Origin of the sequence: Micromonospora sp. NPDC049497 (genome assembly GCF_044465805.1) — a bacterium.
Classification (GTDB): domain Bacteria; phylum Actinomycetota; class Actinomycetes; order Mycobacteriales; family Micromonosporaceae; genus Micromonospora.
This window is the reverse complement of the sequence record NZ_JBITMC010000015.1, coordinates 54741-112411: the sequence shown is the minus strand read 5'-3', so window position 1 is coordinate 112411 and position 57671 is coordinate 54741. Positions and strand designations below refer to the sequence as shown.

41 protein-coding genes and 1 pseudogene (2 of these 42 cut by a window edge) are annotated in these 57671 nt (G+C 72.7%); 13 read left to right on the top strand and 29 right to left on the bottom strand.

Annotation, left to right across the window (positions count from 1 at the left end):
* A protein-coding gene (locus ACIBR0_RS20800) for an App1 family protein (protein WP_396717960.1) crosses the window boundary here: on the top strand, positions 1–324 show its 3' portion. 717 nt of this gene lie to the left of the window's left edge; the window shows 324 of its 1041 coding nt (coding positions 718–1041); the start codon falls outside the window, past its left edge; its stop codon occupies positions 322–324.
* Between the two features lie 57 nt (positions 325–381).
* Positions 382–735: a hypothetical protein gene (locus tag ACIBR0_RS20795; protein WP_396717957.1), complete on the top strand. Its 354-nt coding sequence runs from the start codon at positions 382–384 to the stop codon at positions 733–735.
* 157 nt (positions 736–892) lie between these two features.
* Here the strand turns inward: ACIBR0_RS20795 and glgB are convergent, their stop codons facing one another.
* Genes glgB through glgA form a run of 3 tightly spaced genes read right to left on the bottom strand, consistent with a single transcriptional unit; the run spans position 893 to position 6323 of the window.
* Positions 893–2995: a 1,4-alpha-glucan branching protein GlgB gene (gene glgB / locus ACIBR0_RS20790; protein ID WP_396717954.1), complete on the bottom strand. Its 2103-nt coding sequence runs from the start codon at positions 2993–2995 to the stop codon at positions 893–895.
* Entirely contained in the window at positions 2983–5076 is a 2094-nt protein-coding gene (locus ACIBR0_RS20785; RefSeq protein ID WP_396717951.1) for a maltotransferase domain-containing protein, read from the bottom strand. Before ACIBR0_RS20785 ends, glgB begins: the two co-directional genes overlap by 13 nt.
* A gap of 38 nt (positions 5077–5114) precedes the next feature.
* A complete protein-coding gene (gene glgA / locus ACIBR0_RS20780; protein WP_396717949.1) occupies positions 5115–6323 on the bottom strand; it encodes a glycogen synthase in 1209 nt (402 codons plus the stop codon).
* A gap of 95 nt (positions 6324–6418) precedes the next feature.
* Here glgA and glgC point away from each other — a divergent pair, with 95 nt between their 5' ends.
* Together glgC and pgm are read left to right on the top strand one after the other, a co-directional pair.
* Positions 6419–7651, top strand: a complete 1233-nt coding sequence (gene glgC / locus ACIBR0_RS20775) for a glucose-1-phosphate adenylyltransferase (protein ID WP_396717947.1) — start codon at positions 6419–6421, stop codon at positions 7649–7651.
* Entirely contained in the window at positions 7648–9294 is a 1647-nt protein-coding gene (gene pgm, locus ACIBR0_RS20770; RefSeq protein WP_396717945.1) for a phosphoglucomutase (alpha-D-glucose-1,6-bisphosphate-dependent), read from the top strand. Before glgC ends, pgm begins: the two co-directional genes overlap by 4 nt.
* A gap of 308 nt (positions 9295–9602) precedes the next feature.
* Here the strand turns inward: pgm and ACIBR0_RS20765 are convergent, their stop codons facing one another.
* From ACIBR0_RS20765 to ACIBR0_RS20715, 11 genes are all read right to left on the bottom strand, one after another.
* The gene (locus tag ACIBR0_RS20765; protein WP_396717943.1) at positions 9603–10532 is read right to left on the bottom strand and encodes an NAD(+)/NADH kinase; all 930 of its coding nucleotides are present in this window, start codon (positions 10530–10532) and stop codon (positions 9603–9605) included.
* 96 nt (positions 10533–10628) lie between these two features.
* Complete coding sequence (locus ACIBR0_RS20760; RefSeq protein ID WP_396717940.1) at positions 10629–13736, bottom strand: M14 family zinc carboxypeptidase; 3108 nt, start codon at positions 13734–13736, stop codon at positions 10629–10631.
* 172 nt (positions 13737–13908) lie between these two features.
* Positions 13909–15777: a polysaccharide biosynthesis protein gene (locus tag ACIBR0_RS20755; protein WP_396717937.1), complete on the bottom strand. Its 1869-nt coding sequence runs from the start codon at positions 15775–15777 to the stop codon at positions 13909–13911.
* A gap of 129 nt (positions 15778–15906) precedes the next feature.
* On the bottom strand, positions 15907–17187 hold the full coding sequence (locus tag ACIBR0_RS20750) for a glycosyltransferase family 4 protein (RefSeq protein ID WP_396717934.1): 1281 nt from the start codon (positions 17185–17187) through the stop codon (positions 15907–15909).
* A gap of 25 nt (positions 17188–17212) precedes the next feature.
* On the bottom strand, positions 17213–18475 hold the full coding sequence (locus ACIBR0_RS20745; protein WP_396717932.1) for a glycosyltransferase family 4 protein: 1263 nt from the start codon (positions 18473–18475) through the stop codon (positions 17213–17215).
* Positions 18468–19382 (bottom strand): D-glucuronyl C5-epimerase family protein, encoded by a 915-nt coding sequence (locus tag ACIBR0_RS20740; protein ID WP_396717930.1) that lies wholly within the window; start codon positions 19380–19382, stop codon positions 18468–18470. The genes ACIBR0_RS20745 and ACIBR0_RS20740 overlap by 8 nt, the downstream gene beginning before the upstream one ends.
* Complete coding sequence (locus ACIBR0_RS20735) at positions 19379–20575, bottom strand: glycosyltransferase family 4 protein (RefSeq protein WP_396717927.1); 1197 nt, start codon at positions 20573–20575, stop codon at positions 19379–19381. The genes ACIBR0_RS20740 and ACIBR0_RS20735 overlap by 4 nt, the downstream gene beginning before the upstream one ends.
* Complete coding sequence (locus ACIBR0_RS20730; protein ID WP_396717924.1) at positions 20572–23259, bottom strand: O-antigen ligase family protein; 2688 nt, start codon at positions 23257–23259, stop codon at positions 20572–20574. Before ACIBR0_RS20730 ends, ACIBR0_RS20735 begins: the two co-directional genes overlap by 4 nt.
* The gene (locus tag ACIBR0_RS20725; protein ID WP_396717922.1) at positions 23256–23900 is read right to left on the bottom strand and encodes an acetyltransferase; all 645 of its coding nucleotides are present in this window, start codon (positions 23898–23900) and stop codon (positions 23256–23258) included. Before ACIBR0_RS20725 ends, ACIBR0_RS20730 begins: the two co-directional genes overlap by 4 nt.
* On the bottom strand, positions 23897–25045 hold the full coding sequence (locus tag ACIBR0_RS20720; RefSeq protein ID WP_396717919.1) for a DegT/DnrJ/EryC1/StrS family aminotransferase: 1149 nt from the start codon (positions 25043–25045) through the stop codon (positions 23897–23899). Before ACIBR0_RS20720 ends, ACIBR0_RS20725 begins: the two co-directional genes overlap by 4 nt.
* A gap of 103 nt (positions 25046–25148) precedes the next feature.
* Positions 25149–25826 carry a sugar transferase gene (locus tag ACIBR0_RS20715; RefSeq protein ID WP_396717917.1) on the bottom strand — a complete coding sequence of 226 codons (678 nt, stop codon included), beginning with the start codon at positions 25824–25826 and terminating at the stop codon, positions 25149–25151.
* Positions 25827–26055: 229 nt separating this feature from the next.
* Here ACIBR0_RS20715 and ACIBR0_RS20710 point away from each other — a divergent pair, with 229 nt between their 5' ends.
* Positions 26056–26997, top strand: a complete 942-nt coding sequence (locus ACIBR0_RS20710) for a DUF389 domain-containing protein (RefSeq protein ID WP_396717915.1) — start codon at positions 26056–26058, stop codon at positions 26995–26997.
* A 6-nt stretch (positions 26998–27003) separates the two neighbouring features.
* Here the strand turns inward: ACIBR0_RS20710 and ACIBR0_RS20705 are convergent, their stop codons facing one another.
* Together ACIBR0_RS20705 and ACIBR0_RS20700 are read right to left on the bottom strand one after the other, a co-directional pair.
* Complete coding sequence (locus tag ACIBR0_RS20705) at positions 27004–27432, bottom strand: hypothetical protein (RefSeq protein ID WP_396717912.1); 429 nt, start codon at positions 27430–27432, stop codon at positions 27004–27006.
* Between the two features lie 342 nt (positions 27433–27774).
* Positions 27775–30268 (bottom strand): annotated as a pseudogene (locus ACIBR0_RS20700) (Tex family protein).
* Between ACIBR0_RS20700 and ACIBR0_RS20695 the strand changes: the two are divergent.
* The gene (locus ACIBR0_RS20695) at positions 30267–31778 is read left to right on the top strand and encodes a deoxyguanosinetriphosphate triphosphohydrolase family protein (protein WP_396717909.1); all 1512 of its coding nucleotides are present in this window, start codon (positions 30267–30269) and stop codon (positions 31776–31778) included. The pseudogene ACIBR0_RS20700 and the gene ACIBR0_RS20695 sit on opposite strands and share 2 nt — an antisense overlap.
* 4 nt (positions 31779–31782) lie before the next feature.
* Here the strand turns inward: ACIBR0_RS20695 and ACIBR0_RS20690 are convergent, their stop codons facing one another.
* The 7 genes from ACIBR0_RS20690 to ACIBR0_RS20660 form a co-directional block, all read right to left on the bottom strand.
* Positions 31783–32931, bottom strand: a complete 1149-nt coding sequence (locus tag ACIBR0_RS20690; RefSeq protein WP_396717906.1) for an MBL fold metallo-hydrolase — start codon at positions 32929–32931, stop codon at positions 31783–31785.
* Between the two features lie 103 nt (positions 32932–33034).
* Complete coding sequence (locus ACIBR0_RS20685; protein ID WP_396717904.1) at positions 33035–34048, bottom strand: serine hydrolase; 1014 nt, start codon at positions 34046–34048, stop codon at positions 33035–33037.
* An 88-nt stretch (positions 34049–34136) separates the two neighbouring features.
* On the bottom strand, positions 34137–35081 hold the full coding sequence (locus ACIBR0_RS20680; RefSeq protein WP_396717901.1) for an SDR family NAD(P)-dependent oxidoreductase: 945 nt from the start codon (positions 35079–35081) through the stop codon (positions 34137–34139).
* A complete protein-coding gene (locus tag ACIBR0_RS20675) occupies positions 35078–36262 on the bottom strand; it encodes a zinc-dependent alcohol dehydrogenase (RefSeq protein WP_396717899.1) in 1185 nt (394 codons plus the stop codon). The genes ACIBR0_RS20680 and ACIBR0_RS20675 overlap by 4 nt, the downstream gene beginning before the upstream one ends.
* A gap of 468 nt (positions 36263–36730) precedes the next feature.
* Complete coding sequence (locus ACIBR0_RS20670) at positions 36731–37498, bottom strand: succinate dehydrogenase/fumarate reductase iron-sulfur subunit (RefSeq protein WP_396717897.1); 768 nt, start codon at positions 37496–37498, stop codon at positions 36731–36733.
* The gene (locus ACIBR0_RS20665; protein ID WP_396717894.1) at positions 37495–39432 is read right to left on the bottom strand and encodes a fumarate reductase/succinate dehydrogenase flavoprotein subunit; all 1938 of its coding nucleotides are present in this window, start codon (positions 39430–39432) and stop codon (positions 37495–37497) included. The genes ACIBR0_RS20670 and ACIBR0_RS20665 overlap by 4 nt, the downstream gene beginning before the upstream one ends.
* A gap of 2 nt (positions 39433–39434) precedes the next feature.
* Entirely contained in the window at positions 39435–40166 is a 732-nt protein-coding gene (locus tag ACIBR0_RS20660) for a succinate dehydrogenase cytochrome b subunit (protein ID WP_396717892.1), read from the bottom strand.
* 35 nt (positions 40167–40201) lie between these two features.
* On the opposite strand from ACIBR0_RS20660, the gene ACIBR0_RS20655 reads away from it, so the two are divergent.
* Positions 40202–41134, top strand: coding sequence for a LysR family transcriptional regulator (locus ACIBR0_RS20655; protein ID WP_396717889.1), 933 nt, complete (start codon positions 40202–40204; stop codon positions 41132–41134).
* A gap of 16 nt (positions 41135–41150) precedes the next feature.
* Here the strand turns inward: ACIBR0_RS20655 and hrpA are convergent, their stop codons facing one another.
* Positions 41151–45209 (bottom strand): ATP-dependent RNA helicase HrpA, encoded by a 4059-nt coding sequence (gene hrpA / locus ACIBR0_RS20650; protein ID WP_396717886.1) that lies wholly within the window; start codon positions 45207–45209, stop codon positions 41151–41153.
* 128 nt (positions 45210–45337) lie between these two features.
* Here hrpA and ACIBR0_RS20645 point away from each other — a divergent pair, with 128 nt between their 5' ends.
* Positions 45338–45718 (top strand): cytidine deaminase family protein, encoded by a 381-nt coding sequence (locus ACIBR0_RS20645; protein ID WP_396717884.1) that lies wholly within the window; start codon positions 45338–45340, stop codon positions 45716–45718.
* A gap of 12 nt (positions 45719–45730) precedes the next feature.
* Here the strand turns inward: ACIBR0_RS20645 and ACIBR0_RS20640 are convergent, their stop codons facing one another.
* Complete coding sequence (locus tag ACIBR0_RS20640; protein ID WP_357032716.1) at positions 45731–46090, bottom strand: YciI family protein; 360 nt, start codon at positions 46088–46090, stop codon at positions 45731–45733.
* 160 nt (positions 46091–46250) lie between these two features.
* Here ACIBR0_RS20640 and ACIBR0_RS20635 point away from each other — a divergent pair, with 160 nt between their 5' ends.
* From ACIBR0_RS20635 to ACIBR0_RS20620, 4 genes are all read left to right on the top strand, one after another.
* Entirely contained in the window at positions 46251–47279 is a 1029-nt protein-coding gene (locus ACIBR0_RS20635; protein ID WP_396718059.1) for a FecCD family ABC transporter permease, read from the top strand.
* A complete protein-coding gene (locus ACIBR0_RS20630) occupies positions 47276–48328 on the top strand; it encodes a FecCD family ABC transporter permease (protein ID WP_396717881.1) in 1053 nt (350 codons plus the stop codon). The genes ACIBR0_RS20635 and ACIBR0_RS20630 overlap by 4 nt, the downstream gene beginning before the upstream one ends.
* A 112-nt stretch (positions 48329–48440) precedes the next feature.
* The gene (locus ACIBR0_RS20625) at positions 48441–49346 is read left to right on the top strand and encodes an ABC transporter ATP-binding protein (protein ID WP_396717878.1); all 906 of its coding nucleotides are present in this window, start codon (positions 48441–48443) and stop codon (positions 49344–49346) included.
* Between the two features lie 51 nt (positions 49347–49397).
* The gene (locus ACIBR0_RS20620) at positions 49398–50342 is read left to right on the top strand and encodes an ABC transporter substrate-binding protein (protein WP_396717875.1); all 945 of its coding nucleotides are present in this window, start codon (positions 49398–49400) and stop codon (positions 50340–50342) included.
* A gap of 86 nt (positions 50343–50428) precedes the next feature.
* Here the strand turns inward: ACIBR0_RS20620 and ACIBR0_RS20615 are convergent, their stop codons facing one another.
* Both ACIBR0_RS20615 and ACIBR0_RS20610 read right to left on the bottom strand, forming a co-directional pair.
* Entirely contained in the window at positions 50429–51328 is a 900-nt protein-coding gene (locus tag ACIBR0_RS20615) for an endonuclease domain-containing protein (RefSeq protein ID WP_396717872.1), read from the bottom strand.
* Between the two features lie 185 nt (positions 51329–51513).
* The gene (locus ACIBR0_RS20610) at positions 51514–52161 is read right to left on the bottom strand and encodes a hypothetical protein (protein ID WP_396717870.1); all 648 of its coding nucleotides are present in this window, start codon (positions 52159–52161) and stop codon (positions 51514–51516) included.
* A 230-nt stretch (positions 52162–52391) separates the two neighbouring features.
* Here ACIBR0_RS20610 and ACIBR0_RS20605 point away from each other — a divergent pair, with 230 nt between their 5' ends.
* Positions 52392–54413: an N-acetylmuramoyl-L-alanine amidase gene (locus ACIBR0_RS20605; protein WP_396717868.1), complete on the top strand. Its 2022-nt coding sequence runs from the start codon at positions 52392–52394 to the stop codon at positions 54411–54413.
* Between the two features lie 176 nt (positions 54414–54589).
* Here the strand turns inward: ACIBR0_RS20605 and ACIBR0_RS20600 are convergent, their stop codons facing one another.
* Together ACIBR0_RS20600 and trmB are read right to left on the bottom strand one after the other, a co-directional pair.
* Positions 54590–57094 (bottom strand): DEAD/DEAH box helicase, encoded by a 2505-nt coding sequence (locus ACIBR0_RS20600; RefSeq protein ID WP_396717867.1) that lies wholly within the window; start codon positions 57092–57094, stop codon positions 54590–54592.
* Between the two features lie 49 nt (positions 57095–57143).
* On the bottom strand, positions 57144–57671 hold the 3' portion of the coding sequence (trmB, locus tag ACIBR0_RS20595) for a tRNA (guanosine(46)-N7)-methyltransferase TrmB (RefSeq protein ID WP_396718057.1). Its footprint extends 174 nt past the window's final position; only the last 528 of its 702 coding nucleotides appear in the window; its start codon lies beyond the right edge, outside the window; the stop codon is at positions 57144–57146.

Below are 57671 nucleotides of genomic sequence, written 5' to 3'. Positions count from 1 at the left end.
CAGGACCGCTGGTTCCGCAGCGGCAAGGAGCACAAGCGGATCACCCTGGCCCGGCTGGCCAAGGAGTTCCCGGAAGTCAAGTGGCTGCTGGTCGGCGACGACGGGCAGCACGACCAGGAGATCTACCGGGAGTTCGCCGCCGCCCACCCGGAGAACGTGGCCGGGGTGGCGATCCGACGGCTCTCGCCCACCCAGGCCGTCCTCGCCGGTAGCCTGCCCGCCCCCGCCGGCAGCTCGTCGGCCGGTCCGGTGGGGCAGAAGTGGCTCTCCGCCCCGGACGGCGCCGGCCTGTGGAAGCTGCTGCGGGACGCGGGCCTGGTCTGAAGAGACGATCTTCGTGTACGCAGGGCGTCATCCGCGTCGCCACGCCGGGATCCCCGGTTGACGATGGATATCGGTGCGGTGCGGGAGGCATTGCTGGTAGCTGCCTTCGGGATCGCGTGGCTCGGGGCAATGTTCGTGATGGCCAACCCCGGCCGCTTCTCGCTGGGGACCCATCGAAGCGAAGCCGAACGCGCGGCGGAGATCGGCCACGATCGTCGGCACCACCGCCGAGCCCGCCGGGCGATACCGGCAATCTTGGCGGTCGCCACTGGTGTGAATGCGATAACCATGATCACCGGTGCTCCCGAGGACCGCGCGGGCGGTCTTGTCCTGGCGGCGATATCGATAACGAGTCTCACCGTGTTCGTGCTACTCATCCGACGCGGCCGACGGGGCCGTCGAGACCGGTAGCCGGCCGACAGGGCTGAAGTCATGTCGTTCCGGGCGCATGATCGACTCGACGTCATTGACATCGGCGTGTCCGGGTGAGGTTTTCAGCCCGATTTCAGTGACATCGAGTGGATCATGGTCGGCCAGCCCGGTCTGGCGGGCAGACCCGCCGTACCCGCTAGGCGGGGCGGAGCCAGAGGACGCCGAGCGGGGGGACCCGCAGCGCCGCCGAGGCCGGAAGGCCGTGCCACGGCACGTCCTCGGCGTGCACCCGGCCCATGTTGCCCACGCCGGAGCCGCCGTAGTGGTGCGCGTCGGTGTTCAGCACCTCCGCCCACGCGCCCCCGGCCGGCAGGCCGACCCGGTAGTCCTCCAGCGGCAGGGCGGAGAAGTTCGCCACGCAGACCAACGTCGCGCCGTCCGGGGCGATCCGGACGAAGGAGACGGCGTTGTTGGCGACGTCGTCCCCGGCGATCCAGCGGAAACCGGCGGGCTCGGTGTCCTGCGACCACAGGGCCGGGGTGTCCCGGTAGACGGCGTTCAGGTCTCCGACGAGGCGCTGCACGCCGGCCCGCGCCGGGTCGTGCAGCAGGTGCCAGTCGAGCCCGCGCTCCTCGCTCCACTCCCGGTCGTCGGCCAGTTCGCAGCCCATGAAGAGCAGCTGCTTGCCCGGATGTGCCCACATGTACGCGAGCAGCGCCCGCACGTTCGCCAGCCGCTGCCAGGTGTCACCGGGCATCTTCCCCGCGAGGGAGCCCTTGCCGTGCACCACCTCGTCGTGGCTGATCGGCAGCACGTAGTTCTCGCTCCAGGCGTACGCGAGGGAGAAGGTGAGCTGGTGGTGGTGGTGCTGCCGGTAGATCGGGTCCTTCGCGGTGTAGAGCAGGGTGTCGTGCATCCAGCCCATGTTCCACTTGAACCCGAAGCCCAGCCCACCGCCGTCGGTGGAGCGGGTGACGCCCGGCCAGGCGGTGGACTCCTCGGCGATCATCACCACGCCGGGGTGCCGCCGGTAGACCGTCGCGTTCGTCTCCTGCATCAACGCGATGGCCTCCAGGTTCTCCCGACCGCCGTACTGGTTGGGAGCCCACTGACCGTCCTCGCGGGAGTAGTCCAGGTAGAGCATCGACGCGACCGCGTCGACCCGCAGCCCGTCGACGTGGAACTCCTCGCACCAGTACAGCGCGTTGGCGACGAGGAAGTTGCGCACCTCGCGGCGACCGAAGTCGAAGACGTACGTGCCCCAGTCGGGGTGCTCGCCGCGGCGCGGGTCGGGGTGCTCGTACAGGGGGGTGCCGTCGAAGCGCGCGAGGGCCCACTCGTCCTTGGGGAAGTGCGCCGGAACCCAGTCGAGGATGACCCCGATCCCGGCGCTGTGCAGCCGGTCCACCAGGTACCGGAAGTCGTCCGGGTCGCCGAACCGGGACGTCGGCGCGAAGTAGCCGGTGACCTGGTAGCCCCAGGACCCGCCGAACGGGTGTTCCATCACCGGCAGGAACTCCACGTGCGTGAAACCCAGCTCGGTCACGTACGCGGTCAGCTGCTCGGCCAGCTCCCGGTAGCTCAGGCCGGGCCGCCAGGAGCCGAGGTGCACCTCGTACACGCTCATCGGCTCCTGGTGCGGTCGCCGCTGGGCGCGCCGCTCCAGCCACACGGCGTCGCTCCACTCGTACGTCGAGTGGTGGACGACCGAGGCGGTGGCCGGCGGCACCTCCGCGTACGCCGCCAGGGGGTCGGCCTTGTCCCGCCACTGCCCGTCGGCGCCGAGGATCCGGTACTTGTAGCGGGCGCCGACCTGCGCGCCGGGAACGAAGACCTCCCAGACGCCGCTGGAGCCCAGCGAGCGCATCGGCCAGCCGTCGTCCGGCGACCAGCCGGTGAAGTCGCCGACCACCCGGACGCCCTGGGCGTTCGGCGCCCACACGGTGAAGGCGACCCCCTCGTCGAAGACGCGGGCGCCGAGGGCGTCCCAGAGCCGCTCGTGCCGGCCCTCGCCGATCAGGTGCAGGTCCAGCTCGCCGAGGGTGGGCGGGTAGCGGTACGGGTCGTCGTGCGGGTGCCCGTCGACCTCGATCCGGTAGTCGAGCACCTCGCCGGGGACCGTCGCCTCGAACACGCCCCCGTCGTGCACCCGCTTCATCGGGTGCCGCTCCCCGCCGACCAGGACGGCCACGTCCTGCGCCCCGCGCCGCAGCGTCCGGACGGTGGTGCGTCCGTCGGCCGGGTGGGCCCCGAGCACCGCGTGCGGATCGTGGGTACGGCCGGCGATCAGCTGGTCCATCGTGGGTCGTCCTTCGTTGCAGCGGTCGGGGCGGTGCCGCCGGACAGGTCGTCGGGAATGTCGGAGACGGTCAGCTCGGCCGGTTGCGCGGCGGCGGGCACGTCGGGTGTGTGGTGGACCGGTCGGCGCACGGTCAGCACGTGCGCCGGTTGAAGATACGGGTCGAGCCGGACCGCGTTGCGCTGTCCCCAGTCGTAGGAGGTGCCGGTCAGCTCGTCGTGCACGGTGAACCGTTCGTGCCAGTCGAATCCCAGCGCCGGCATGTCCAGGGTGGTGTTGCCCCACTGGACGGTCCGCGAGTCGAACGAGCAGACCACGATCACGGTGTTGCCGGTGACCGGGTCGTGCTTGGACCAGCAGAGCAGCGCCGGGTTGTCGATGTCGTGGAAGACCAGGTTGCGCAGCTGGTGCAGGGCGGGGTTGTCCCGGCGGACCCGGTTGAGGGTGGCGATGAACGGCGCCAGGGAGCGGCCCTGCGCCTGCGCGCCGGCCCAGTCCCGGGGACGCAGCTCGTACTTCTCGTTGTCCAGGTACTCCTCGGCACCGGGGCGGGCCACGTGCTCGAACAGCTCGAAGCCCGCGTACATGCCCCAGGAGGGGACGAGCAGCGCGGCCAGCACCGCCCGGATCTTGAACATCGGCGGGCCACCGTGCTGCAGGGACTCGTGCAGGATGTCCGGCGTGTTCGGCCAGAAGTTCGGTCGCATGTAGTCGGCCGCCGCCACCAGCTCCTCGCAGTACGCGCGCATCTCCGCGGGCGTGGTCCGCCAGGTGAAGTACGTGTACGACTGCGTGAAGCCGACCTTGCCCAGCCCGTGCATCATCGCCGGCCGGGTGAACGCCTCGGCGAGGAACAGCACGTCCGGGTCGACCTTCTTGACCTCGGCGATCAGCCAGTGCCAGAAGGCGACCGGCTTGGTGTGCGGGTTGTCGACCCGGAAGATCTTCACGCCCTCGCCGACCCAGTGCAGGACCACCCGCAGCACCTCGGCGCGGATGCCCTCGGGGTCGTTGTCGAAGTTCAGCGGGTAGATGTCCTGGTACTTCTTCGGCGGGTTCTCCGCGTACGCGATGCTGCCGTCGGGACGGGTGGTGAACCACTCCGGGTGCTCGGTGACCCACGGATGATCCGGCGCGCACTGCAACGCCAGGTCCATCGCCACCTCCAGGCCCTGCTCGGCGGCGGCCGCGATGAACTCGCGGAAGTCCTCCGGCGTACCCAGGTCGGGGTGGATGGCGTCGTGGCCGCCCTCGGCGGCGCCGATCGCCCACGGCGAGCCGACGTCGTCGGGGCCGGCGGTGAGCGAGTTGTTGGGGCCCTTGCGGTTGACCCGGCCGATCGGGTGGATCGGCGGCAGGTAGAGCACGTCGAACCCCATCGCCGCGACGCCGGGCAGGCGGTCCATGGCGGTGACGAAGGTGCCGGAGCGGGCCGGGGCGTCCACCGTCGCCGGGATCGCGCCCTCCGAGCGGGGGAAGAACTCGTACCAGGCGGAGAAGAGGGCGCGCGGACGGTCCACCCAGATCCGGTACTCGTCACCGGTGGTGACCAGCTCCCGCACGGGGTGGTCCCACAGCAGGTCGGCCAGGTCCAGCGCGGGGCCGACCCGCCGGGGCAGCGGCAGCGTCGTGTCCCGCAGCGCGGTGACGGCGGTGTCCACCCGCTTCCGGTCGGCGTCCGGCACCAGGTCGACCGCGGCGGTCAGTACGCGGACGCCCTCGGCGAGGTCGTTCGCGAGGTCCTCCGGACCCTGGCCTGCGGCGATCTTCTTGGTCACCGCGTTCTGCCAGGTCAGGTAGGGGTCGGAGAACGCCTCGACGGTGAACGACCAGTCGCCGACCGCGTCCGGGCGGATCGTGGCGTGCCAGCGGTCCTGCCCCGGCTCGCCCGGCCGCATCCGGGTGAACGGGCGGGCCCGCCCGTCGGGGCCGAGCCAGACCACGTTGCAGCCGAGGGCGTCGTGTCCCTCCCGGTAGGCTCGCGCCGACACCGGCACCGGCTCGTCGACCACCGCCTTGGCCGGGTAGCGACCGCAGGAGACGACGGGGGAGACGTCTTCGATCGGGAACCGTCCAGTCACCGGTTCAACCTACTGCGCGAGATCGCTTCGCGCTCGGGTCAGCCGGCGGCGCCCACCGACCGGTACACCTCCAGCGTGCGCTGCGCGACCGCGTCCCACGAGAAGTGCTCGACGGCCCGCTGTCGGCCCGCCCGCCCGAACTCGGCGGTCCGTTCCCCGTCGGCCAGGACCTCGTTGATCCGGGCCGCGAGGTCGGCCACGAAACGCCCCGGATCCAGCGGTCGTCCGGAGCCGTCGGCGGCCTGCTCGATCGGCACCAGCAGCCCGGTCTCGCCGTCGGCGACCACCTCGGGGATGCCGCCGGTGGCGGTGGCGACCACCGCGGTCTCGCAGGCCATCGCCTCCAGGTTCACGATGCCCATCGGCTCGTACACCGACGGGCAGACGAAGACGGCGGCGTGGGTGAGCACCTGGATCACCTCGTGCTTGGGCAGCATCTCGGCGACCCACACCACGCCCGAGCGGTTGGCGCGCAGCTCGGCGACCAGGCCCTCCACCTCGGCGGCGATCTCCGGCGTGTCCGGGGCGCCGGCGAGCAGCACCAGCTGGGTGTCGGCGGGCAGCTCCCGCGCGGCGCGCAGCAGGTAGGGCAGGCCCTTCTGCCGGGTGATCCGTCCCACGTACACCACGCTGGGCCGGGACGGGTCGATCCCCAGCCGGTCGACCACGTCCGTGCCGTGGTCCGGGGCGTACTGCACGGTGTCGATCCCGTTGTGGACGACCCGCACCCGGTCCGGGTTGACGGCCGGGTACGCGGTCAGCACGTCCCGCCGCATCCCGGCGCTGACCGCGATGATCGCGTCGGCGGCCTCCACCGCGGTGCGCTCGCACCAGGACGAGAGCGCGTAGCCCCCGCCGAGCTGCTCGGCCTTCCACGGTCGCAGCGGCTCCAGGCTGTGCGCGGTCACCACGTGCGGCACCCCGTGCAGCAGCTTCGCGGTGTGCCCGGCGAGGTTCGCGTACCAGGTGTGGCTGTGCACCACGTCCGTGCCGGCGCACCCCGCGGCCATCTCCAGGTCCACGCCCATCGTCCGCAGCGCGGCGTTCGCGCCGCCCAGGCCGGCCGGTTCGGCGTGCGCGGTCACGCCCGGCTCCGAGCGCGGCGCGCCGAAGCAGTGCACCCGTACGTCCGCGAGCCGGCGCAGCTCGCGGGCGAGGTACTCGACGTGCACCCCGGCCCCGCCGTAGACCTCCGGCGGGTACTCCCGGGTGAGCAGGTCGACGCGCAGCCGTGGGAGATCCGTCATGCCCGGCACCCTAGTGCAGAAAACCGCCCCGCACCGGGCGTGGAACTGTGCCCGTACGAGTGGTGAAGTGGCGGTCGGATGGATAGCGTCGGGACATGGCTGCCAAGGTGCTCGCGATCGTCCTGGCCGGCGGGGAGGGCAAGCGCCTCATGCCGCTCACCGCGGACCGGGCCAAGCCGGCCGTCCCGTTCGGCGGGATGTACCGCATGGTCGACTTCGTCCTGTCCAACCTGGCGAACGCCGGCTTTCTCAAGATCGTCGTGCTGACCCAGTACAAGTCCCACTCGCTCGACCGGCACATCACCAAGACCTGGCGGATGTCGACGCTGTTGGGCAACTACGTCACCCCGGTGCCGGCGCAGCAGCGCCGCGGCCCGTGGTGGTTCGCCGGGTCGGCCGACGCGATCTACCAGAGCTTCAACCTGATCAACGACGAGCAGCCCGACCACGTGATCGTCTTCGGCGCCGACCACATCTACCGGATGGACCCCCGGCAGATGGTGGAGGACCACATCGCCTCCGGCGCGTCGGTGACCGTGGCCGGGATCCGGCAGCCGCTGTCCACGGCCGACCAGTTCGGCGTGATCGAGGTCGGCGAGGACGGCAGGCGGATCCGCGCGTTCCGGGAGAAGCCCACCGACGCGGTCGGCCTGCCCGACGCGCCCGACGAGATCTACGCCTCGATGGGCAACTACGTGTTCACCACGCGGGCCCTGTGCGAGGCGGTCGAGCGGGACGCCGAGGACAAGACCAGCAAGCACGACATGGGCGGCAGCATCATCCCGATGATGGTCGAGCGGGGCGAGGCCAACGTCTACGACTTCCGCGACAACGAGGTGCCGGGCAGCACCGACCGCGACCGTGGCTACTGGCGGGACGTGGGGACGCTCGACTCGTTCTACGACGCACACATGGACCTGATCAACGTGCACCCGGTGTTCAACCTCTACAACTTCGAGTGGCCGATCTACACCGACCAGCCGCCGTACCCGCCGGCGAAGTTCGTGCACCAGTGGGGCGAGCGGGTCGGCCGGGCGGTCGGCTCGATGATCTCGCCCGGCGCGGTGATCTCCGGCTCCCTGGTGGAGAACTCGGTGGTGTCGCCGAAGGTCAAGGTCCACTCCTGGGCGCACGTCGACGGCGCGGTGTTGATGGAGGGCGTGGACATCGGCCGGCACGCCGTGGTCCGGCGGGCCATCCTGGACAAGAACGTGATCGTGCCCGAGGGCGCCGAGATCGGTGTGGACCTGGAGAAGGACCGCCAGCGCTACACCGTCTCGGACAACGGCATCGTGGTGATCGGCAAGGGTCAGAAGGTGGAACCGTGAGCAGTCACCCCCGCGCGGGCCAGCCCGCCCAGCCGTCCGACCTGGTCGACGTGCCGATGCTGGTGACCGCCTACTACGCCGAGCACCCCGACCCGGGCGACCCGGCGCAGCAGGTCTCCTTCGGCACCTCCGGCCACCGGGGGTCGAGCCTGCGCCGCGCCTTCAACTCCGACCACATCCTCGCGGTCACCCAGGCGCTCTGCGACTACCGCCGGGAGCAGGGCCTGGACGGCCCGCTCTTCCTCGGCCGGGACACCCACGCCCTGTCCGCCCCGGCGACGGTCGACGCCCTGGAGGTCCTCGCCGCGAACGAGGTCACCGTCCTGCTGGACAGCCGGGACGGCTACACGCCCACCCCGGCGGTGTCGCACGCGATCCTCACCCACAACCGGGGCCGCACCAGCGGGCTCGCCGACGGCATCGTCATCACCCCGTCGCACAATCCGCCGGACGACGGCGGCTTCAAGTACAACCCCACCCACGGCGGGCCCGCCGACAGCGACGTGACGCGGTGGATCCAGGACCGCGCGAACGAGATCCTGGCCGCCGGGCTCAAGGAGGTGAAGCGCATCCCGTACGCGCGGGCGCGCGCCGCCGACACCACCGGCTCGTACGACTTCCTCGCCCGCTACGTCGACGACCTCCCGGCGGTGCTCGACCTCGACGCGGTCCGCGACGCCGGCGTGCGCATCGGCGCCGACCCGCTCGGCGGAGCGAGCGTGGCCTACTGGGGCGAGATCGCCGAGCGGCACCGCCTCGACCTGACCGTGCTCAACCCGACGGTCGACCCGACGTGGCGGTTCATGACCCTCGACGGTGACGGCAAGATCCGGATGGACTGCTCCTCGCCCAACGCGATGGCCTCGTTGATCGCCGCCCGCGCCGACTACGCGGTCTCCACGGGCAACGACGCCGACGCCGACCGGCACGGGATCGTCACCCCCGACGCGGGCCTGATGAACCCCAACCACTACCTGGCGGTGGCGATCGGCCACCTCTTCCGTACCCGCCGCGACTGGGGCCCGGCCGCCGCGGTCGGCAAGACCTTGGTCTCCTCCTCCATGATCGACCGGGTCGCCGCCGACCTGGGCCGGCCGCTGCTGGAGGTGCCGGTCGGGTTCAAATGGTTCGTACCGGGCCTCCTCGACGGCGCGGTCGGCTTCGGCGGCGAGGAGAGCGCCGGGGCGTCGTTCCTGCGCCGCGACGGCGGCACCTGGACCACCGACAAGGACGGCATCCTGCTCTGCCTGCTCGCGGCCGAGATCATCGGCAGCACCGGCCGGACCCCGAGCGAGCACTGGGCCGAGCTGGCCGAGCGCTTCGGCGCGCCGTCGTACGCGCGCATCGACGCCCCGGCCACCCGGGAGCAGAAGGCCGTGCTCGGCAAGCTCTCGCCGGAGCAGGTCACCGCGACCGAGCTGGCCGGTGAGCCGATCACCGCGACGCTCACGACGGCGCCCGGCAACGGCGCGTCGATCGGCGGCCTCAAGGTCACCACGGAGTCGGGCTGGTTCGCCGCCCGCCCCTCCGGCACCGAGGACGTCTACAAGATCTACGCCGAGTCGTTCCAGGGTCCGGACCACCTGACCCGCATCCAGTCCGAGGCGAAGGACCTGGTCTCGGAGGTGCTCGCCAAGGCCTGACGCGCCGCTCGCCGCCGCCCCGCCGGCTCGGGGGCGGCTGGGAGCGGGTCGGCGTGCGGGCAGGGACCGAGCAGGTCCGCCCGGTCGGGGTCCAGAGCCGGTCCGGACCCACGGGTAACCCGGTCGCGCGCTGTCGAGCTGAGCCATCTACGTCATCACCGCCGGCGCAGCCGCCTCCTCCTCGTCCCGCGGCGTGAGTCGGCGCGCCTGGTCGGTGGCCTGACTCATCCATGACGTCAGCTCGACAGGGCCCGGGTGCACCCTGTCCGGCCGGCGAGGACGACCAGGCGAAACCGGGTCAGCGGAACTCAGCGCGGTGGCGGCAGCTCGCGGCGGTTGAGCTGCTCGCGGAGGTCCTCGGGGAGCAGTTCGCGCAGCTGCGCGGGCAGCAGCGGCAGATCCAGCAGGCTCAGCTTGAGCTGGTTGCGCTCCTGGTAGCGGCGGGGGTCGAGGCGTACCACCAGCCCCGCGTCGCGGCGGTAACCCACCTGCACCGCACCCTCCGTGGCGGCCTTCTGGATGACCACGCCGTCCATCTCGACGGCGACCGGGGCGGAGCCCGGCGTCAGCTCCAGCCGGATGGTCTCGTCTCCGGAGAGCACCACCGCGCGGGAGATGCCGGCCATCGGCGCGGAGGGGGTCACCACCACCGCGTCACTGGCGGGGGAGACCAGCGGTCCGCCCGCGGCGTAGCTGTACGCGGTCGACCCGGTGGGCGTGCTCACCACCAGCGCGTCGCAGCGGTAGTAGCCGTACCGCTGCCCGTCGACCGCGAGCGTCGCCGAGACGAAGCCGGATCCGGGCTGGCGTACCAGCGCCAGGTCGTTGAACGCCACGACGTCGTCGTCGCACACCTCGCAGACGAGGCAGCTGTGCCGCTCCACCGTGAAGTCCTTGGCGGCCACCCGGTCCAGCGCCGCCGGGAGATCCGGCGGCTCGACCTCCACCAGGAAACCGAGCCGACCCAGGTGTACGCCGAGCACCGGCTTCGGGTTCCGGACGGCCGAGCGCAGCGCGCCGAGCATGGTGCCGTCCCCGCCGATGCTGATCAACGCGTCACAGGCCACGGCCACCTGGTCGGCGGGCAGCGGCTCGACGCTCGCCGGCACCCGATGCCGGTCCTCGGTGCGGACCGCGAGGCTCATCTTCTGGCGCGCCGCCCAGCGCTCGATGATCGCGACCACCTCGGTGACGTCCCGGGTCGGGTGCAGCATCAGCCCGAGCCGGATCCGATCCATGTCTCCAGCTCACCACATCCCGGGCGGCCCGCGCGGGCGGAAACGGCAGGTGCGCCGGCGGCCCCGAAGGACCACCGGCGCACCCGTGGCGGAACGTCAGGGGCGCTGCTGCCCCGTCAGGTGGGCCAGCGACCGGGCGACCAGGTCGTCCCGGGCCGCCGGGGCCAGCCCCTCCAGGCCGAAGCCCAGGTAGACGGTGTCCGCGGTGACCACCGCCGCCCCCTCCTCGAACGCCTGCTGGCTGCGCGACCAGTCGGTGGCGTTGCCCGCCGAGCCGGCCGGCGGGCCGGCCACCGTCCAACCGCCGAGGTCGGCCGTCTCGAACGAGGTCTCCGAGACGGTCGCGCCGTCGACGACCACGCTGGCGTCGTCCAGGAAGACACCCAGGCCCTGCGTGCCCCAGTCGGAGACGTACGAGATCGACACCTCGACCTGCTTGCCGGCGTACGCCGACAGGTCGATCTTGAACTCCTGCCAGCCGTTCGACGCGGCGGTGGCCGCGTGCCACTCACCGGTGGTGCCGGTCGGCGAACAGTCCGCGCCCATGTAGTGGCCCAGGAACGGGTGCAACGTGTCCACCCACCCGGACGCGCAGCTCTCCCCGGTCTCCCGGCCGGTGTGCCCGTTGGCGTCCGGCAGGGTCGTCCAGTCGTCGCTGCCCACCTCGTGCGCCTCGACGATCAGGAAGTCCCAGTTCGGCTCGATGTCGTACGAGGTGGCGAACCGCAGCTCGCCGCTGGTGGCCCCGGTGAGGTCCACGGTGCGGGTGAGCCGCTTGTACGACTCGTCGGCCTGACCGCTCCACAGGTACCAGTCACCGGTGCGAGGGTCGAACGGCGCGGCGCCCGGCCGCACCCAGTCCACCGGGGCGGAGCTGGCGAACTGCGGGAACTGGTCGCGCGGCAGGAAGCTCGACGTGGTCAGGAACGAGGCGGTGTGGTCCTGGTTCCCCGCCGAACCGGCCGCGTTGAGGATGCCGTCGAAGCCCGCGAAGGCCCCGTCGGAGCCCTTGAGCGCGTACGGACCGTCCTCGCCGGTGCCGCCGTCACTGACGTACGTGTACGCCCCCAGCCAGTACTGCTGGAAGTCGTTCAGCAGCGGCAGGCAGGTCGCGTCGTCGGCGTCGGTGCACTCCGCCGGCCCGTTCGGCTGGTACGCGTACGCACCGTTGGCGGCCTGCGCGAAGAGGGCGTACTTGCCGCTGACCAGCAGCTTGCCACCCTCGTTGAGGTAGTCCCGGACGGCCAGCTCGGTCTCCAGCGCCGAGCGGGCGGCGGTGCCGGGCACCTGGCCCTGCGCGCGCGGGATCACGTCGTCGCCGGTCTCCCAGACCACCGTGTCGTAGTGCGACAGCACACCCAGCGGGTGCGGCGCCTTCCGGCCCATCACGTCGACGTCGTACACGTCGCTGGTCCGGCCGGCGGCGGTCAGCGCCGCGGTCACCTCGTCGGCGTACTTCGCGCTGGTGACGCCCTGCGCCGGGCTGAGGCCGGTGACGTCCTCCGCGGCGAGCACCAGCACGTCCCCGCCGATGTCGTCGTGCACCCGGTAGGTGAAGTGGTCACTGGCGACCACACCCGTGCCCCGCCTGTTGCCGGTGAACCAGACCTCGACCCGGTCGCCCGGCCGTGCCCCGGTCACCTTCCCGCGCAGCTCGGCGTAGTAGTCGTCGTGGGTGTCGCCGTACCGCTCGCCGCCCTGCCACTCGGTGACCTTGACCGTCTTCGGCCGGCCGCCGTTGACCGTCCAGTTCAGCCGGACGTTCCGCAGCTCGCGCCGGACGATCGCGGCGACCTGCTGGTCCCGCCCGTACGAGGTCTCGAAGGCGTCGACGACGAAGTCGGGGGTGCTGCGGCCGACCACCGAGACGGGGTCGTCCGGGTCGTGCGTGGACCTGGCCACGGCCAGGGCGAACGGCAGGTTCTTCGCCACCTCGGCGGCGATCAGCTCCTCGTCGTCCGGGAAGATGAACCCGCTGACGCAGTCCTCCGGGAGCCACTCGTCGTCCGGATCGGACGCCGCCGCCGACTGGCAGGTCGACATCTCCGGCGTGAAGCCGAGCGTGCCGTACCGGACGGTGGCGTGCGTGTCGGTGTCGCCGTTGGTGGTGTACAGCTCGGCGGAGATGTCCGGGTCGTAGCCGGGGACCGCCGGGTGGGCGTCGTCACCGACCATCGCCTCGTAGACGACGTCGTCCGGGGTCGGGGTGCTCACCTGCCAGCCGACGCCGTACAGCAGCAACTGCGCCGCCGAGTGGTAGTTCACGAAGAACTCGAAGCCGACCCGCTTGAAGAGCCGGTCCAGGGCCTTCGTCTCCGGCTCGGAGTTCGGGCCCGGCCCCCGGTAGGTGTCGCTGTTGGGGTCGGGCGAGGAGCCCTCGTTGTCGTACCCCCACTTGTAGGCGAAGTTGCGGTTGAGGTCGACACCGTCGGCGGTCGTGATCTGCCCGTCGCCGTCGTTGTCCCGCAGGTTCTTGCGCCACAGCCGGTTGCCGGGGGTGAAGGTGTGGTCGTAGCCGTCCGGGTTCGCGACCGGCAGGAACCACAACTCGGTGGTGTCGACCAGGCGGGTGATCTCCGGGTCGGTGCCGTAGTTGCCGAGCACGTGGTGCAGCAGCCGCCGGGTCATCTCCGGGGTGATCCACTCGCGGGCGTGCTGCGCGCTGCCGTAGAGCACCGCCGGCCGCTTGCCGTCCCGGACCTTCTTCGCGTCCTTGGTGACCTTGACGGCGAGGATCGGCTTGCCCTGGTGGGTCGTCCCGATCGTCTCCAGCTTGGTGAGGTTCGGGAACCGTGCCGCCGTGGCGGTGATCTCGTCGCGGAGGCCGCCCGGCTCACTGTAGGAACGGAACGCCGACCAGCCGGCCGCGGCCTGCTCGCGCAGCGCCTGCGAGGCGGCCTTGCCGTCGACCTTCTTGACGTCGAGCTTCACGCCCTGGCTCGCCAGCCGCTCGGCCTGACGGGTGCTGAGCACGGTCTCGATGGTCGTGTTGCCGGCCCCGTCGGATTCGTGGTGGTCGTGGCCGAGATCGACGCCGGCCGCGCGCAGCTTCTCCACCTGCTCCGGGTTGACCGTGCCGACGTACACCTCCAGCCCGTCGCGGCCGTCCGGATCGGACGGCGGCCGCGCGCTCGCCGGTGTGGTCAGCGTCAGTGCGCCGACCAGAGTGAACACGCCGGCGATCGCCAGCCGTGTGCGCCTCATCGCGCCTCCTGTGTGGAAGGACCATTGACGCGAGCCTGTCGGGGGCGGTGAGGCATGTCAATGCCCGAAGAGGTCAATCTCGCACCCTCGGTGGTCCGACCGCCACGCCCGGTGGGCCGCCGAGAGACGCGGCGCGGGGCGGACCCGACGGTCCGCCCCGCGTCGGTGCTGGTCAGCGGGACAGCGGCAGCCGGATGACGCCCTCCGCACTCGGGGCCGTGGCCTGGGTGCACAACGCCGCCAACTGGGCGACGATCTTCTCCGGGTCGTCGAACGGGTCCACCCCGGCGACCTCGATCGGGTCCAGGGCCGGCACGGTCACGTGCGAGATGAGCGGGTGCAGCGGCCGGACGTCCTCCTCGCCGGTACCGAGCAGGTCCTCGTGCAGCTTCTCACCCGGTCGCAGGCCGGTGTAGACGACGGGCACGCTGCTTCCCGCCTGCCCGATCATCTGGCGGGCGAGGTCCAGGATCCGCACGGGTTCGCCCATGTCGAGCACGAGCGCCTCACCGTCCCGGCCGATCTCGGCGGCCTGGAGGACCAGGTGCACCGCCTCCTGCACGGTCATCAGGTACCGGGTGACGTCCGGATGGGTCACCGTCACCGGCTGGCCGGACTCGATCTGCCGCTGGAAGGCGGTGACCACCGAGCCCCGGCTGCTCAGCACGTTGCCGAAGCGCACGCTGAGGAACGTGCCGGGGTAGGTGGCCGCGGCATGCGCCGTCAGCCGCTCGGTGATCCGCTTCGAGTAGCCCAGGACGCTGACCGGGTCGGCCGCCTTGTCGGTGGAGATGTTGACGAACCTGGCCACGTCGCGGCAGGCGTCAAGCACCGACATGGTGCCCCACACGTTGGTCTTGACCGCCTCGCCCGGGTGGCGCTGCAGGAGGGTGAGGTGCTTCAGCGCGGCGGCGTGGAAGATGATCTCCGGCCGGCGTTCCCGGACGATCCGCCGGATTCCCTCGTCGTCGCGCAGGTCGGCCAGGATCAGCTCCGGCCCGTCGAGCAGGGCCCGGCCGGACAGTGACATCTGGAGGCTGTGCAGGGCCGACTCGTCGCGGTCGAGCATCATCAGCTCGCCCGGGTCCGCCTGCATGATCTGCCGGCACAGCTCCGAGCCGATCGAGCCTCCCGCGCCGGTGACCAGGATCCGCCGGCCGGTCAGGCCGTTGCCCGACAGCGTCAGGTCGCCGACGACCTGCCGCCGGCCGAGCAGGTCGCTGATCCGGACGTCCCGGACGTCGGTGACGGTGATCCGGTGGTCGACGAGGTCCCGAACCGGCGGCAGCACCTTGAAGGCCGCGCCGGTCTGGAGGGTGGCCTCCCGGATCTGCCGGATCAGCGCGGCGTCCGCGTTCGCCACCGAGAAGATCACCGTGGCGGCGCCGGTACGCCGTACCGCCGCCGCCACGTCGTGACGCCCACCGAGCACGCGGACGCCGCCGATCCGCAGGTCCCGCTTGGCCGGGTCGTCGTCGAGCACGCCGACCGGCAGGTACCGCCCGCGGGGGTCGCTGAGCATGGCCCGCAGCAGCCCCTGACCGGCGTCGCCGAGGCCGAACAGCAGCACCTTCGTCGCCGAGCGGGCGTCCGGGCGCATGGCGAGGTCGTGGCGGTGCCGGTAGGCGAGGCGGACCGCGAGCATGAGCAGCAGGGTCAGGGCGCCGCCGACGAGGGGCGCGCTCGCCGGGACCGGTCGGTTCCCCAGGGGAACCAGGGCGACCAGCACCAGCGCCGTCGTGGCGGCCGTCGTGCCGGCGAGGCCGCGGATCTCGGGGAGGCTGCCCAGCGGGTGACGGCCGGAGTAGACCCGGCGCAGGGCGGAGACCACGAGGTGCAGCACGGCGGCGAGCGCGCCTATCCCGATCGCCCGGGTGGCCTGGCCGATGGTCAGGTCGAACTCGTAGCGGGCCCAGGTGGCGGCGAGGAAGCCGCCGACCCAGGCGGCGCCGTCGCCGGCGAGGAAACTCAGGTTCCGCCGGCGGGATCTGGTCCGTCGGGTCGTCGGGGTGCGCTCGGGAACTTCTGCTTCCGGCGGCATGCACTACTCCCTGGGGGTCTGGGGTCGTCCGTGGTCGAGCGAGAACGACCTCTTTGCGTCATATAGTGCTTACAGGGAGTTTTGCGTGCTTCGTGTCTGTTTCGCGTATGACGTCGCAATTAGTGGCTGTCAGGTCCGGCTGCTCAGCTCCTCGGGCGTCCGTCGGACCGCGGCGTCCCGCGGCGGCACCGGCCCGCCCCGACGCCGGGGGGTGCGCTCCGCCACCACGTCGTCGAGCACCCGCTGCAACCGGCCCGCCATCGCCGTCCGGGACCGATGCCGGCCGATGAACTGTCGGCCCCGCCCGCCCATCTCGCGCAGCACCTCGGAATCCAGCGCCACCAGCTCGCGCAGTCCCACCGCGAGGCTCCCCGGCGCGACGGCCGCCCCGGAATCCGAGGCCAGCACGACGTCGTGCGGCTCTCCCGGGCAGTTCGTCACCACCGGCACCCCGGCGGCGAGGTAGTCGTAGAGCTTGTTCGGGCTGGCCCCCAGGCGGAACACGTCGGCGTCGGCCAGCGCGTGTACGCCGATGTCCGCGCCGCCGAGGATGCCGGCGAACTCGGCCTTCGGGATCATGTCCAGGAAGTGCACGTTGGACATGCCCTCCGCGCGGGCGCGCGCCACCAGCCGTGGCTTCTCGATCCCGTCACCGATCAGGGCGAAGGTGTGCTCCGGCAGCTCCGCCGCGGCGTCCAGCAGTTCGTCGAGGCCGTTGGCCTGCCCGTGCGCCCCGGCGAACACGACCAGCCGCCCGCGTACCGGGATCCGGCCCCGGAGCGGCGTGTACCGGTCGTGGCGCAGGTCGAACGCCGACGGCTCGGCACTGTTGCTCACCCAGGCCAGCTTCTCGTCGTCCACACCCAGGTCCCGGAAGTACGACCGCCACCCTTCGGCGACCAGCACGATCCGGTCGGCCCGCCGGTACAGCCACCGCTCCAGCCCGCTCAGCAGCCGGTGCGGCCGGGAGCCCCGGCGCAGGTAGCCGGTGTCGACCATCGACTCCGGCCACAGGTCGCGGATCTCGAGCACGAACGGCACCCGCCAGAACGTCGCGGCGAGCCAGCCGGCGACCGGCGTCAGGATGTGTGGTGACGACGCGTACACCACCGCCGGACGGCGGCGCAGCAGCGACCGCAGCAGCGCCCCGCCCGCGTACCCGAGCCAGTTCAGCACCCGACGGTGGTCGTTGCGGGAATAGCCGGGGACCCGGACCCGGACGAAGTTCGGCTCCCGCCCGGTGAAGCGGTGTCGCGAGTAGACGTCCCGGTCGCCCGCGATGATCGTCCAGTCCCAACCGGTCAGTCTGCCGAACAGCTCGACGTGCCGTGTGCCGCCGGGCTCGGAGAGCGGCTTGGCGTAGTGGTTGAGAACCAGCACGTGCGGAGTTCGGCCAGAAGAGGAAGCCATGGTTCGTCCTTGGTGTGCGATGTGGTTACGAATGCTCCCCGGAACGGGGACGGTGTCGCGCCGACCGGCCACGGCGACGGCCTTCCGCGCAGAGCCGGCGGTACAGGCCCTGCATCGCCGACACCTGCCGGGACCAGGTCTCGGTGGCCTGGATGAGGTCGGCGTTGGTCGACCGCTGCGCGGGCGCCAGGGGCCCGACCGCACGCAACGCGTCGGCCAGCCGGGGTGCCAGCGGTTCGGCCACCAGGTCCGCGACCAGCCCGTCGGCCCGCAGCTCCCGGTACGGCGGAAGGTCGGCCAGGAGCAGGCGGCAGCCCGCGAGCGCCGCCTCCAGCACCGACGAGCTGCGCTGGTCCGACCGGGGCACCGAGACGACGACGTCACTGGCGCACATCAGGGCGAACGTCTCCGCCGGGGTCAGGGTCCGCGGGACGAGCGTCACCCGTTCCGGGAGCTGCTCCGCCCGCTCCGTCGCCCGGAGCAGCCCGTCGGCCCGCGCCCGTGCCGCGCCCGGCTCGGCCGGCTCGTGCCCGGCCAGCACCACCAGGTGCAGGTCCGGCCGCTCGGCGGCCACCTGGGTGAAGGCCCGCAGGACGTCGTCGGTCCGGTACACCGGAGAGACCCCGCGCGGCGCGAGCACCACGGTGGCGTCGACGGGTACGCCGAGGCCCCGGCGGACGTCCGCGCGTCGCACGGTGTCCCGGAGCCGGAACAGGGAGTCGTCGACCCCCCAGGACAGCGTGGCGGTGCGCGACGCCGGGATCCGGTACCGCGTCGTCACCTCCGCGGTGACCGACGCCGACGTGGGAAGCACCAGGTCGGCCCGCCGGAACGCGCGTCGGGTGACCCAGCCGCGCAACCGGGACGAGGTCGCCGTCCGCAGTTCGCTGCCCCACGGCGTCACCACCCGTACGGCGTCGCGGGGAAGGGCCAGGGAGAGCAGGCCGGCCCGTCCCACCGAGTGCACGTGCACCACGTCCGGCCGGAGCCGGCGAACCTGCCGGCGCAGCCACCAGCCGGTGGTCAGCAGCCGCCACGCCCCGCCCACCGGCCCGCCGGGCGCCCGCCCGCCCGCACCGGGTACCCGGATCTCCACGCCGGGCAGCGGCGCGGCCGGCGCCCAGCCGGTCACCACCACCCGGTGCCCGCGTCCGGCGAGCGCGCTGGCCCAGCGTCGGGTGTGCACCGAGTGCGCCGGCCCGAGCAACAGCACCACGGCCGGCGCCACCGCGCCCGGCCGGTCGGCGTCCGCCACCTCGGCGGTACGACCGCCACCCGGCTCAGCCATGCCGGTGCTGCCAGACCCGGGCCGCCTTGACCAGCCGCGCCCGAAGGTGACGGCGTGGGTCACGGAGATCACGACGCCAGCGCTCGCCCATACGTTCGAAGACGTCCAGTCCGGTCAGTGCGCCTGCGGCCCGCAGTAGCGACACGTGCAGCGCGTGGTAGTTCGCCGACGCCGGCCAGGGCCAGCGCAGGTCGTAACGGGACCACCAGCCCAGGTCGAAGTGGTCAAGCTCGGCGGCGAGCCGGTCGGCGGCGAGCCGGTGAGCGTCGCCGCCCCGCCGGTGCTGGTGTTCCACGAGGCCGACGAGCGCGAACAGGGCGCCGTTGAGCACCCGGCTCGGCGGGTCCGAGGGGCACTCCTCCAGGAACGGCCGGCCCTGCCGGTCGTAGTCGGCGCAGCCGCCCCGCGACACCGGAAGCAGCAGCAGGTCGATCGCACTGTCGGCCGCGTCCAGGAAGGACCGGTCGCCGGTCAGGTCGTGCGCCCGCAGCAGGGTGGAGGCCCCCATGCCCTGCGCCATCCCGGAGTACCACCCCGGCGCGACGCCGTAGCGGGGTACCGGTACCGGGTAGCGCCAGCCGCCGCTCGCGTCCTGGTGCGTCCGCAGCCACGTGGCTTGCGTCAGGAACGCGCCGAAGCGTTCCGGGTCGGGCCCGGGGGTGGCGAGCGCCCGGCTGTGCTCGCCGAGCGCGTACAGGCACATGGAGACCGGGTTCGGGTACCGCTCGCCGGACGGGCCGACCGCCACCACCACGCCGTCGTCGTCCAGTCCGGTGCCGCCGGGCAGGTCCGTCCAGACCAGCGGGTACGGGCCGCGCCCGTCCCGCCGGGGGTCGGGCGTCACCGGATAGCGGCGCACTCGCAGGTCGCGTACGCCCCGGGCGAGCAGGGTGCGAACCGCGGTCACCACCGCACGCCCGCGCGCTCGGCGAGCGCCTCCCGGTACACGGCCTCGACGTCGGCGACGGTCCGTTCGATGTCGAACCGATCGAGGCAGCGGACCCGGCCGAGGCGGCCCATCTCGCGGCGACGCACCGGGTCGGTCAGCAGTTCGGCGACGGCGTCGGCCAGGGCAGCCGCGTCCCCCGGGGGCACCAGCAGGCCGGTCTCCCCGTGCTGCACGGTGTCCGGCAGACCGCCGACGTCGCTGGCCACCGCACCCTTCTCCATCAGGAGCGCCTCGATCATCGCGTAGCAGGCGGACTCCTCCAGGGACGGGTTGACCAGGACGTCCATCGCGGCCAGCACGTTCTGGATGTCCGAGCGATGGCCGGTGAAGTGCACGCGGTCGGCGACCCCCAGGCGTGTGGCTCGGTCCTCCAGCGCCCGCCGGTAGTCGCCGGTGCCGACAAACTCGTCGCCGACGACGAACACGTGCACTCCCGGTACCTGGGCGAGCAGCCGGGGCACGGCGTCCAGCAGCACCTCGTGCCCCTTGACGCCGATCTCCCGGAACGCCTTGAGCCGGGTCGGGTACATGTGCGCCACCATTCCGACGGTGGGGGTGTCCAGGGTGAGGCCGAACTCCCTGCGGAAGGCGTCGCCTGGGATGGCGGGGTCGAGTCTGCGGACGTCGCAGCCGTAGTGGCTGACGGCGACCCGGCGGGCCCCGTACCGGCGGTAGCGGTCGGCGAACGCGGTGCACGAACCGATCAGCACGTCGGCGCGGGAGAGGGTTGCCAGGTCGATCCGGCGCAGGATCGGGCTGCGCAGGTGGTTGATTCCGGTGACCTGGTTGATGTGCAGGTTGCTGCCGCCGGCGAGGCTCGCGATCCGGCACGCCACGTTCGCCTTGAGCAGGTGGGCGTGCACCACGTCTGGCCGGAACTCTCGGATCAGCCGGACCAGCCGCAGTTCGGCGGCGGCCACGCGGGGCAGTTGGCGGGGTCGCCAGCCGCACAGCGGCACGATCTCGGTGGGAACACCGGCGGAGCGCAGGCGGGTCGCGAGGGAGCCTTCGGCGGGCACCACCGCACGGACGTGGTGCCCGCGCCGGGTCAGCCCGACCACCTGATCGTGGAACCACGACCCCCCGTCCGGGGTGGTGGTCACCTGGAGGACCCGCAGTGGACGGTCGTCGGGGCGGCGGGCGGATGTCATGTGGTTCTCCGGGTCGCTACGGCGTGCAGGAGCACGAAGGGAATGAGGACCGGCAGGGCGAGCAGCGGTTCGCCGGTCAGGGAGGAGACGGCGATGCCGATGCCGGCCAACAGTGCGCCCTCGGCGGCCCAGCCGATCCGGGCCCGGTAGTCCCGCCAGACGCGGCGGTAGACCAGCCAGAGCAGGCCGCCGAGCAGCAGCGCGCCGACCACGCCCGTCTCCGCCAGGACGGTGAGGAAGAAGTTGTGCGGGTGCGCCAGGAGGTGCATCTGCGAGCTGGGCTGGTACCAGGAGGCGGTGAAGTGCTGGACGAAGTACTCCGGCAGGCGGCCGTTGTAGCCGAGGTAGCCGACACCGAAGGCGGGGAAGTCCTTGCTCATCTCGATGGCCGCCGACCAGAGGTCGACCCGGAGCGCGGAGGAGACGTCGAGGTCGCCGTCGGCGGTGGTCTCGGTGACCCGGTCCACGATCGTCCTCGGCACCAGTGTGGTGGTGACACCGAGCGCCGCTGCCACCGCGACGGTCGCGCCCACCCAGAGACCGGCTCGGACGAGCCGGCGCAGCGCGAAGCAGACGAGCACCGCACCCGCCCCCAGGTACGACGAGCGGCTGTACGAGTACCCCAACGCGACCGCGATCGCCGGCAGAGCGGCCAGCGCCGCGATCCGGAGCACGATCGGGGTGGGGCGGGTGAGTCGGCTCAGCAGGATGGCCAGCGCGAGAACGAGCATCGGCCCCCACACGTTGCGGTTGACGCTCGTGTTGGCGATCTCGACGATCTCCTGCGGTCCGCCGCGTCGGATGATCGCGACCGCGTGTAGCAGGCCGACGCCGGTGGCGGCGAAGGCGAAGGCGAGCAGCGCCCGGTGGTCGGCCGGCCCACCGCGGGAGATCAGGGGAAGGCAGACCAGCGGGACCGCCACCACCGCGACCGACCCGATCGCGGCGAGCGGTGCCAGCTGCGGGTTGCTGAGCACGGCGCCGAGCACCAGTACGGAGACCAGGACGGCGACCAGGACCGTGCAGCGGGGGTCCCGCCAGGAGATCTGTCGGCGCAGCAGCGTCCCGGCCAGGCAGCAGAGGATGAGCAGGAGCAGCGACGACGTGCCGACGGCGAACGGTTCGGGAAGTTGACCGGCCGGGGCGCCGACGGCGAGACCGACGAGGCCGAGTACGGGCACCAGCAGCACCGCCAGGAACACCGCGACCCCGGCCACCACCATTGGCAGCGGGATCGGCAGTCCGTCCAGTTTCGTCGCGGCGACGCCGCAGGCGGCGGCCACGACGGGGACGAGCGCGATGACCAGCAACGGTCGTGCGTTCCAGACCCGCGTGCGGGGCGCTCTGGCCGTCCGGCGTCGGCCGGCGCGGGCCGGGTCGGCACGCAGGAAGGCTGGTGCGATCACCGCGGCGTAGACCAGGTAGCCCGCGCTGCCGGCCAGGCCGGCGCCGACCGCCCCGAACCGGGGCACCAGCACCGCCATGCCACCGAGGCCGACCAGCGCCGCGGTGACCGCGGCCACCGTCGTCGCCACCGGCCGATCGACCGCCGTGAGGTAGCTCTGCGCCACCCGGGCCAGGGAGAAGATCGCCACGCCGGGCAGCAGTGCCCACAGCACGGGCACTGCGGGGTCGAACTCGTGCCCGAAGAGCAGTGGCACCACATGAGGACCGGCCAGGGCGAGAACTCCCGCTCCTACGGCGGTGAGCAGCAGCGTGCCCCCGCCGAGCCGGGCCACCGACCGCCAGGAGGCGGCCCCGTTGGCGACGGTCGGTACCAGAATCAGGCTCACCGCGATCGGAATGATCAGCAGGACCTCGGCCAGCGCGAGCGCGACCGAGTAGACGCCGACCGCGCTCGCCCCGACCAGCAGCTGGAGCACCGGGACCTGGGTGCGGATCATGCCGAACTGCGCGAGGTTCGGCAGGTAGGCCCGGCGGGCCGAGGAGCGGTACTCGACGTTCGTCAGGGGGTTCCCGTCGACCGGCCCGGCCGACCGGGACCGGACCAGCAGGGCGGCCAGCCCGACGACCTGGCCGGCGGCGTACACCGCCATCACCGTGGCGGGCGTGGTCCGGCCGGTGGCGACGAGGGCCGCCAGACCGGCCAGGTAGGTGACGAGGGAGGCCACCACGACCAGGTTGTACGCGGGGGCCCGGCCACGGCCGATCTCGGTGGCCCCGAGCAGCGCGCTGAGCAGCACCACCGGGCAGAGGGCCGTGGCGATCCCGAAGGTGAGCGGATCCAGGCCGAGGCGGACCGGCTCCGCGACGGTCAGGCCGGCCACCGCCCACAGCGCGGCCACGCCGGAGCCGAGGGTGACGGCGTAGCGGAGGCTGGCCCGTACGGTGTGCCGGTGCGCGGCGGTCGAGCGCCCGGCCAGGCGAAGGTTCGCGGTGTCCAGACCGACGGCGCAGAGGGTGCTGAAGACGGCGGAGCAGGCGATCGCTACGGCGAGCAGACCGCGGTCGTGCGGGCCGAGCGCGCGTGCCGACAGCACCCCGGCGACGAGGCTGATCAGCAGCGAGCCGACGCGGGCGCCGGCGGTGCTGGCGGCGGCACCGACCAGCCCGGCCAGGCCGGGGCCGGGCGCCGTGTGCCGCCCGTGGCCGGGGGGCGCCGCCGCGTACGACCGCGAGTCGGCTCCGGCGGGCGGCCGGGTGAGTGTCGTTCCGTTGCTCATCGCGCCGGCACTCCCTTGACCACGACGTCGGCGGGGACGTCCCGGACCACGCAGGCGCCGGCACCGACCACGCTGCCCGCGCCGACCCGCAGTCCCTGCAGGACGGCGGCGGTCGTGCCGACCAGCACGCCCTCGGCGAGGTGGCAGTCACCGGACACGGCGGCCAGTGGGTTGACCGAGACGTAGTCGTCGAGTCGGCTGTCGTGGCCGACGGTCGCGTTCTGGTTGAGGTGGACGTGCCGGCCGAGGGTCACGTTGGTGGTGACCCGGGCGCCGGCGAAGACCACCAGGCCCGCGCCGTACTTGAGGTCCGGGCCGACCGTGGCGTCCGGGTGGACGACGCTCCCGGCGGGCAGCCCGGGGGCGGCGAGCCGGCCGCCCACCGCGCGACGGACCCGCGGGTCGCCGATGCCGATCACCAGGTGGGTGTCCGGCGGCAGGTCGCGCAGCCGGTCCAGCCCGCCGAGGTACGGCACGTCCAGTCGCTGCACACACTTGAGGTTGATCTCCGAGGGGCGGTCGTCGACGAAGCCGAGCGGACGCCAGACCGGCGTGTGGGCGGCGTCGTTGACGGCTCGGACGATGCCCAGCACCTCGCGGCCGTGACCGCCGCAGCCGACGATCACCAGGTTCGTGGTCATGCCGCGGTCGCTCCCGCCCGGGCGGTGGTGAACTCCTCGACGGCGGCGAGCACACGGTCGACCTGCGTGTCGTCGAGGGCGGACCCGCTGGGCAGGGTGAGCCCGTCGGCGAAGAGCCGCTCGGCGGCGCCGGTGAGGAAAGCGCGGGCGCCGGCGAACACGGGTTGCAGGTGCATCGGCTTCCACACCGGACGGGTCTCGATGCCGTGTCCGGCCAGGTGGGCACCGAGGTCGGCGGCCCGCCAGCCGGCCTGCGCGGGGTCGACGACGATGCTGGTCAGCCAACAGTTTCCGGTGCCCTCCCCGTCGCCGAGCAGTCGGACTCCGGGCACCGGGGCGAAGAGCTTGGCGTACCGGTCGCGCAGGACGCGCCGCCGGGCGATCATCCCGTCCAGCCGGACGAGCTGGGCCCGGCCGAGCGCGGCGAGCAGGTTGCTGAGCCGGTAGTTGTAGCCGGTCTCCCGGTGCTCGTAGTGCGGCACCGGCTCGCGAGCCTGGGTGGCGAGGTGACGGGCGTGGGCGAGCAGCGCGGTGTCGTCGGAGACCAGCATCCCCCCGCCGGAGGTCGTTATGATCTTGTTCCCGTTGAACGACAACGCGCCCACCCGGCCGAAGGATCCGGCCGGCCGTCCCTGGTGGGTGGCGCCGAGCGCCTCGGCGGCGTCCTCCACCACCGGTACGCCCGCCTCCGCGCAGACCGGCAACAGCGCCGTGTAGTCGACGCAGGCGCCGAACATGTCCACCGGCACCACCGCGCCGACCCGCTCGTTCTCCGCGCGCAGCCGGTGCAGCGCTTCGGCGACGAGCGCCACGTCGACGTTGCCGTCCCGGGGGTCGCAGTCGACGAAGACCGGCCGGGCACCGGTGTAGGCGACCGCGTTGGCCGTGGCGACGAAGGTGAGGGTGGGGACCAGGACGACCTGGCCCGGCCCGACCCCTACCCCGAGCAGCGCCAGGTGCAGTGCGGCGGTGCCGGAGCTGACGGCGACCGCGCCCCGCGTGCCGACCCGTGCCGCCACCTCGCGCTCGAAGGCCTCCAGGTCCGGACCGACCGGCGCCACCCAGCCGGAGCGGAGCGCGGCCAGCAGGTACGACTCCTCGAGTGGCCCGACGTCGGGCGGTGACAGGTGGACGGTCCGGTTCATCGGTCCCCTTCCGGGAGGCGGTGCTCGCCCCGCAGGCGCGGCCGGTTGCGCCGCGCGGTGAACAAAAATGGTGAAAGACGTTCTTGGCGTCCCGGGTCCGCCGTCATACCGGTGTCCGGTCACGCCGGGACCAGCCGGCGTTGCCCAGAAACTCGGGCGCGGTCGCCACTCCGGTGGCGCTGATGCCGTCCCGGCGCACCACCGTGCGTGCGGTCTCCACCAGGATCCGGACGTCCAGCCGGAGGCTCCGGTTGTCGACGTACCAGACGTCGTGCTCGAACTTCTCCTCCCAGCTCAGCGCGTTGCGCCCACGCACCTGAGCCAGCCCGGTCACGCCGGGCCGCACCTCGTGCCGGCGCGCCTGGGTGGGGGAGTAGCGGTCGAGGTAGTGGCTGAGCAGCGGCCGGGGGCCCACCAGGCTCATGTCGCCCCGCAGCACGTTCCAGAGCGTCGGCAGCTCGTCGAGGCTGGTGGCGCGCAACCACCGGCCCAGCGGCGTCAGCCGGTCACCGTCGGAGGCGCGTCCCCGGCGCGGGTCCGGCGCGTGCATGGTGCGGAACTTGACCAGCTCGAACGGGCGGCCGTACTGCCCGGCCCGGCACTGACGGAACAGCACGGGCCGGCCGAGCCCGGCGGCGACGAGGACCGCCACCACCACGAGGATCGGCAGCGCGGCCAGCAGCAGTGCCGCCGCGCCGACCACGTCGACAGCACGCTTGACCCGGTCCTGCCGGGTGTGCCGATCTCGTTGGGGTGCGACCACGTGACCGGGTAGCGACACAGCTCGACCTCCACAAGAGCGAAACAAAAACCGACAGGAGTGTTGTAGCCGGCACGAACCGCTCACGTCTGAGGAATCGTGACAACTGGGCAGCCCAGGGTCTTAACCGCCTACGCCGCCCCGGGGACACGCGACCGGGCGCGTCGCCGCCGCACGCTGTCCCGGCGGCCCTGCTCGGGCGGCAGTAGAGTGCTCGGCGGCTCTACCGGCGCTCACGACGGGGACGACGTTGCTGCACCTGCGGATCATCGCGCCGCCCGACCGCTCGGACGCGGTGGCCGACCTGCTCGCCGACGACCCGGGAGTGGCCCACCTGGTGGTCGTGCCCGGCGCGGCCCGCCAGCCCAGGGGCGACCTGATCCTGTGCGACGTGGTCCGGGAGAGTGCCGACCGTCTGCTGGGTCAGCTCCAGGACCTCGGGGTCGAGGCGCGCGGCGGAATCTCCGCGGACGACGTCGAGCTGACCCTCTCGGCGTCCGCCCGGAAGGCCGCCCACGACGCGCCGGGGCACGGCGAGGACGCGGTGGTCTGGGACGAGATCGCCGCCAAGACCGGTGAGCAGACGGTGCTGTCCGGCACTTACCTGGTGCTGATCACCGTCGCCACGATGATCGCAGGCATCGGCGTCCTGCTGGACCAGCCGATCCTCATCGTCGGCGCGATGGTCGTCGGCCCCGAGTTCGGGCCCCTCGCGGCGCTCTGTGTGGCGCTGCTGCGACGCAAGCCCCGGACGATCGTCCGCTCCGTGCAGGCGCTGCTGGTGGGCTTCGTCGTCGCCATGCTGGCGACCGTGCTGAGCACCTGGGCGCTCACCGCCGCCGACCTGGTCAGTCGTGAGATGTTGGAGGCCGAGCGCCCGCTGACCAGCTTCATCTGGCACCCCGACGCCCTGTCCTGGGTGGTCGGCCTGCTCGCCGGCGTGGCCGGCATGCTGTCCCTGACCGCGAAGAAGTCCGGTTCGCTGGTCGGCGTGCTGATCTCGGTGACCACCGTGCCGGCCGCCGCGAACGTCGCGGTCGCCGTCGCGTACGGGGTGTGGCACGAGGCGGCCGGCTCGGCCCTGCAACTCGTGATCAACATCTGCGCGATCGTGCTGGCCGGGCTGCTCACGCTCGCGGTGCAGGGCGGTTGGTGGGCGTACGTGGCCCGACGGGGCTCCTCCGCGCGCTGACCGGCGTCAGGAACCGCCGCCGTCGAGCCGCCGGGCGAGCAGGACCTCCAACGGGATCGACTCGCCGTCGCGTCCTCCCGCGCCGACGACCAGCGGCGGTGGGCTGGGCTGCGGGTCGGCCCCGAACAGCCGGGCTCGCAGGCCACCGGGCACGGTCAGCAGATGGAACCGGCCGTCGGTGTCCACGGCACGGCTGCGGGCCCGGTCCACGTACCACCCGCGCAGCGCGGTCCGGTACCGGCTCCGCCCGTCGTACGACCGTGCGGTGAGGCGGGTGGTCGGCAGCCCGCGCCGGACCGCCTCGGCGACGAACCGGGCCACCAGCTCCGCCGCCTCGGCCTGCTCCGCCGCCCGGCGCCGCTCGTCGGCCGCCGCGTGCGCCGACACCGCCCGTCGCTGCCGCTCCCGCCAGTCCAGGCCGTCCTCGGATGCCACGACCCCGACGGTACGACCACCGTCTTCCTGGGTCCACCGCCCGTCCCGACCGCCGGTACCGCTGGGTTCGCTCGCCCGGTACGGCGCCGTGGACCGGGAGCGGCGTCCGTTACCGCGCCGCTGTCGAGCTGCCCCATCGTGAGACCGGCGCCGGAGCCGTGCCGTGCCGCGCCGCGCGCCCGGTGGTCGGACAATCCGGACGCAGGTACGACAGACATCTTGCCGGGGCGGTGCGGGGCCGCGGGCGGTGTCGGGCCGCAGCCGTGCCCCACCCGGTGGGGCAGCTCGACACGGTCGAACCACCCCACCTCACCCACGCCGCGCTCGCGTGGCGGCGTGTCGTCAGGCGAGGCCAGCGCGCCGCAGTGCCTCGGCCATGGCGTCGTTGACCGGTGCCGGTGCGCCACCACTGCCACCACTGCCACCACTGCGGCCCTGCCGTTGGCGCTGCCCACCATTGCGGCCGGCGGGGGAGCCGGATGTGCGTCCGGACGCCCCGGATCCGCCCCGACCGCCGGCGTCCGGACCCCGACCGCCGGGCCCGCGCTCGCGTCCGCCACCCTGCGCCCCGCCGCGCCCGGCGTCCGCGTCGTCCTCGAGGCGGAGCGTCAGCGAGATGCGCTTTCGGGGTACGTCGACGTCGAGCACCTTCACCCGCACCACGTCGCCGGACTTGACCACCTCGCGGGGGTCCTTGACGAACGTCCGGGACATGGCCGAGACGTGCACCAGGCCGTCCTGGTGCACCCCGACGTCGACGAACGCGCCGAACGCCGCGACGTTGGTGACGACGCCCTCCAGGATCATGCCGGGAGTGAGGTCGCCGATCTTCTCGACGCCCTCGACGAAGGTCGCGGTACGGAACTCCGGGCGCGGGTCCCGGCCCGGCTTCTCCAGCTCGGCGAGGATGTCGGTGACGGTGGGCAGGCCGAACCGCTCGTCGACGAAGTCGGTGGCGCGCAGGCCCCGCAGGATCGCCGACTTCCCGATCAGCCCGCGCAGGTCCTGGCCGGTGCCGGCGAGGATGCGCCGCACCACCGGGTACGCCTCGGGGTGCACGCTGGAGGAGTCCAGCGGGTCGTCGCCGCCGGGGATGCGCAGGAAGCCCGCGCACTGCTCGAACGCCTTCGGGCCGAGCCGGGCGACCTTCTTCAACTCCCCGCGGGTGCGGAACGGCCCGTTGGCGTCCCGGTGCAGCACGATGTTCTCGGCCAGGCCGGCGCCGATGCCGGAGACGCGGGTGAGCAGCGGTGCGGAGGCGGTGTTCACGTCCACGCCGACCGCGTTCACGCAGTCCTCGACGACCGCGTCCAGCGAGCGCGACAGCTTCACCTCGGACAGGTCGTGCTGGTACTGCCCGACGCCGATCGAACGCGGGTCGATCTTCACCAGCTCCGCGAGCGGGTCCTGCAGGCGGCGGGCGATGGACACCGCGCCGCGCAGCGAGACGTCCAGGCCCGGGAGCTCCTGGGAGGCGTACGCGGACGCGGAGTAGACCGACGCGCCCGCCTCGGACACCACCACCTTGGTCAGCGGCAGCTCCGGATGCCGCTTGATCAGCTCACCGGCCAGCTTGTCGGTCTCCCGGCTGGCGGTGCCGTTGCCGATCGCCACCAGCTCGACGCCGTGCGCGGCGGCCAGTTTCGCCAGGGTGTCGATGGAGGCGTCCCACTGCCGGCGCGGCTCGTGCGGGTAGATGGTGTCGGTGGCGACCACCTTGCCGGTGCCGTCCACCACCGCCACCTTCACGCCGGTCCGCAGGCCCGGGTCCAGCCCCATCGTCGGCCGGGCGCCGGCCGGCGCGGCGAGCAGCAGGTCCCGCAGGTTGGTGGCGAAGACCCGGACGGCCTCCTCCTCGGCGGCCTGCCACAGCCGCATCCGCAGGTCCGCGCCGAGGTGGATGAGGATCCGCGTACGCCAGGCCCAGCGCACCGTGTCGGTGAGCCACCGGTCGCCGGGGCGGCCGGCGTCGCGGACGCCGAAGCGGCCGGCGATGGCCGCCTCGTAGCGCGTCGGGCCGGTCACCGCCGCGTCGGAGTCACCGTCGGACTCCGGGTCCATGGTCAGGTCGAGCACGCCCTCCTTCTCACCCCGGAACATGGCGAGGATCCGGTGCGACGGCAGCTTCGGGTACGGCTCGGCGAAGTCGAAGTAGTCGGCGAACTTGGCGCCGGCCGTCTCCTGCCCCTCGCGTACGCGGGAGACCAGCCGGCCCCGCGACCACATCTGCTCGCGCAGGGTGCCGATGAGGTCGGCGTCCTCGGCGAAGCGCTCGATGAGGATGGCGCGGGCGCCCTCCAGCGCGGCTGCGGCGTCCGCGACGCCCTTCTCCGCGTCGACGAAGCCGGCGGCGACGGTCCTCGGGTCCTGCGACGGGTCGGCCAGCAGCGACTCGGCCAGCGGCTCCAGTCCCGCCTCGCGGGCGATCTGCGCCCGGGTCCGCCGCTTCGGCTTGTAGGGCAGGTAGATGTCCTCCAGGCGGGACTTCGAGTCGGCCGCCATGATCTGCGCTTCCAGGGCCTCGTCGAGCTTGCCCTGGCCGCGGATCGACTCCAGCACCGCCGTACGCCGTTCGTCCAGCTCGCGCAGGTAGCGCAGCCGCTCCTCCAGCGTTCGTAGCTGGCTGTCGTCGAGCAGGCCGGTGGCCTCCTTGCGGTAGCGGGCGATGAACGGCACCGTGGCGCCGCCGTCGAGCAGCTCCACGGCCGCGCGTACCTGGCGCTCGGCGACGCCGAGCTCCTCGGCGATCCGCTGATGAACAGAGAGGGTCACGATCTCGATCCGCCTTCGGGAGTGGTTTCCGCCCTGCATTCTGCCGCGCTAGCGTGGCGATCATGGAACCACCTGCGGAGCCCCGGGCGCGGCGGCTGTTCGGCGGCAGTGCCCGAACCCTCGGTGACCTGGCCGCGAGCCCGTTCCGGGCCGACCGGGACCGGATCGTCGCCTCGCCCTTCTTCGCCCGGCTGAACGGCGTCACCCAGGTCGTCAGCCCCGGCGGCTCGGGCCTGCTGGTGCACAACCGGCTCACCCACAGCCTGAAGGTCGCCCAGGTGGCCCGGGCGATCGCCGAGCGGCTCACCGCCGACGCGGCGCACCGCGACCTGCTGGAGAAGCTCGGCGGCTGCGACCCGGACGTGGTGGAGGCCGCCGCGCTCGCCCACGACCTCGGCCACCCGCCCTTCGGGCACCTCGGGGAGCGGGTGCTGGACCGGCTGGCCCGGCACCGGCTCGGGCTCACCGACGGCTTCGAGGGCAACGCCCAGTCGTACCGGATCGTCACCTCCACCGAGATCCGCGGCGCCGCGACCACCGGCCTGGACCTCACCGCGGCGGTCCGCGCCGCCCTGCTGAAGTACCCGTGGACCCGACTGGACCACCCGGACCCGCACCCCCGCCTGCTGGACCCGGCGCCGCGCGGGGCCACCCCGCCGCCCGACGACCCGGACAGCGGATCGCTGAAGTTCGGGGCGTACCGCACCGAGGTCGACGACCTGCGCCAGGCCCGCGAGCCGTTCGTCGGGCGGATCGCCGACTGGCAGCAGACCGTCGAGGCGTCGGTGATGGACACCGCCGACGACGTCGCGTACGCCATCCACGACGTGGAGGACTTCTACCGGGTCGGTGTGCTCCAGCAGGGGGCGGTGGCCGCCGAACTGACCGCCTGGCAGCGGGAGAGCGGCCACTTCCGGGCGATCACCGGACCGGCGCTGGCCGGGGCGGCCCGCCGGCCCGGCGCGGCGATCGAGCGGCTGCGCCGCCAGTTGCACCGCAAGGACGGCTGGATCGCCGACGACGACGCGTTCGCCGCCGCCGTCGAGCACGTCCGCGAGGAGCTGGTGGAGGGGCTGCTCGCGATGCCGTTCGACGGCTCGATCGAGGCCGAGCAGTACGTGGCCCGCTTCTCCGCCCGCTGGACCACACGGTTCGTCGACGCGATCACCGTGGTCGAGCACCCCTCGGTGCGATCGGGGCACGTGCTGCTCGCCCCGGCCCAGTGGCACGAGGTGCAGGTGCTCAAGTTCGTGCACCACCGGTTCGTGCTGGCCCGCCCGGATCTGGCCCTGCACCAGCGCGGTCAGGCACAACTGCTGGGCACGCTGGTCGAGGCGCTGTGGGAGTGGCTGCTCGACCCGGCCGAGGAGTCCCGGCTGCCCCGGCGCCTGCACGACCTCGTCGAGCTGGCCGAGGCGGAGCTGCACCCGCGTACGCCGGACCGGATCGGCAAGGCCCGCGGCCGGGCGATCGTCGACTTCGTCGCGCAGCTCACCGACGGTCAGGCGGTGGCGATGCTGGACGCGCTGTCCGGCCGCTCCGGCGCCCTCTGGACCGACGCCTTCGTCCTGTAGGGGCTCAGGCGACGGCCTGCCACCAGCCGTCCACGGCCGGCGGATCGTCCACCACCACCCGCTCGCCGGGGCGGGGCACCGCGAGCCGGACGTCCCGGTTCTTGGCCTCGGCCCAGATCCGGTTCACCGGGTCGGACCAGTCGTGCAGGGCGAGGTTGAACGTCGCCCAGTGCACCGGGATCATCAGTCCGCCGCGCAGGTCGAGGTGGGCGGAGACGGCCTCCTCGGGGAACATGTGGATGCTCGGCCACGCCCGGTCGTAAGCGCCGATCTGCATGAGCGTCACGTCGAACGGGCCGTGCTCGGCGCCGATCTGCGCGTACCCCGGGAAGTAGCCGGAGTCGCCGGTGTAGAAGACCTTCCGGTGCGCGCCGGCGATCACCCAGGAGCTCCAGAGCGTGCCGTCACGGCGCAGGCCCCGGCCGGAGAAGTGCTGGGCGGGCGTGGCGATCAGCTCGATGCCGCCGACGTCGTGGCTCTCCGACCAGTCCAGCTCGATGATCCGGTCGGCCGGTACGCCCCACCGGTCGAGGTGCGCGCCCACACCGAGCGGCACCACGAACGGCGCGGACTGGCGGGCGGTCAGCTCCCGCACGGTGGCCAGGTCGAGGTGGTCGTAGTGGTCGTGGGAAATCAGGATCGCGTCGAGCCGGGGCAGCTCGTCCAGGCGTACCGGGGGTTCGTGCAGCCGCCTCGGCCCGACCGTCGCCGACGGGGAGCACCGCTCGCTCCACACCGGGTCGAGCAGCACCCGGCGGCCCTCGATCTCGACCAGCACGGACGCGTGCCCGTACCAGACGATGCCGAGTTCGGTGTGCGCGTCGTCGCCGTCGAGTCGCCGCTCGGCGGGACGCAGCAGCGGCACGGCGCTGCTCGGCCGGCGCTTCTGCTTACCGAAGATCAGCTCCCGGATCAGGCTCCGGTCCGGTGTACCGGCCATCGGTCGGCTGCTCGCGGGGTTGCGGAAGGTGCCGTCGCGGAACTGCGGCGAACGGGCGGCCCGCTCGGCCCGGGCCCCGACCAGCCGGCCGCCGAGGGCCAGCGGCACGTCGCGGGCCACCCAGGCCAGGCCGGCGAGCGCGGCAAGGCCGGCCGCCCCGCTCATCCGCCGCCCGAGCGATCGCTCCAGGTCTCCGCTCTCCGGTGCCGTCATCGCCGTCCTTCCGCCCGAGTCCCGACGTACACGGTAGCTCCCGGTGTTAAGAAGGGGCCCCTGCTCTACCGCAGGCGTTAGGAAGGGGCCCTTCCTTACACCGTCAGCCGCCGTTGCTGGGGCGGTGCGGGGCCGTCCGGTGGGTGGCGCCCACGCCAGGGAGGCGGTCGACCGCCGCGAGGAGGCGGCGGCCGAGCCGGGCCCGGGCCGCCACCGCCGGGTGGGTGGCACCGAAGTCGTCCGCGCCGGCCTGACCGTCGGCGAAGAGGGCGTACGTGAGCACGGGCGCCCCGGCCGCGTCGAAGATGACGCCGGCCTCGTGCCGGGCGTCGCCGAACCAGCCGGCCTTGGTGGCGATCCGGGCCCGCTGCGCCGACGACATCTCCCGCCGGATCCCGTCGGTGTACGCGATGGGGGAGCGCAGCAGCCTCAGCACGTACGCGGTCGACGCGGGGGACAGCAGCGTCCCGCCCACCAGCGCCCGCAGCAGGTCGTGGGTCTCGCGGGGCGTGCTGGTGCCGAGGAAGAACCGGTTCGGGTTGGCCACCGGCTGCACCTGCGTGTCGGGGAAGCCCTTGTCCCGCAGGATCTGGTTGAGTTCCGCCGCCGGGCAGACCAGGCCGCAGAGCCGGACGGCGGTGTCGTCGGAGACGGTCAGCAGGGCGGCCAGCGCGTGACCGAGGGTCACCGAGCTGGGGTACGCGCCGTCCAGCCCGAAGATGCCGTCACCGCCCGGCACCACGATCGCCGCGGTGACCTCGACGCGCTGGTCGAGGGTGAGCAGGCCACGGTCCACCTTGTCGAGCACCGCCACGGCGACCGCGACCTTGTTGACGCTGTACGCCTCGATCCGACGGTCGGCCTCGTCGGCCACCGCGACCACCGGCTCACCGGCCGGGTCGGCGACGCTGACGTACGCCTGCCAGTTGCCGCCCGCCCGGGCGGTCTCCCGCTCGTAGGCGGCGGCGACGCGGCCGGCGGCCTGCACCGGTGTGGCCGGGGCCGGTTCGGTGCCCTCGGTCGCGGCGGTGGCGGGGCCGGCGGCGCCGAGCACCGTCCCCGCGGTGGCCACCGTGCCCAGTCCCAGTGCCGTCCTGCGGTTCACCCGAATGGTCAATCGTCTCTCCCGTCGTGGTGGGCCGGATCGCTTCCCGGCCCACCACCCTAGGCGAATCGATCGACGCCGGTGATCCCGCACGACCCGCTCACCGCAGTCGCCGCCGGACCACGCCGCCGATGGTCGCGGGCAGTGCGCCGACACCGCGCACCACCTGCGCGAGGTCGGGCCGCCAGCCGCCGCGCACCGACTCGCCGGCCGGGTTCGGCGTGAACACGGCTCCCTCGTGCGGCTCGACCGGCCGGTTGCTCAGCCCGGCGAGGCGCATCAGGGGTACGACGAGGACGTCGTAGGCGCCGGGCAGGACCGTGAACCCGAACCGCATGACCACGTTGAGCCGGCCCACCGACACCTCCCGCCGGGGTCGGTCCGCGCAGTCCACGATCGCCCGCGCCACCCGCTCCGGCGTGGTGATCGGCGGCGGCGGCCGTCCGATCCGTCCCAGGTAGTTGGCCGCCTGCTGGTAGACGGGCGTGTCCACACTGCCCGGGCTGACGATGCAGACGTTGACGCCGGGCGTCTCCCGGGCCTCCTGCTGCAACGCCCGCGCCAGCCCCTGCAGGCCCCACTTGCTGGCCACGTACCCGCTCATGAAGGGCGCGGTGATGTGCCCCAGCACCGATCCGGTGAGGATCAGGGTCCCGCCGCCGTTCGCGCGGAAGTGCCGCAACGCCACCCGGGCCACCGCCGCGGCCGCGAGCAGGTCGGTGCGGACCACCTGCTCGAAGACCCGCTCCGGGGTCTCGTCGAAGCGCCCGTACGCCATCACCGCGGCCGTGTGCACCCACACGTCCACGCCGCCGAACCGTTCGACCGCGGCGTCGGCCAGCGCCGCCACGGCGCCGTCGGCCGTGACGTCCGTCGGTACGTCCAGCACCTCCGCGCCGACCTTCTCGCACTCCGCGCGGACGTCGGCGAGAGTGTCGGGAGAGCGGGCCGCGAGGACCAGACGGTCCCCGCGCTCCGCGAACTCCCGGGCCGCCGCCCGGCCGATCCCGCTGGTCGCGCCGGTGACGACCACCGTACGGCTCACGGCTCGAGCACGACCTTGACGCACCCGTCCTGCTTCTTCTGGAACATCTCGTACGCCTCCGGCGCCCGCCGCAACGGCACCCGGTGGGTCCGCAGGTCCTCCACGCCCAGCGGGTCGTCGTCGCCGGAGAGCAGCGGCAGGATCTCGTCGGTCCAGCGGCGCACGTGGCACTGGCCCATCCGCAGCTGGATGCCCCGGTCGAACATCTCCATCAGCGGCATCGGGTCGACCTCACCGCCGTACACGCCGGAGATCGAGACCGTGCCGCCGCGCCGGACGGCCTTCAGGGCGGCCTTGAGCACGACGAGCCGGTCCACGCCGACCTTGTCCGTCATCGTCTGGGCGAGCTTGTCCGGCAGCAGGCCGGCGGCGGTCTGGGCGAGCTTGCCGGTGGTGGAGCCGTGCGCCTCCATGCCGACGGCCTCGATCACCGCGTCCGGGCCACGCCCGTCGACCAGGTCGATCAGCGCGCCCGGCACGTCGTCCAGTTCGGTGACGTCGAGCACCTCGATGCCGTGCCGGCGGGCCATCTCCAGCCGCTCCGGCACCAGGTCCAGGCCGATGACCCGACCCGCGCCGAGGTGCCGTCCGATGCGGGCGGCGAGCTGGCCCACCGGCCCGAGGCCGAAGACGGCCAGGGTGCCGCCGGGCGGCGTGTCGGCGTACTTCACGGCCTGCCACGCGGTCGGCAGGATGTCCGACAGGTAGAGCCACCGCTCGTCCGGCCCCGTCTCGGGCACCTTGATCGGGCCGAACTGGGCGTGTGGCACCCGCAGGTACTCCGCCTGCCCGCCGGGCACCGACCCGTACAGCGAGGTGTAGCCGAACAGCGCGGCGCCCTTGCCCTCGGAGGTGACCTGGGTGGTCTCGCACTGCGCGTACAGCTGGCGGTCGCACATCCAGCAGGAGCCGCAGGAGATGTTGAACGGGACGACCACCCGGTCGCCGGGCTTCAGCCGGGTCACCCCCGGGCCGACCTCCTCGACGATGCCCATGGGCTCGTGGCCGAGCACGTCACCCGGCTTCAGGAACGGCCCGAGCACCTCGTAGAGGTGCAGGTCGGAGCCGCAGATGGCGGTGGAGGTGATCCGGACGATCGCGTCGGTCGGCTCCTCGATCCGGGGGTCGGGCACCTCTTCGACCCGTACGTCCCGCTTGCCCTGCCAGGTCAGTGCCTTCATGCCGGTGTGTCCCCTCGTCGTCGCCGTCCCCCGAGGTGCTACCCGCCCACGAGGACTTGAACCGACCTCCGCCCGGCACGCCGCAGCGGCCCGGTCGCGGGGCCTCGGGCGTCGGGCCTCGGGCCTCGGGCCTCCGGCCTCGGGGCGTCGGGGTCTGGTCGGGACGTCGCCGACCCGGTGTACCCGGCTCCTGTCGACCTGATGTCGCCGATGGATCGGGCGGGTGGGATCGACGGGGCCCCTCACGGTGGCCGACGCGGCTGATCCACTCGGGTGCACTGAAGTCGGTCCATCGCAGGCCGCGCGACACCCCGACTTCACCGAACCCGGGTGGATCGCTCAGCTCGACAGTGCGCGGACCGCGCTGGTGGTCGGAGCAGGTACGGCGAGGCCGCCGCACCCATCGGGTACGGCGGTCTCGCCGACGAGCCGGGCCCGGGCCACGGAGCCGGGCCGGGACCGAGAGGGTCAGGAACCGGGGGTGTTGCCCCCGCCGCCCTTGCGGGTGGCGGCCAGGTAGTCCCGGTTGAGCCGCCCGATGGTGTTCAGCGGGATGCCCTTCGGGCACACCACGGTGCACTCACCGGCGTTGGTGCAGCCACCGAAGCCGGCCTCGTCGTGGGCGTCGACCATGCCGATCACCCGGGTGTACCGCTCCGGCTGGCCCTGCGGCAGCAGCGAGAGCTGGGTGACCTTGGCGGCGGTGAACAGCATGCCGGAGCCGTTGGGGCAGGCCGCCACGCAGGCGCCGCAGCCGATGCAGGCCGCCGACTCGAAGGCGGCGTCGGCGTTGACCTTGGCCACGGGGGTGGAGTGGGCCTCGGGGGCGCTGCCGGTGGGCGCGGTGATGTACCCACCAGCGGCGATGATCTTGTCGAAGGCGTTCCGGTCGACGACCAGGTCCTTGACGACCGGGAAGGCCCGGGCCCGCCAGGGCTCGATGTCGATCGTGTCGCCGTCGGCGAACTGCCGCATGTGCAGCTGGCAGGCGGTGGTGCCGCGCTGCGGCCCGTGCGCGTTGCCGTTGATCATGAGGCCGCACATGCCGCAGATGCCCTCGCGGCAGTCGTGGTCGAACGCCACCGGCTCCTCGCCGGCGAGGATCAGCCGCTCGTTGAGCACGTCGAGCATCTCCAGGAACGACATGTCCGGTGAGACGTCGTCGACCTTGTAGGTCACCATCCGACCCTTGTCCTCGGGGCCGGACTGGCGCCAGATGCGCAGGGTCAGGTTCACTTGTAGCTCCGCTGCGTGGGGTGGACGTATTCGAAGTTCAGGTCTTCCTTGTGCAGCACCGCGGGCTCGCCGGTCGCGGTGAACTCCCAGGCCGCGACGTACGCGAACCGGTCGTCGTCGCGCTGCGCCTCACCGTCGGGCGTCTGGTGCTCGGCCCGGAAGTGGCCGCCGCAGGACTCCTCGCGGTGCAGGGCGTCGATGCACATCAGCTCGGCCAGTTCGAAGAAGTCGGCCACCCGGCCGGCCTTCTCCAGCGACTGGTTGAGTCCCTCGCCGTCACCCGGCACGCGCACCCGCTGCCAGAACTGCTCGCGCAGCGCCCGGATCTCGTCGATCGCCTTGCGGAGCCCGGGCTCGGAGCGCTCCATGCCGCAGTGCTCCCACATGATCTGGCCCAGCTCGCGGTGGAACGAGTCGACGGTCCGGTCGCCGTTGACCGCCAGCAGCCGCTGGATCCGGTCCTCGACGTCACGCCGCGCCTGGACCACCGCCGGGTTGCTGGCCTCGACCGGCTCGAACGGGCCGGCGGCCAGGTAGTTGGCGATCGTGGTGGGCAGCACGAAGTAGCCGTCGGCGAGGCCCTGCATCAGCGCCGAGGCGCCGAGCCGGTTCGCGCCGTGGTCGGAGAAGTTGGCCTCACCGATCACGAACAGGCCGGGGATGCTCGACTGGAGGTCGTAGTCGACCCACAGGCCGCCCATCGTGTAGTGCACGGCCGGGTAGATCCGCATCGGGACCTCGTACGGGTCCTCGCCGGTGATCCGCTCGTACATCTCGAAGAGGTTGCCGTACTTCGCCTCGATGGCCTTGCGGCCGAGGCGGTCGATGGCGTCGGCGAAGTCCAGGTAGACGCCGAGCTTGCTCGGCCCGACGCCGCGGCCCTCGTCGCAGACGTTCTTGGCGGCCCGGGAGGCGATGTCCCGGGGCACCAGGTTGCCGAACGACGGGTAGATCCGCTCCAGGTAGTAGTCGCGTTCGTCCTCGGGGATTTCCCGCGGCGCGCGGTCGTCGTCCTTGGCCTTGGGCACCCACACCCGGCCGTCGTTGCGCAGCGACTCGCTCATCAGGGTCAGCTTCGACTGGTGGTCGCCGGAGACCGGGATGCACGTGGGGTGGATCTGCGTGTAGCAGGGGTTGGCGAAGTACGCGCCCTTGCGGTGCGCCCGCCAGGTGGCGGTGACGTTGCAGCCCTTGGCGTTGGTGGAGAGGTAGAAGACGTTGCCGTAGCCGCCGGAGGCGAGCACGACGGCGTCCGCGAACTCGGTGGTGATCTCGCCGGTGACCAGGTCCCGGACGACGATGCCCCGGGCCTTGCCGTCGACGACGACCAGCTCCAGCATCTCGTGCCGGGCGTTCATCTCCACGTTGCCCAGGCCGATCTGCCGCTCCAGCGCCTGGTACGCGCCCAGCAGCAGCTGCTGGCCCGTCTGGCCCCGGGCGTAGAAGGTGCGCTGCACCTGCGCGCCACCGAAGGAGCGGGTGTCCAGCAGGCCGCCGTACTCGCGGGCGAACGGGACGCCCTGCGCCACGCACTGGTCGATGATGTTGACCGAGACCTCGGCCAGCCGGTGCACGTTCGACTCCCGGGAGCGGAAGTCGCCGCCCTTGACGGTGTCGTAGAACAGCCGGTGCACGGAGTCACCGTCGTTGCGGTAGTTCTTGGCGGCGTTGATGCCACCCTGCGCGGCGATCGAGTGCGCCCGCCGCGGGCTGTCCTGGTAGCAGTAGGACTTGACCCGGTAACCCTGCTCGGCGAGGGTCGCGGCGGCCGAGCCGCCGGCCAGGCCGGTGCCGACCACGATCACGGTCATCTTGCGGCGGTTGGCCGGGTTGACCAGCTTGGCCTCGAAGCGGCGGGTCTCCCAGCGCTTCTCGACCGGGCCCTCGGGAGCCTTCGTGTCGGCGATCGGGTCGCCCTCGGTGAAGAGATCCATGGTCAGGACACCAATCCGGTGAGTACGGCGAACGGGACCACCAGGTAGCCGGCGCACAGCGCGACGGAGAAGACCAGCGCGACGTTCTTCGCCCGACGCTCGCCGCGCGGGGTCTGCTGGCCGAGGCTGCGCACCGCGCTGAAGATGCCGTGGCGCAGGTGGAACCCGATGGAGACGATCGCCAGGGTGTAGAAGAGCGTGACGTACCACCGCTCCGGCGCGAAGTCGGCGACGACGTTGGCGTACGGGCGGGTGGGGTCGCCGACCGGGTTCAGCGTGCCGGTGGTCAGGTCCAGGATGTGGTAGATCACGAAGAGCAGGATGATCACACCACCCCAGCGCATCGTGCGGGCCGCGTAGCTGCCCTGGACCTTCTTACGGTGCGCGTACTGCACGGGCCGCGCGGCGCGGGCGCGCAGGGCGAGGGTGGTGGCGGCCCAGATGTGGCCGACCACGGCCACCACGAGGCCGATCCGCAGCATCCACAGGGCCCACACGCCCGGCAGCAGTGGGGCGCCCAATTCGCGCAGCCACTCCGCGTAGTGGTTGAAGGACGTCGCGCCCGTGAAGACCTTGAGGTTTCCGAGCATGTGCGCGATGAGGAACAGCACCAGCATGATGCCCGTCACCGCCATGACGGCCTTCAGGCCGACGCTGGAACGGATGGGCGACCGAGTTCTCGTGATTACCACCCGATCGACGCTAGGAGTGATTTGATCAGTCGTCCAATGCATCGACCTCGCAGTCTTGATAGCCGTAGGCTATGTAGATGCAGCTCCATCAGCTCCGGTACTTCGTGGCGGTCGCAGAAGTACGACATTTCACCCAGGCGGCCGACCTGGTCGGCATCACCCAGCCCTCGTTGAGTAAGCAAATTCACGCCCTGGAGACCGACCTGGGGGCACCTCTCTTCGAGCGGGTAAGGGGCAACATCACGCTCACCGCGGCCGGGGAGGTGCTGCTTCCGCTGGCCAAGCGGATCCTCGCCGACGTCGACACGGCGACCCGCGAGGTGCAGGAGCTGGTGGGCCTGCGGCGCGGACGCGTACGCCTCGGCGCGACCCCCAGCCTGGCCACCTCCCTGGCGCCGCCGGTGCTGCGCCGCTTCCGCGACGCCCACCCCACCGTCGACCTGAAGGTCATCGAGGGCGGCTCCCAGGACCTCGTCCGCGACCTGCTCCGCGGCGACCTGGACCTGGCGCTCATCATCATGCCGGCGCAGGGCACCGACCCGGGGCTGCGCGCCGACCCGATCCTGGCCGAGAGCCTGGTCGTCGCCTCGGTGGACGAGCTGCCGGCCGCGACTGGGACCGGGGAGCTGCGCATCACCGACCTGCGTGACCAGCCGATGGTGATGTTCCGCGAGGGCTACGACCTGCGCGACGCCACCCTCCAGGCGTGCCGGGCCGCCGGCTTCGAGCCGACCGTGGCGGTGGACGGCGGCGAGATGGACGCGGTGCTCAGCTTCGTCGAGGCCGGCCTGGGCGTGGCGGTCGTTCCGGGCATCGTGGTCGCCCGCCGGCCGGGCGTCCGGGTCACCCGGCTCGCCCCACCCGGCGTACGCCGGACGATCGCGGTGGCCCGCCGCCGTGACGTGGTGCCCACCCACGCCGGACGGGAGCTGCGCCGGATACTGCTCGACTACGTCCGCGACGCCACCGCCGACGGCGAGCTGCCTCCCGGCGTCGAGCCGCTGACCTGACCCGTGACGGGAACGGTCAGCGGCCCTCGGCGTCGTCCATGGCACGGTAGATGCGCTGCTCGGAGACCGGGTACGGGGTGCCCAGCGCCTGCGCGAACACGTTGACCCGCAGCTCCTCGATCATCCAGCGGATCTGCCGTACCGCCGCCGACTGCCGCCTGGACGGCGGCAGCGCGGCGAGCAGGTCGGCGTACTCCTTCTGCACCACCGCGATCCGGTCCTGCTGCTGTTTGTCCCGCCCCGGGTCGCCGCCCAGCCGGTCCAGCCGCCGCTCGACGGCGGTGAGGTAGCGCAGCAGGTCGGGCAGGCGCGCGTACCCGGTCTCCGTGACGAACCCCTTGTACACGAGGCCGTTGAGCTGGGCCCGGATGTCCGCGAGGGCGGCCACCACGGCCAGGTTCCGGGTCGCGCCCAGGCGCTGCTCCACGGCGTACGCGGCGGCGAGCACCCGACGCACCCGGTCCATCACCTCGACGACGGTGTCGACCAGGTCGGCCCGGACCTTCTCCCGCAGCGCCGCGAAGCCCTCGGCGTCCCAGGCCGGGCCGCCCGTGTCGGCGATGAGCTTGTCGATCGCGGCACCGGCGGCGTCGGAGATCAACTCCTGCACGCCGCCGTGCGGGTTGCGGCTCAGGGCCAGCTTCGCCTCGTTGCTCAGGCGGCCCTGAAGGAACTTCGCCGGGGACGGCACGGTCAGCCGCAGCAGCCGCCGGGTGCCGGCCCAGTGGGCGGCCTCCTGCTCGGCGGCCGAGTCGAACACCTTCACCCCGACGGTGGTGCCCTCGTCCACCAGCGCCGGGTACGCGGTCACCGCGTACCCGGCCCGGACCTGCTCGATGGTGCGGGGAAGATCGCCGATGCTCCACTCGCGGAGGCCCGTCCGGGCGACGTCCGGCGCGGCGGCGGCGACGACCTGGCGTACCTCCGCCTTGAGCCGGCGTTGCAGGGCCGGGAGGTCCTTGCCCTCGGCGACCGGCTTGTTCTCCTCGTCGAGGACCCGGAAGCTGACCCGCAGGTGCGCGGGGAGCTTCTCGGTGTCCCAGGCGTCGCGGGGCACCGTGACGCCGGTCATCCGGCGCAGCTGCCGGGTCAGGGCGTCCAGCAGCGGCTCCTCACCGGCCGGCATGGCGGCGAGGGCCGCGCGGGCGTAGTCGGGCACCGGGACGAAGTTGCGCCGGATCGCCTTGGGCAGCGACCGGATCAGCGCGATGACCAACTCCTCGCGCAGGCCGGGCACCTGCCAGTCGAAGCTCTCCGCGGGCACCTGGTTGAGCAGCGGCAGCGGGATGTCCACGGTCACGCCGTCGGTCGGGGTGCCGGGCTCGAAGCGGTACGTCAGCGGCAGCGTCACCCCGTCGGCGCTCCACTCGTCGGGGTAGTCGGCCTCGTCCACCCCGCCCCGGCCGGCGTTGACCAGCAGGTCGCGGGTGAAGGTGAGCAGGTCCGGCTGCTCCCGGCGGGTCTTCTTCCACCACGTGTCGAAGTGCCGCCCGGAGACCACGTCGGCGGGGATCCGCTCGTCGTAGAACTGGAAGATCGTCTCGTCGTCGACCAGGATGTCGCGCCGCCGGGCCCGGCTCTCCAGCTCCTCGATCTCGCCGAGCAGCCGCTTGTTGTCGGTCCAGAACCCGTGGTGCGTGGACCAGTCGCCCTCGACCAGGGCGTGCCGGATGAACAGCTCCCGGCTCAGCGCGGGGTCGATGCGCCCGAAGTTCACCTTGCGGGAGGTGACGATCGGGATGCCGTACAGGGTGACCTTCTCGTAGGCGAGCACCGCCGCCTGCTTCTTCTCCCAGTGCGGCTCGCTGTAGCTGCGCTTGACCAGGTGCTGCGCCAGGGGCTCGACCCACTCCGGCTCGACGCGCCCGTTCACCCGCCCCCACAGCCGGGACGTCTCCACCAGCTCGGCGGCCATCACCCAGCGCGGCGGCTTCCGGAACAGCGCCGAGCCGGGGAACAGCGCGAACTTCGCGCCGCGCGCGCCCAGGTACTCGTGCTTCTGCGGGTCCTTGAGCCCGACGTGCGACAGCAGGCCGGCCAGCAGCGACTGGTGCACCTTCGGGGTGTCGATCTCCTCCGGCAGGTCCGCGCCGCGACCGCGCCGGCCGCCGTCGGACCCGGCGTCCGTCGCGCCGCCCCGGCCGCCCCGCCCGTCGCCCCCCTCGGGTGTACGCAGGACCTGGCGCAGCTGGCTGACGATGTCCTGCCACTCGCGGACCCGCAGGTAGTTCAGGTACTCCGCCCTGCACATCCGGCGGAAGGCGCTGGAGGACAGCTCGCGCTGCTGCTCGCGCAGGTACCGCCACAGGTTGAGCAGTGCGACGAAGTCCGACTCGGGGTCGGCGAACCGGGCGTGCGCCTGGTCCGCCTGGGCCTGCTTCTCCGCCGGCCGCTCGCGGGGGTCCTGGATGGACAGCGCGGCGGCGATCACCATCACCTCGGTGGCGCAGCCGTTGCGCTCGCCCTCCAGCACCATCCGGGCCAGTCGCGGGTCGACCGGCAGCTGGGCCAGCCGCCGTCCCAGTGCGGTGAGCCGCTTCGCCGGGTCGGTCTCGGCGGGGTCGATCGCGCCCAGCTCGTGCAGCAGGTTGACGCCGTCGGCGACGTTGCGCCGGTCCGGCGGGTCGATGAACGGGAACGCGGCGATGTCGCCGAGCCCGATGGCGGTCATCTGGAGGATGACCGAGGCGAGGTTGGTGCGCAGGATCTCCGGGTCGGTGAACTCCGGCCGGGAGGCGAAGTCCTGCTCGTCGTAGAGGCGGATGCAGATGCCGTCGGACGTCCGCCCGCAGCGGCCCTTGCGCTGGTTGGCCGACGCCTGGGACACCGCTTCGATGGGCAGCCGCTGCACCTTGAGCCGGTGGGAGTAGCGGGAGATGCGGGCGGTGCCCGGGTCCACCACGTACTTGATGCCGGGCACGGTCAGCGAGGTCTCCGCGACGTTGGTGGCGAGCACCACCCGGCGTCCGGCGTGCGGGGCGAAGACCCGGTGCTGCTCGGCGGAGGACAGTCGGGCGTACAGCGGCAGGATCTCGGTGCCCATCAGCGACCGCTTGGACTGCGTCAGCTTGCCCAGCGCGTCGGCGGTGTCCCGGATCTCCCGTTCCCCGGAGAGGAAGACCAGGATGTCGCCGGGTCCCTCGGCGGCCAGTTCCTCGACCGCGTCGCCGATGGCCTGGATCTGGTCCCGGACGTTCTCGTCGTCGTCGGAGTCGTCGCCCTCGGCCTCGGTGACCTCGACCAGTGGCCGGTAGCGCACCTCCACCGGGTACGTCCGGCCGGACACCTCGACCACCGGCGCCGGCACGCCGTCGGGGTGCTCCTCGGTCGGTGGGCCGGCGAAGTGCCGGGCGAACCGGTCGGTCTCGATCGTCGCCGAGGTGATGATCACCTTCAGGTCGGGCCGGCGGGGGAGCAGCTGCCGGACGTACCCGAGGATGAAGTCGATGTTGAGACTGCGCTCGTGCGCCTCGTCGATGATCAGCGTGTCGTACTGGCGGAGCATCCGGTCGGTCTGCAACTCGGCCAGCAGGATGCCGTCGGTCATCAGCTTGACCAGACTGCGGTCGCTCACCTGGTCGGTGAAGCGGACCTTGTAGCCGACCACGTCGCCCAGCTCGGTGCCCAGCTCCTCGGCGATCCGGTCGGCGACCGTCCGGGCGGCCAGCCGCCGGGGCTGGGTGTGGCCGATCAGCCCGGTGATCCCGCGGCCCAGTTCCAGGCAGATCTTGGGGAGCTGGGTGGTCTTGCCGGAGCCGGTCTCGCCGGCCACGATCACCACCTGGTGGTCGCGGATCGCCGCGGCGAGGTCGTCCCTGCGCTCGCTGACCGGTAGGCCCGCCGGATAGGTGATGACCGGCACCGCGGCCCGGCGGTCCGCCAGCCGCGCCTCGGCCCGGGCCACTTCGGCGGCGATCTCGGCCAGCGCCGACTCCCGCCGCTCCGGGTCGCGCAGCTTCCGTACGCCCTCCAGCCGCCGCTGGATGCGGCGCTGGTCGCGGAACATCAGCGGGGAGGTACGGCGGTGCAGCTCGCGGACGGAGTCGGGCGCGGCGGAGGTGGCTGGATTCTGCATGTCGTCGCCAAGGATAGGCAGCCCGCCGCCGTACCGCCCCCGGGTTACCGTCGGTCGTCGCCGTCCTACAGTTGACCGACGTCGCCGGGCCCGGCCCGGACGATCACCGGGGCGCACGGGGACGGACGATGATGATGCGGGACACCGACCGGGCGCTGGTGCAGGCGGCCACGGCGGTCGCCAAGCTGCGCTGCCGCAGCGACAACCACACGGTGGCCGCCGCCGCGCGGACCGTGGACGGCCGGGTCTTCACGGGCGTGAACGTCCACCACGTCGCCGGAGGTTCCTGCGCCGAGGTGGTGACCGTCGGCGCCGCCGCCACACAGGGCGTCACCGAGCTGGAGACGATCGTCGTCGTGGGGGACCGGGGGCGCGCGGTCCTCCCGCCCTGCGGGCGCTGCCGGCAGGTTCTGCGCGACTACTTCCCGAGCCTCCGGGTGATCGTCGGGCCGATCGACGAGCTGCGGGTGGTGCCGATCGCCGCGCTGCCGCCGGGTACGGAGGACTGAGGACGCGGTTCGTCAGTCGCCGGCGGCTGCCTCCAGCATCGACCGGGGCAGCGGCACGCTCTCGAAGCGCAGGATGCCCTCGGGCACCATCCAGCTCATCACCTGCACGGCCAGCCGCCCGGCACGGACCGCCGGGTCGTTCGCGTACAGCTCGCGGGCCGCGACCGGATCCACCGACAGCACGACGAAGCCGCGCAGCCGCTCGTCGTCGGCCTGGACGAACGGACCGGCGGCCAGCACGAGTCCCTGCTCCACCAGCCCCGCCTGGTGCGCGAGGTGGGCGTCCTGCAACCGCTCCGCCGCCTCGGGCGGCAGCTCCGGCGCGTCCGGCGGGCGCACCAGGAGCACGACCGTGTGCTGGTCGAATCGCATCCTCCCAGCGTAGGGCCGGAGCGGTCCGGCCAGTGCGCGTTCGCCGCCCGCCGGGGTCGGATCGACCACGGCGAGTTAGGTTCACCTAAGCGTCTCGGCTAAGGTAAGGCGAACCTAAGCTCGACCGCGCAGGAGACCCGTGACCACCCTCGCCACCCCGATGGCCCCCGCCGCCGGCACCCGGCCCCACCGCCGGACGGGCCGCCGCCTGGCGGTCACCGTCGCGGCCGCGCTGGCGCTGGTGCTCGCGGTCCTGGCCAGCTTCGCGCTGGGCAGCCGGTCGCTCGCCGTCGCGCAGGTCTTCCATGCGCTGGTCGCCCCCGACGGCGGCGAGGCCACCACTATCGTGCGGGAACTGCGCATGCCGCGTACGGCCCTCGGGCTCACCGTCGGCCTCGCGCTCGCCGTCGCCGGGGTGCTCCTCCAGGCCCTCACCCGCAACCCGCTGGCCGAGCCGCGCATCCTCGGCATCAGCGCCGGTGCCTCGTTCGGTGTGGTGCTGGCCATCTCCGTGTTCGGGGTGAGCACCCTCGCCGGGTACGTCTGGTTCGGCATCGCCGGCGCGCTCGGCGCCGGCGTGCTGGTCTTCGCCGTCGCCGCGCGGGCCCGCGACGGCGCGAGCCCGGTCACCCTCGCGCTCGTCGGCGCGGCGCTCGACGCCAGTCTCGCCTCCGTCGTGTACGCGCTGCTCAGCATCGACGCCCGCACCTTCGAGGAGTACCGGTTCTGGGTGGTCGGCGGGCTGACCGGCCGGGACATGTCGGTCGCCGCCCAGGTGCTGCCGTTCGTCCTCGCCGGTCTCGCCCTGGCCGTCCTGGTCGCCCGGGGCCTCGACGCGCTCGCCCTCGGCGACGACGTCGCCCGGGGCCTCGGCCACCGCATCGGCCTGGTCCGCCTCGGCGGGGGCGCCGCCGCCGTGCTGCTCACCGGAGCCGCCGTCGCCGCCGCCGGGCCCATCGCCTTCGTCGGCCTCGCCGTCCCGCACCTCGCCCGGGCGCTGGTCGGCGCGGACCACCGCTGGACCCTCGCGGTGTCCGCCCTGCTCGGACCCGCGCTGCTGCTCGGCGCCGACGTCGTCGGCCGCCTCGTCGACCCGCCGGGCGAGGTGCCGGCCGGCATCGTCACCGCCCTGATCGGCGCCCCGCTGCTGGCCGTCCTGGTCCGCCGCGCCAAGGTGGTGACCGCGTGAGTGCCCCCACCAGCCTCGCCGGGCTGCCCGGGCGGTCGCTGCTGCGGGTCGGCCCGGTCAGCGTGCAGGTCCGCCGCCGGGCGGTGCTCGTCGCCGCCGCGACGACGGTGCTGCTGCTGGTCGCCGGTCTGCTCAGCCTCTCCCTCGGCACCCCGTACGTCGCCACCCCCGACGTGCTCCGCGCGCTCTCCGGCGCCGGCACCCCGTACGACCTGGTGGTCCTCGATCTGCGGCTGCCCCGGCTGGTGCTGGCGGCGGTGGCCGGCGCTGCCTTCGGCGTGGCCGGCACGCTGATCCAGAGCGTGGCCCGCAACCCCCTCGCGAGTCCCGACGTCATCGGCGTCACCCAGGGTGCGGGCCTGGCCGCCACGGTCGCCCTCACCAGCGGTGCCGCCGCCGTCCTCGTCGCGCCCAGCGCGCTGCTCGGGGGGCTGGTCGCGGCGGCGCTGCTGCTCGCCCTCGGCGCCCGGCACGGGCTGGCCGCGCAGCGGTTCGTGCTCGCCGGCGTCGCGGTCGCGTTCGCCCTGCGCGCGCTGACCGAGGTGGTCCTGCTCACCGCCGACCCCATCGACGGCCTGCGGGCGCAGATCTGGCTGATCGGCACCCTCGCCGGGAAGGGCTGGACCGAGACGCTCTGGATCACCGCCACCCTCGCCGCGCTGCTGCCGGTGCTGGCCTGGGCCGGCTGGGCGCTCAACAGCAGCGCCCTGGACGACGACACCGCCCGGGGCATCGGCCTGCGGCCCACGGCCCGCCGGATCGGCCTCGCCGGCACCGGCGTCGCCGTCGCCGCGATGGTCACCGCGCAGGTCGGCGCCGTCGACTTCGTCGCCCTGGTCGCCCCGCAACTGGCCCGGCGGCTGGTCCGCGCCGAGCGTCCCCCGATGGTCTGCGCCGCCCTCGTCGGCGCGCTGCTGCTGGTGCTCGCCGACCTGGCCGGCCGTCGGTTGTTCGCACCCACCCAGCTTCCCGCCGGGGTGCTCACCGCCGCCATCGGCGGCCCGTACCTGATGTTCCTGCTGCTCCGCGGTCGCCGGAGGCCGACGTGACCGCCTCCGTTCCCGGCCGGGTGGCGGTGGCCCCCGTGCCGGCTCCGCCCGCCGGCCACCGTGGCGACGGCGCCGCCACACTCCCGTTCGCCGACCCCTGCAAGGAGGCGTGATGCTCTCCACCCGCGACCTGGTCGCCGGCTACGACGAGCGGACCGTGCTGGACGGGCTCGACCTCGACCTGCCCGCCGACGCCTTCACCGTCATCGTCGGCCCCAACGCCTGCGGCAAGTCGACGCTGCTGCGCACCATGGCCCGCCTGCTCACGCCCCGGCGGGGGACCGTGCTGCTCGACGGCACCGCCATCCGCGACCTGCCCACCCGCGAGGTCGCCCGCCGGCTCGGCGTGCTGCCCCAGAGCCCGCTCGTCCCCGAGGGCGTCACCGTCGCGGACCTGGTCGGACGGGGTCGGCAGCCGTACCAGCGGTGGTGGCGACAGTGGTCCGACGAGGACGCCGCCGCCGTCGACCGGGCGATGGCCCTCGCCGACGTCGCCGGGCTGGCCGACCGGCCGGTCGACACCCTCTCCGGCGGGCAGCGGCAGCGGGTCTGGATCGCCATGACGCTCGCCCAGGACACCGAGGCGCTCCTGCTCGACGAGCCGACCACGTTCCTCGACCTGGCGCACCAGGTGGAGGTACTGGACCTGCTGCACCGGCTGCGTGTCGAGCGGGGCCGGACCGTCGTGGCCGTGCTGCACGACCTCAACCAGGCCGCCCGGTACGGCGACCACCTGATCGCCATGCGCTCCGGCGCCGTGGTGGCCGCTGGGCCGCCCCGCGAGATCCTCACCGCCGACCTGGTCCGGGACGTGTTCGGCCTCGACTGTGTCGTCGTTCCCTGCCCGGTGACCGGCGCGCCGCTCGTGGTGCCCGGCCTCACCTCGCCGTCCCTGTCGCCCATCGCCTCCGTCCCGTCCCCCGTTCCGGTGCCGACTCCGACTCCGGCTCCGGACCCGACGGCCGGTGCGACCCCCTCCGCTCCGGCGGCCACCGCTCCGGTGTCCCGCCAACCCTGACCGGTCCGCGCGGCGTCGCCGCGCACCGGCTCGTACCTCGAAAGGAACCTCATGCGTCGTCTCGCCGCCGCACTCACCACGGCGCTCGCCCTCGGCGTCGGTCTCACCGCCTGCGGTGAGAGCGATCCGGTCGCCGGCACCACCACCGGGGAGACCCGGGAGATCACCCACGCCATGGGCACCACCAAGGTGCCGGCGGAGCCGAAGCGGGTCGTGGTGCTCGACACCGACAAGATCGACACCGCGCTCTCCCTCGGCGTGAAGCCGGTCGGCGCCGCCACCGCCGGCGAGGCGAAGAGCTGGCCGACGTACTTCGGCGAGGACAAGCTCGCCGGGATCACCGAGGTCGGGGTGCTCACCGAGCCCGACTTGGAGGCGATCAACGCCCTCAAGCCGGACCTGATCCTCGGCAGCAAGTTCCGGCAGGAGAAGTTCTACGACGAGCTGGCGGCCATCGCGCCGACCGTCTTCACCGAGAAGGTGGGCATCACCTGGAAGGAGAACTTCCTCCTCGACGGCAAGGCCCTCGGCAAGGAGCAGGAGGCCCGCGGGTTGCTCGACACCTACGAGAAGCGGGCGAAGGACTTCGGCGCGACGCTCGGTGACGCCGCCACCCGCGAGGTCTCCATCGTGCGGTTCATCCCCGGCGCCATCCGCGTGTACGGCCCGGACTCGTTCTCCGGCATCGTCATCGGCGACACCGGCCTCGGCCGCCCCGAGCGGCAGAAGCTCGACGGCAAGGAGGACAAGCGCTTCGACCTGGTCAGCCCCGAGCGGATCAGCGAGGTCGACGGCGACGTGGTGTTCGTGACCGCGTACGGCGAGAAGGCGGTCGCCGAGCAGGCCACCGTCACCGGCGGCAGCCTGTGGAAGAACCTGTCCGCCGTCAAGGCGGGCAAGGCGCACGTCGTCAGCGACGAGGTCTGGATGACCGGCATCGGCGTCGGCGCCGCCAACAAGATCCTCGACGACCTGGCCAAGTACCTGTCGGCGTAGCTCGCCTCCGCTCTCAAGATCCGCGCAGATTCACTGAAGGAGTGGCTATTCCCCCGGGAATAGCCACTCCTTCTCTGTAGAAGGGCTCACCGGGTGGCGCGGCGGGTGGCCAGGGCGGAGCGGATCTCGGCTACGACGCCGTCGATGTCTTCTCTCATGCGCTTACTCGTGACGTGCAGGACGATCCAACCGTCACCGACGATCTGATTGAGGCGTTGACGGTCACGATGGAACTGGGCCGGGTCGTCGTGCCATTGGCCGTCGTATTCGACAGCGACCTTCAGGTCCGGCCAAGCAAGGTCGACTCGCGCCACGAATCGGCCGGCGCGGGTGATCACGTGCTGGGTCACCGGACGGGGGAGACCGGCCCGGACCAGCCGTACCCGTAGGCGTGATTCGGGAAGTGACTCAGCGCCGCCGTCCACCAGGGTCAACGCCTCGGCGAACCGCCGGGCGCCGCGATCGCCGCGACGACGCGCCAGGTATGCGGTCAGCTCGGCGGGCTGCACTGCGCGGCGCTGCAGCAGCGAGTCGATGAGTGCCACCGCCTCCACCGCGTCGAGCCAGCAGGCCAGGTCCCAGCAGGTACGCGTCGCCGAGGTGACCGGCATCCGCTCGATCCGCAGCACGTCGTCCTCCCGCCACTGCGCCACGTGGATGCGCAGGCCGGTCAGTGGACCGAAGCGCGCGGACGGTTGCACGAGCACCTCGACGGGCTCCTCCGGGCCGGGCGACGGCCCGCCGAGCAGCGCGACCGCCGATCGCCCGGCGATGGCGCACCCGGGTGGGAACAGCCACGACGCCGCGGCCCGACAGCGGGTGAGGTGCGAGATCTCGAGGCGGGCGTCGGCGTACACGTTGTGGAACAGCTGCCGCCACGCGCTGCTCCGCAGGTCGTTCCTGGTGAGCAACCCGCGGTGGACCACGTCCCGTGCGAAGAACACCTTGCCGGCGAGCTCGGCCGGCCGTCGAGGAGTGCGAGCCACCCCCCAACCCTGCCCACCCCCGGCTCTCGGCGAAAGCCCCTGTGGACAACCTCGCCACCGGGCCTGCAGATTCACGGAATGAGTGGCTATCCGGGGCTGGATAGCCACTCATTCCGTGAATTAGCGCGCTGGGGAGGCGGGGTGGGGAGGCGGGGTGTGGCGGGTGGTGGGGGTGGGGGTGGGGGTTAGGCGGCGGTGGTCCAGAGGGACTGGAAGGCGGCGGCTTCGCCGGCCAGCCAGCGTTCGATTTCCTCGGGCTTCGCCCCGTCGGGCATGCGGTGCGTCTGGCCGCGACGGACGTCGACCAGGACCGGCTCGGCGTGCGGCAGGACCGCGTCCATGTGGCGGGCCATCAGGTGCAGCGTGGCGAGCACCGCCTCGTCGCTGGGCGGGGTCTCGTCGAAGTGCAGGCGGACCGCCTCGGCGCGCCCGTCGGCGTACCGGATGCCGAAGTGCGGGTTGATCTTGACGGGCAGGTCGCCGAGCAGGGCGAGCGCGTCGCGGGTCTGGGCCAGGTCGACCGACCGCGGCTCGCCGAGGGAGCGCAGCCAGGCTGTGGCCCCCGGCACCAGCGCCTGGTAGAGCGGGCGCCACCGCGGCTTGACAGCGTCGAGCACGTGGTCGAGGTGGGTGCCCCCGGTGTGGAAGGCGATATCGGCCTTGAGCGCCTTGACGAACTGGCCGTGCGGGTTGAAGCCGGAGCGGCTGGCACGTTGCTTGCGAAGGCCGCCGACGAAGGTGGCCTTGGTCGGTCCGGTGCGGTTCACGTACCGGGTGAAGCCGAGGAGCGTGGCGTAGGGGGCGAGGGGGGCGGTGGAGGCGGGCGCGGTCACGAGCATCCTCCCAGGTCAACTGCTCGATTAGTACATACATTCTAATCGACGGGAGTGACATCGCCCAGCGATTGACGTGATTGCTGTTGCCGTATCGGGCAGGGGCCGGCGGCCCCGGAGCGGGGTGAAGGTTTTCTTCTCGTTGAGTTGATGCATGGAAAGGTATTGACGAAAGGCCGGCCCCGGGGTGAAGGTGACCGCATCGTCCACCGGTCCGACCAGGGGGTCCGATGCAGTTGTCCACGAGATCGAGGAGCAGGCGAACCCTGCTCGCCGCTGCCGCCGCCCTCACCGTGGCGGTCACCCCGTTCACCGCCGGCCCCGCCGCCGCCGAACCTCTCGACCGGCAACAGCAGTACGCCGCCGCGGCCGCCGAGTTCGGCGTGCCGGAGAGCGTCCTGCTCGCCGTGTCGTACCTCGAGTCCCGCTGGGACACCCATGCCGGACAGCCGAGCACCAGTGGCGGCTACGGCCCGATGCACCTCACCGACGCCACCCACGTCCTCGCATCGACCGCCGGCGGTCACATCGACGAGGGCGAGGACCCGCGCGGCGACGAAACTCGGCCACTGGCCGTCGCCGCTCCGTCCGGAGACGGGACCGTCCCGGCCGCTCCGGCCGACACCGCGCTGCAGACTCTCCAGGCCGCCGCCGCCCTGACCGGCGCCAGCGAGGAGGTGCTGCGATCCGACCCGGCGGCGAACATCCGTGGCGGAGCGGCGCTGCTCGCCGCGTACCAGCAGGAACTGGGTGGCCCGGTCGGCGCGGCCAGCGACCCGGCGGCCTGGTACGGCGCGGTGGCCCGCTACTCGGGCGCCGGCGCCGAGGACACCGCGGCCGCCTTCGCCGACGAGGTGTACGGCCAGCTCCGGGCGGGCGCGAGCCGGACGACCGACGACGGGCACCGCGTGGTCCTGCCGGCCCGGGAGGTCAGCCCCGACGAGTCGGCCCTGCACCGCCTCGGGCTGCGGCGCGCCGAGCGGCCCGACGGGCTGGAGTGCCCGATCGGCATCGGCTGCGAGTGGATCCCGGCGCCGTACCAGAAGTACGGCCCCCGGCCGGGCGACTACGGCAACTACGACCTGGGCAACCGCCCGGCCCAGCAGAAGCTCGAGTACATCGTCATCCACGACACCGAGGGCTACTTCTGGCCCAGCGTCAACCTGGTCAAGGACCCGAAGCGGGTGGGCTGGCACTACACACTGCGCTCGGTGGACGGCCACGTCGCCCAGCACATCAAGACCAAGGACGTCGGCTGGCACGCCGGCAACTGGTACGTCAACGCCAAGTCGATCGGCCTCGAGCACGAGGGCTTCGCCGGCCACGGCACCTGGTACACCGAGGCGATGTACCGCACCTCGGCCAAGCTGGTCCGGCACCTGGCGCTGCGGTTCAACATCCCGCTGGACCGGCAGCACATCATCGGTCACGACAACGTCCCCGGCACGGTGGCGGCGAACGTCGCCGGGATGCACTGGGACCCGGGGCCCTACTGGGACTGGTCGCACTACTTCCATCTGCTGAAGGCGCCGTTCCGGTCCACCGGCACGCCGCAGACCGGCCTGGTGACCATCGACCCCGACTTCGCCGGCAACCAGCCGGCGTTCACCGGGTGCTCGCGGCAGCCGCCGGGAGTGCCGAGCCCGCCGCCCCCGGTCACCGACCCCTGCCCGCTGCGCGGCTCGTCGGCGGTGCTGCTGCGCAGCGCGCCGAGCCACGACGCGCCGCTGGCGTTGGACCTGGGCGAGCATCCGGACGGCTCGCCGGGGACGATGTACGTGCCGGACCACAGCGCCCGTGCGTCGGCCGGGCAGACGTACGCGGTGGCCGAGGTGCGGGGGGACTGGACGGCGATCTGGTACCTCGGCCAGAAGGCCTGGTTCCACAACCCGGAGTCGGCACGCACCGGGAAGTGGGCCACCGGCTTCGTGGTGACGCCGAAGCCCGGCAAGGCCACCATCCCGGTCTACGGGCGGGCCTACCCGGAGCGGGACGCCTACCCGACCGGTGTGCCCTACCAGGCGATCAGTCCGCTGCAGTACACGCTCTCCGCCGGCCAGCGGTACGCGGTGGGCGGGGTGCTGCCGAGCGAGTACTACCGGGCCGTCACCTTCGACGGATCGGCCCCGGGCGACTGGACCGTGATCAGCGGCGACCTGCGCTACGTGCAGGTCCAGTTCGGTCACCGGATCGGCTACGTGAACCTGGACGACGTCCAGGTCCTGCCGTCCACGGTCGGCGCTCCAGAGTGAGCCGCCCGGCCTGAGTCGGGGCTCGTCACCGAGCCGTCCGAGATCGACGCCGAGGGCCCCCGGTCGGTCGACCGGGGGCCCTCGTGCGGGTCGGAGTGGATCAGCCGAGTCGGCTCACGCAAGCGACGGCGTTCACCCGGCTGGCGCTGCGCGGGGTCCGGGACCCCGAGCGCCTCTCAGAGCTGACCGACCGAGGTGATCCGGACGACCGCGGCACCCGCCTCGTCGGAGGCGGCGAGGTCGACCTCGGCGCTGATGCCCCAGTCGTGGTCGCCCTCCGGGTCGTCGAGGATCTGCCGGACCGTCCACCGGTCCCGGCCCTGCTCGATCATCAGCAGCGCCGGTCCGCGCGCGTCCGGGCCGACCCCGATCGCGTCGTACGACTCGAAGTACGGCTCCAGCGCGTCGGCCCAGGCGTCGGCGTCCCACCCGGACGCGGCGTCCAGCTCGCCCAGCAGGTCCCAGCGGCGCAGGGCGGCCAGCTCGACCCGGCGGAACAGCGCGTTGCGCACCAGCACCCGGAAGGCCCGCGCGTTGCGGGTGACCGCCGGCGGACGGTCGTCGAGGGCGGCCTGCGCCGACGCCACGTCCGACGGGTTGCGCAGCCGCTCCCACTCGTCGATCAGGCTGGAGTCGACCTGGCGGACCAGCTCGCCCAGCCACTCGATGAGGTCGACCAGCTCCTCGGTCTTGGCGTCCTCCGGCACGGTCTGCCGCAGCGTCTTGTACGCGTCGGCGAGGTACCGCAGCACGAGGCCCTCGGACCGGGTGAGGGAGTAGAACTGCACGTACTCGGTGAAGGTCATCGCCCGCTCGTACATGTCCCGGACGACGGACTTGGGGGAGAGCTGGTGGTCGGCGACCCAGGGGTGGCCCTGCCGGTACATCTCGTACGCCGCGTCCAGCAGCTCCGCCAGGGGCTTGGGCCAGGTGACCTCGTCGAGCAGTTCGAGGCGTGCCTCGTACTCGATGCCCTCGGCCTTCATCGCGGCGACCGCCTCGCCGCGGGCCTTGAACTGCTGCGCGGAGAGCACCTGCCGCGGGTCGTCGAGGATCGACTCGATCACCGAGAGCACGTCGAGGGCGTACGAGGGGGACGCCACGTCGAGCAGCTCGATCGCCGCCAGGGCGAGCGGCGACAGGGGTTGGTTGAGGGCGAAGTCGAGCTGGAGGTCGACGGTGAGCCGGACCCGCCGGCCGGCCTCGTCCGGCTCGTCGAGCTGCTCGACGACCCCACCGGCGCGCAGCGCCCGGTAGATCGCGATGGCCCGGCGGATGTGCCGGCGCTGGGCGGCCCGGTCCTCGTGGTTGTCGGTGAGCAGGTGCCGCATCGAGGCGAACGCGTCGCCGGGACGGCCGATGACGTTGAGCAGCATCGAGTGGCTGACCTGGAAGCTGGAGGTCAGCGGCTCCGGTTCGGCATCGACCAGGCGCTGGAAGGTGGGCTCACCCCAGCCGATCGAGCCCTCCGGCGGCTTCTTCTTGACCACCTTGCGGCGCTTCTTCGGGTCGTCGCCGGCCTTGGCGAGGGCCTTCTCGTTGTCGATGACGTGTTCGGGGGCCTGCACGACGACCCGGCCGAGGGTGTCGAAACCGGCCCGGCCGGCCCGCCCGGCGATCTGGTGGAACTCGCGGGCCTTGAGCAGCCGGGTGCGCACCCCGTCGTACTTCGACAGGCCGGTGAACAGCACGGTGCGGATCGGCACGTTGATGCCGACACCGAGGGTGTCGGTGCCGCAGATGACCTTGAGGAGACCGGCCTGGGCGAGGGTCTCCACCAGGCGGCGGTACTTGGGCAGCATGCCCGCGTGGTGCACGCCGATGCCGTGCCGGACCAGCCGGGACAGGGTCTTGCCGAAGCCGGAGGTGAAGCGGAAGTTCCCGATCGCCTGGGCGATCATGTCCTTCTCGGCCCGGGTGCAGACGTTCACGCTCATCAGCGCCTGCGCACGTTCCAGCGCGGCGGCCTGGGTGAAGTGCACGACGTACACGGGTGCCTGCTTGGTCTGGAGGAGTTCCTCCAGGGTCTCGTGCAGCGGGGTCATCGCGTACGAGAAGAGTAGCGGGACCGGCCGCTCGGCCGAGCGGACGACGGCGGTCGGCCGGCTGGTGCGCCGGGTCAGGTCGTCGACGAATCGGGTGGTGTCGCCGAGCGTGGCGGACATCAGGACGAACTGCGCCTGCGGCAGCTCGATCAGCGGCACCTGCCACGCCCAGCCCCGGTCCGGCTCGGCGTAGAAGTGGAACTCATCCATGATCACCTGGCCGACATCGGCCCGGGTGCCCTCCCGCAGGGCGAGGTTGGCCAGGATCTCCGCCGTGCAGCAGATGATCGGCGCGTCCGCGTTGACGCTGGCGTCACCGGTCAGCATGCCGACGTTCTCCGCGCCGAACACCTCGCACAGCGCGAAGAACTTCTCCGACACCAGCGCCTTGATCGGGGCGGTGTAGAAGGTCGTGCGGTCGTCGGCCAGGGCTGCGAAGTGCGCCGCGATCGCGACCAGGCTCTTACCCGAGCCGGTCGGCGTATTCATGATCACGTTGGCGCCGGAGACGATCTCGATGACCGCCTCCTCCTGGTGGGGATAGAGGTCGAGGCCGCGCTCGGACGCCCAACCGGCGAACGCGTCGTACAGGGTGTCGGGGTCTGGGCTCTTCGGCAGCGCGGCGGTGAGTGTCATGGCGCGTCCATGGTGCCTGGATCATGACCCCGCACGCCAACCGGGGCGGTCACCGACGGTGGTAGACCAGATCCGCGATCGGCCGGCCGGCGACCAGGGCGCGGCGCTCGAACTTCGTCACCGGGCGGTGCGCCGGGCGCGGGGCGAAGCCGTCGTACGCGTTCACCAGCCCCGGGTCGCCGTCGAGGGTGTCCCGCATCGCCTCGGCGTACTCGGCCCAGTCCGTCGCGCAGTGCAGCGTGCCGCCCGGCCGCAGCCGGGAGCGCAGCAGCGCCACGTGGGTGGGCTGGATGATCCGCCGCTTGTGGTGCCGGGACTTCGGCCACGGGTCGGGGAAGAACACGTGCACCGCGTCCAGCGAACCCTCCGGCAGGCCCCGGACCAGGTCGAGCGCGTCCCCCTCGGCCACCCGCACGTTGCGCAGCCCACGCTGCTCGATCAGGTCCAACAGGTTGGCGATTCCGGGCGTGTGCACCTCGACCGCCAGATAGTCTCGATCCGGGTCGTTCGCGGCCATCGCGGCGGTGGTGTCGCCCATCCCCGAACCGATCTCCAGCACCAGCGGCGCCCGGCGCCC

What these genes read in the sequence shown, in the direction of transcription:
- ACIBR0_RS20645 (WP_396717884.1), top strand. Translation starts at nt 45,338, where the DNA reads ATGATGATGCGGGACACCGACCGGGCGCTGGTGCAGGCGGCCACGGCG.
- ACIBR0_RS20735 (WP_396717927.1), bottom strand. Translation starts at nt 20,575, where the DNA reads ATGACATCCGCCCGCCGCCCCGACGACCGTCCACTGCGGGTCCTCCAG.
- ACIBR0_RS20635 (WP_396718059.1), top strand. Translation starts at nt 46,251, where the DNA reads ATGGCCCCCGCCGCCGGCACCCGGCCCCACCGCCGGACGGGCCGCCGC.
- ACIBR0_RS20760 (WP_396717940.1), bottom strand. Translation starts at nt 13,736, where the DNA reads ATGAGGCGCACACGGCTGGCGATCGCCGGCGTGTTCACTCTGGTCGGC.
- ACIBR0_RS20725 (WP_396717922.1), bottom strand. Translation starts at nt 23,900, where the DNA reads ATGACCACGAACCTGGTGATCGTCGGCTGCGGCGGTCACGGCCGCGAG.
- ACIBR0_RS20605 (WP_396717868.1), top strand. Translation starts at nt 52,392, where the DNA reads ATGCAGTTGTCCACGAGATCGAGGAGCAGGCGAACCCTGCTCGCCGCT.
- glgB (WP_396717954.1), bottom strand. Translation starts at nt 2,995, where the DNA reads ATGGACCAGCTGATCGCCGGCCGTACCCACGATCCGCACGCGGTGCTC.
- ACIBR0_RS20625 (WP_396717878.1), top strand. Translation starts at nt 48,441, where the DNA reads ATGCTCTCCACCCGCGACCTGGTCGCCGGCTACGACGAGCGGACCGTG.
- ACIBR0_RS20640 (WP_357032716.1), bottom strand. Translation starts at nt 46,090, where the DNA reads ATGCGATTCGACCAGCACACGGTCGTGCTCCTGGTGCGCCCGCCGGAC.
- ACIBR0_RS20750 (WP_396717934.1), bottom strand. Translation starts at nt 17,187, where the DNA reads ATGGCTTCCTCTTCTGGCCGAACTCCGCACGTGCTGGTTCTCAACCAC.
- glgA (WP_396717949.1), bottom strand. Translation starts at nt 6,323, where the DNA reads ATGACGGATCTCCCACGGCTGCGCGTCGACCTGCTCACCCGGGAGTAC.
- ACIBR0_RS20745 (WP_396717932.1), bottom strand. Translation starts at nt 18,475, where the DNA reads ATGGCTGAGCCGGGTGGCGGTCGTACCGCCGAGGTGGCGGACGCCGAC.
- ACIBR0_RS20620 (WP_396717875.1), top strand. Translation starts at nt 49,398, where the DNA reads ATGCGTCGTCTCGCCGCCGCACTCACCACGGCGCTCGCCCTCGGCGTC.
- glgC (WP_396717947.1), top strand. Translation starts at nt 6,419, where the DNA reads ATGGCTGCCAAGGTGCTCGCGATCGTCCTGGCCGGCGGGGAGGGCAAG.
- ACIBR0_RS20720 (WP_396717919.1), bottom strand. Translation starts at nt 25,045, where the DNA reads ATGAACCGGACCGTCCACCTGTCACCGCCCGACGTCGGGCCACTCGAG.
- ACIBR0_RS20665 (WP_396717894.1), bottom strand. Translation starts at nt 39,432, where the DNA reads ATGGATCTCTTCACCGAGGGCGACCCGATCGCCGACACGAAGGCTCCC.
- ACIBR0_RS20655 (WP_396717889.1), top strand. Translation starts at nt 40,202, where the DNA reads ATGCAGCTCCATCAGCTCCGGTACTTCGTGGCGGTCGCAGAAGTACGA.
- ACIBR0_RS20690 (WP_396717906.1), bottom strand. Translation starts at nt 32,931, where the DNA reads ATGACGGCACCGGAGAGCGGAGACCTGGAGCGATCGCTCGGGCGGCGG.
- ACIBR0_RS20730 (WP_396717924.1), bottom strand. Translation starts at nt 23,259, where the DNA reads ATGAGCAACGGAACGACACTCACCCGGCCGCCCGCCGGAGCCGACTCG.
- ACIBR0_RS20675 (WP_396717899.1), bottom strand. Translation starts at nt 36,262, where the DNA reads ATGAAGGCACTGACCTGGCAGGGCAAGCGGGACGTACGGGTCGAAGAG.
- hrpA (WP_396717886.1), bottom strand. Translation starts at nt 45,209, where the DNA reads ATGCAGAATCCAGCCACCTCCGCCGCGCCCGACTCCGTCCGCGAGCTG.
- ACIBR0_RS20600 (WP_396717867.1), bottom strand. Translation starts at nt 57,094, where the DNA reads ATGACACTCACCGCCGCGCTGCCGAAGAGCCCAGACCCCGACACCCTG.
- ACIBR0_RS20695 (WP_396717909.1), top strand. Translation starts at nt 30,267, where the DNA reads ATGGAACCACCTGCGGAGCCCCGGGCGCGGCGGCTGTTCGGCGGCAGT.
- ACIBR0_RS20765 (WP_396717943.1), bottom strand. Translation starts at nt 10,532, where the DNA reads ATGGATCGGATCCGGCTCGGGCTGATGCTGCACCCGACCCGGGACGTC.
- ACIBR0_RS20660 (WP_396717892.1), bottom strand. Translation starts at nt 40,166, where the DNA reads ATGCATTGGACGACTGATCAAATCACTCCTAGCGTCGATCGGGTGGTA.
- ACIBR0_RS20755 (WP_396717937.1), bottom strand. Translation starts at nt 15,777, where the DNA reads ATGCCGCCGGAAGCAGAAGTTCCCGAGCGCACCCCGACGACCCGACGG.